This window comes from Brevibacillus sp. BC25, from assembly GCF_000282075.1.
Classification (GTDB): domain Bacteria; phylum Bacillota; class Bacilli; order Brevibacillales; family Brevibacillaceae; genus Brevibacillus.
This window is the reverse complement of record NZ_AKIX01000094.1, coordinates 1-41,571: the sequence shown is the minus strand read 5'-3', so window position 1 is coordinate 41,571 and position 41,571 is coordinate 1. Positions and strand designations below refer to the sequence as shown.

General features: G+C 48.5%; 39 protein-coding genes and 1 other annotated feature. Of the genes, 36 read left to right on the top strand and 3 right to left on the bottom strand.

Features of this window, described 5'->3' with window-relative positions; genetic code table 11:
• The 4 genes from PMI05_RS22520 to PMI05_RS22505 form a co-directional block, all read left to right on the top strand.
• Positions 1-271, top strand: a 271-nt coding sequence (locus PMI05_RS22520) for a S16 family serine protease (RefSeq protein WP_007726749.1), incomplete at its 5' end; no start/stop codon positions are given.
• Positions 272-518: 247 nt separating this feature from the next.
• The gene (lon, locus tag PMI05_RS22515) at positions 519-2,858 is read left to right on the top strand and encodes an endopeptidase La (RefSeq protein ID WP_007726747.1); all 2,340 of its coding nucleotides are present in this window, start codon (positions 519-521) and stop codon (positions 2,856-2,858) included.
• Positions 2,855-3,499: a ribosome biogenesis GTP-binding protein YihA/YsxC gene (gene yihA / locus PMI05_RS22510; RefSeq protein WP_007726746.1), complete on the top strand. Its 645-nt coding sequence runs from the start codon at positions 2,855-2,857 to the stop codon at positions 3,497-3,499. Before lon ends, yihA begins: the two co-directional genes overlap by 4 nt.
• Positions 3,500-3,538: 39 nt before the next feature.
• The gene (locus PMI05_RS22505) at positions 3,539-4,891 is read left to right on the top strand and encodes a protein O-GlcNAcase (RefSeq protein WP_007726745.1); all 1,353 of its coding nucleotides are present in this window, start codon (positions 3,539-3,541) and stop codon (positions 4,889-4,891) included.
• A gap of 48 nt (positions 4,892-4,939) precedes the next feature.
• On the opposite strand, the gene PMI05_RS22500 is transcribed toward PMI05_RS22505, so the two are convergent.
• Positions 4,940-5,881, bottom strand: coding sequence for a DMT family transporter (locus PMI05_RS22500; RefSeq protein WP_007726743.1), 942 nt, complete (start codon positions 5,879-5,881; stop codon positions 4,940-4,942).
• Positions 5,882-6,114: 233 nt separating this feature from the next.
• Here PMI05_RS22500 and hemA point away from each other — a divergent pair, with 233 nt between their 5' ends.
• The 8 genes from hemA to PMI05_RS22460 all read left to right on the top strand — a co-directional run bounded on the left by hemA (position 6,115) and on the right by PMI05_RS22460 (position 13,919).
• The gene (gene hemA / locus PMI05_RS22495) at positions 6,115-7,479 is read left to right on the top strand and encodes a glutamyl-tRNA reductase (protein WP_007726741.1); all 1,365 of its coding nucleotides are present in this window, start codon (positions 6,115-6,117) and stop codon (positions 7,477-7,479) included.
• 62 nt (positions 7,480-7,541) lie between these two features.
• Positions 7,542-8,360: an inner membrane protein YpjD gene (locus tag PMI05_RS22490; protein ID WP_007726739.1), complete on the top strand. Its 819-nt coding sequence runs from the start codon at positions 7,542-7,544 to the stop codon at positions 8,358-8,360.
• Positions 8,361-8,384: 24 nt separating this feature from the next.
• Positions 8,385-9,314 carry a hydroxymethylbilane synthase gene (gene hemC, locus PMI05_RS22485; RefSeq protein ID WP_007726732.1) on the top strand — a complete coding sequence of 310 codons (930 nt, stop codon included), beginning with the start codon at positions 8,385-8,387 and terminating at the stop codon, positions 9,312-9,314.
• Positions 9,311-10,123, top strand: coding sequence for a uroporphyrinogen-III synthase (locus PMI05_RS22480; protein ID WP_007726730.1), 813 nt, complete (start codon positions 9,311-9,313; stop codon positions 10,121-10,123). Before hemC ends, PMI05_RS22480 begins: the two co-directional genes overlap by 4 nt.
• Positions 10,107-11,081 (top strand): porphobilinogen synthase, encoded by a 975-nt coding sequence (gene hemB, locus PMI05_RS22475; RefSeq protein ID WP_007726728.1) that lies wholly within the window; start codon positions 10,107-10,109, stop codon positions 11,079-11,081. Before PMI05_RS22480 ends, hemB begins: the two co-directional genes overlap by 17 nt.
• Positions 11,082-11,088: 7 nt before the next feature.
• Complete coding sequence (hemL, locus tag PMI05_RS22470) at positions 11,089-12,378, top strand: glutamate-1-semialdehyde 2,1-aminomutase (protein ID WP_007726727.1); 1,290 nt, start codon at positions 11,089-11,091, stop codon at positions 12,376-12,378.
• A 120-nt stretch (positions 12,379-12,498) separates the two neighbouring features.
• Positions 12,499-12,975 (top strand): GyrI-like domain-containing protein, encoded by a 477-nt coding sequence (locus PMI05_RS22465; RefSeq protein WP_007726724.1) that lies wholly within the window; start codon positions 12,499-12,501, stop codon positions 12,973-12,975.
• A 134-nt stretch (positions 12,976-13,109) separates the two neighbouring features.
• The gene (locus tag PMI05_RS22460; protein ID WP_238543340.1) at positions 13,110-13,919 is read left to right on the top strand and encodes a HipA family kinase; all 810 of its coding nucleotides are present in this window, start codon (positions 13,110-13,112) and stop codon (positions 13,917-13,919) included.
• Here PMI05_RS22460 and PMI05_RS22455 read toward each other — a convergent pair.
• Positions 13,916-14,596 carry an alpha/beta hydrolase gene (locus tag PMI05_RS22455; protein WP_007726716.1) on the bottom strand — a complete coding sequence of 227 codons (681 nt, stop codon included), beginning with the start codon at positions 14,594-14,596 and terminating at the stop codon, positions 13,916-13,918. The genes PMI05_RS22460 and PMI05_RS22455 overlap by 4 nt on opposite strands.
• A gap of 111 nt (positions 14,597-14,707) precedes the next feature.
• Here PMI05_RS22455 and PMI05_RS22450 point away from each other — a divergent pair, with 111 nt between their 5' ends.
• From PMI05_RS22450 to PMI05_RS22400, 11 genes are all read left to right on the top strand, one after another.
• On the top strand, positions 14,708-15,499 hold the full coding sequence (locus PMI05_RS22450) for an alpha/beta fold hydrolase (protein ID WP_007726709.1): 792 nt from the start codon (positions 14,708-14,710) through the stop codon (positions 15,497-15,499).
• Positions 15,500-15,587: 88 nt separating this feature from the next.
• Entirely contained in the window at positions 15,588-17,462 is a 1,875-nt protein-coding gene (locus tag PMI05_RS22445; RefSeq protein WP_007726706.1) for a bifunctional UDP-sugar hydrolase/5'-nucleotidase, read from the top strand.
• 183 nt (positions 17,463-17,645) lie between these two features.
• Positions 17,646-17,975, top strand: a complete 330-nt coding sequence (locus PMI05_RS22440) for a PadR family transcriptional regulator (RefSeq protein WP_039961221.1) — start codon at positions 17,646-17,648, stop codon at positions 17,973-17,975.
• Positions 17,962-18,513 carry an HAAS domain-containing protein gene (locus tag PMI05_RS22435; protein WP_007726700.1) on the top strand — a complete coding sequence of 184 codons (552 nt, stop codon included), beginning with the start codon at positions 17,962-17,964 and terminating at the stop codon, positions 18,511-18,513. Before PMI05_RS22440 ends, PMI05_RS22435 begins: the two co-directional genes overlap by 14 nt.
• A gap of 1 nt (position 18,514) precedes the next feature.
• Positions 18,515-19,363 (top strand): DUF4097 family beta strand repeat-containing protein, encoded by an 849-nt coding sequence (locus PMI05_RS22430; protein WP_007726699.1) that lies wholly within the window; start codon positions 18,515-18,517, stop codon positions 19,361-19,363.
• Between the two features lie 138 nt (positions 19,364-19,501).
• Positions 19,502-20,539, top strand: coding sequence for a uroporphyrinogen decarboxylase (hemE, locus tag PMI05_RS22425; protein WP_007726698.1), 1,038 nt, complete (start codon positions 19,502-19,504; stop codon positions 20,537-20,539).
• A gap of 17 nt (positions 20,540-20,556) precedes the next feature.
• The gene (gene hemH / locus PMI05_RS22420) at positions 20,557-21,489 is read left to right on the top strand and encodes a ferrochelatase (protein WP_007726695.1); all 933 of its coding nucleotides are present in this window, start codon (positions 20,557-20,559) and stop codon (positions 21,487-21,489) included.
• Positions 21,490-21,501: 12 nt separating this feature from the next.
• Complete coding sequence (gene hemY / locus PMI05_RS22415) at positions 21,502-22,911, top strand: protoporphyrinogen oxidase (protein WP_007726693.1); 1,410 nt, start codon at positions 21,502-21,504, stop codon at positions 22,909-22,911.
• Positions 22,912-23,005: 94 nt separating this feature from the next.
• Positions 23,006-24,529, top strand: a complete 1,524-nt coding sequence (locus tag PMI05_RS22410) for a LysM peptidoglycan-binding domain-containing protein (protein WP_007726691.1) — start codon at positions 23,006-23,008, stop codon at positions 24,527-24,529.
• Positions 24,530-24,543: 14 nt separating this feature from the next.
• Positions 24,544-25,542, top strand: coding sequence for a hypothetical protein (locus PMI05_RS22405; RefSeq protein ID WP_007726682.1), 999 nt, complete (start codon positions 24,544-24,546; stop codon positions 25,540-25,542).
• Positions 25,529-26,524, top strand: coding sequence for a phosphotransferase (locus tag PMI05_RS22400; protein WP_007726681.1), 996 nt, complete (start codon positions 25,529-25,531; stop codon positions 26,522-26,524). The genes PMI05_RS22405 and PMI05_RS22400 overlap by 14 nt, the downstream gene beginning before the upstream one ends.
• Positions 26,525-26,563: 39 nt before the next feature.
• Here the strand turns inward: PMI05_RS22400 and PMI05_RS22395 are convergent, their stop codons facing one another.
• The gene (locus PMI05_RS22395) at positions 26,564-26,746 is read right to left on the bottom strand and encodes a hypothetical protein (RefSeq protein ID WP_007726679.1); all 183 of its coding nucleotides are present in this window, start codon (positions 26,744-26,746) and stop codon (positions 26,564-26,566) included.
• Between the two features lie 250 nt (positions 26,747-26,996).
• Here PMI05_RS22395 and PMI05_RS22390 point away from each other — a divergent pair, with 250 nt between their 5' ends.
• The 13 genes from PMI05_RS22390 to PMI05_RS22330 all read left to right on the top strand — a co-directional run.
• Positions 26,997-28,199: a PP2C family protein-serine/threonine phosphatase gene (locus PMI05_RS22390; protein ID WP_007726678.1), complete on the top strand. Its 1,203-nt coding sequence runs from the start codon at positions 26,997-26,999 to the stop codon at positions 28,197-28,199.
• Positions 28,200-28,224: 25 nt separating this feature from the next.
• On the top strand, positions 28,225-29,463 hold the full coding sequence (locus tag PMI05_RS22385) for an ATP-binding protein (protein WP_007726676.1): 1,239 nt from the start codon (positions 28,225-28,227) through the stop codon (positions 29,461-29,463).
• A 107-nt stretch (positions 29,464-29,570) separates the two neighbouring features.
• Positions 29,571-29,897, top strand: a complete 327-nt coding sequence (locus PMI05_RS22380) for an STAS domain-containing protein (protein WP_007726674.1) — start codon at positions 29,571-29,573, stop codon at positions 29,895-29,897.
• 58 nt (positions 29,898-29,955) lie between these two features.
• Positions 29,956-30,197 (top strand) — a binding site (T-box leader).
• A 57-nt stretch (positions 30,198-30,254) separates the two neighbouring features.
• The gene (locus PMI05_RS22375) at positions 30,255-32,927 is read left to right on the top strand and encodes a valine--tRNA ligase (protein WP_007726673.1); all 2,673 of its coding nucleotides are present in this window, start codon (positions 30,255-30,257) and stop codon (positions 32,925-32,927) included.
• Positions 32,928-32,970: 43 nt separating this feature from the next.
• The gene (locus PMI05_RS22370) at positions 32,971-34,344 is read left to right on the top strand and encodes a folylpolyglutamate synthase/dihydrofolate synthase family protein (protein ID WP_007726671.1); all 1,374 of its coding nucleotides are present in this window, start codon (positions 32,971-32,973) and stop codon (positions 34,342-34,344) included.
• 1 nt (position 34,345) lies between these two features.
• Positions 34,346-35,728 (top strand): UDP-N-acetylmuramate--L-alanine ligase, encoded by a 1,383-nt coding sequence (murC, locus tag PMI05_RS22365; RefSeq protein ID WP_007726669.1) that lies wholly within the window; start codon positions 34,346-34,348, stop codon positions 35,726-35,728.
• Between the two features lie 460 nt (positions 35,729-36,188).
• Positions 36,189-37,184 (top strand): ketoacyl-ACP synthase III, encoded by a 996-nt coding sequence (locus PMI05_RS22360; RefSeq protein ID WP_007726668.1) that lies wholly within the window; start codon positions 36,189-36,191, stop codon positions 37,182-37,184.
• A 107-nt stretch (positions 37,185-37,291) separates the two neighbouring features.
• Positions 37,292-37,726, top strand: coding sequence for an A24 family peptidase (locus tag PMI05_RS22355; RefSeq protein WP_007726666.1), 435 nt, complete (start codon positions 37,292-37,294; stop codon positions 37,724-37,726).
• Positions 37,727-37,842: 116 nt separating this feature from the next.
• Complete coding sequence (locus tag PMI05_RS22350) at positions 37,843-39,135, top strand: hypothetical protein (protein ID WP_007726665.1); 1,293 nt, start codon at positions 37,843-37,845, stop codon at positions 39,133-39,135.
• A 159-nt stretch (positions 39,136-39,294) separates the two neighbouring features.
• A complete protein-coding gene (locus PMI05_RS22345; protein WP_007726664.1) occupies positions 39,295-39,534 on the top strand; it encodes a DUF4321 domain-containing protein in 240 nt (79 codons plus the stop codon).
• 8 nt (positions 39,535-39,542) lie between these two features.
• A complete protein-coding gene (locus PMI05_RS22340; RefSeq protein ID WP_007726663.1) occupies positions 39,543-40,130 on the top strand; it encodes a nucleoside triphosphate pyrophosphatase in 588 nt (195 codons plus the stop codon).
• A 101-nt stretch (positions 40,131-40,231) separates the two neighbouring features.
• Entirely contained in the window at positions 40,232-40,930 is a 699-nt protein-coding gene (radC, locus tag PMI05_RS22335) for a DNA repair protein RadC (protein ID WP_007726662.1), read from the top strand.
• Positions 40,931-41,086: 156 nt separating this feature from the next.
• Positions 41,087-41,571, top strand: a 485-nt coding sequence (locus PMI05_RS22330) for a rod shape-determining protein (protein WP_007726661.1), incomplete at its 3' end; no start/stop codon positions are given.

Sequence of the window (41,571 nt, the reverse complement as noted above, 5' to 3'; positions counted from 1 at the left end):
GAGTATTCATGGTAAGGTAAAGCCAGTTGGGGGTGTAGTCGCGAAGGTAGAGGCCGCCAAACAAGCGGGAGCGACCAGAGTCATCATTCCACAGGAAAACTGGCAAAGCATTTTTGCAGACATGAAAGGGATTGAAATCATACCAGTGTCCACTGTCACTGAGGTAATCGAGCTGGCTGTACCGCAAGTTGCCATGCAAGAAGAAGAGGCGACGGGATTTACTTTGCAAATCCCAGCAGAGGATCTCGCTTCCTCTCCGCTATCACTGTAACAGTCGGGTATGCTCGCAAATTAGACATCGGATTGTGTTTGCGCTACAATGGAAAAAAGCTTCTGCTTGCAATGAGCCTGAGGCCTTGCCCGGCCTGAAACGAGCTCCACAAAAAATGATGCGTATGATCTTTTTTGTCTCGTTTTTTTGGGCCGGGCGGGCGTTTGAAAAACGGCTTTGAGGGCCGTTTTTGTCTGTTATTAGGCTCTTTGTAAGAGGGTAGATCAACAAGGAGAGGTGCATCCGCTTGGGCGAACGTTCCGGTAAACGAGAATTACCGCTTCTCCCGTTGCGAGGATTGCTTGTTTATCCGACAATGGTACTCCATTTGGACGTTGGACGGGAAAAGTCCATCCGCGCATTGGAGCAAGCCATGGTAGACGATAACAAGATTTTGCTTGCGACACAGGAAGAGGTCCATATAGAAGAGCCAGATGCTGAGCAAATCTACAGTATTGGTACCGTTGCGCGTGTGAAACAAATGCTGAAGCTGCCGAATGGGACAATCCGTGTATTGGTAGAAGGCTTGCAACGCGCGAAAATCGAGGAGTATCTTCAACAGGAAGATTATTTCGTCGTGTCGATTACATATTTGCAAGATGAAAAAACAGAGCAAAACGAAGTGGAAGCTTTAATGCGTTCCTTGCTGGGCCACTTTGAGCAGTACATCAAGCTGTCCAAAAAGGTTTCTCCAGAGACGCTAACCTCTGTGCAGGACATTGAGGAACCAGGACGTTTGGCGGATGTGATTGCTTCGCATTTGCCGCTCAAGATGAAGGATAAACAAGAAATTTTGGAGACGACCAACATCAAGGAACGTCTCGAAATTCTTTTAACCATTTTGAACAACGAGCGCGAGGTACTTGAGCTGGAGCGCAAGATCGGCAACCGCGTGAAGAAACAGATGGAGCGCACGCAAAAGGAATATTACCTGCGTGAGCAAATGAAGGCTATCCAAAAAGAGCTGGGCGACAAGGACGGACGCCAAGGCGAAGTAGATGAGCTGCGTGCTCAGCTCGAAAAATCGGACGCTCCTGAGCGGATCAAAACGAAGATCGAGAAGGAGCTCGAGCGTCTGGAGAAGATGCCGGCGACTTCTGCGGAAGGCTCGGTCATCCGTACGTATATCGATACCTTGTTTGCGCTGCCGTGGACGAAAACGACAGAAGATAATCTGGATATTCATCATGCACAGCAAGTTCTCGATGAAGATCATTACGGCTTGGATAAACCGAAGGAGCGCGTCTTGGAGTATTTGGCAGTACAAAAGCTGGTAAACTCCATGCGTGGACCGATTCTTTGTCTGGTAGGCCCTCCGGGTGTCGGAAAAACGTCTCTGGCCCGTTCCGTAGCGCGTGCAATCGGGCGCAATTTCGTTCGTATTTCCTTGGGTGGAGTACGCGACGAAGCAGAGATTCGCGGACACCGCCGCACGTATGTAGGTGCTCTCCCAGGGCGAATCATACAAGGAATGAAGCAAGCTGGTACGATTAATCCTGTCTTTTTGCTGGATGAGATCGACAAGCTCGCGTCTGATTTCCGTGGAGACCCTGCGTCTGCACTGCTCGAAGTACTCGATCCAAACCAAAATGATAAATTCAGTGACCACTATATCGAAGAGACCTATGATTTGACGAACGTCATGTTTATTACGACCGCAAACAGTCTCGATACGATTCCGCGTCCGCTTTTGGACCGGATGGAGGTCATCTCAATTTCCAGCTATACCGAACTGGAAAAGCTGAACATTTTGCGTGATTACCTCTTGCCGAAGCAAATGCAGGATCACGGTCTGGGCAAAGATAAGCTGAAAATGAACGACGATGCGATGCTAAAGCTCGTTCGTCTGTACACGCGAGAAGCGGGTGTTCGCAACCTCAATCGCGAAGCAGCCAACGTATGCCGCAAAGCTGCCAAGCTGATCGTGAGCGGTGAGAAGAAGCGTGTCATGGTTACGGTTAAGACGTTGGAGGCACTCCTCGGCAAACCGCGCTACCGCTATGGACTGGCGGAGAAAAAAGATCAAGTCGGCTCCGTTACGGGTCTGGCTTGGACACAAGCAGGCGGAGATACGCTGAATGTAGAAGTCAGCATTTTGCCTGGAAAAGGAAAGCTCACCCTGACAGGGAAACTGGGTGATGTCATGAAGGAATCTGCGCAGGCTGCATTCAGCTATATTCGCTCCCATGCAGATCAGTGGGGAATTGATCCGTCCTTCCACGAGAAGAACGATATCCACATCCACGTTCCAGAAGGGGCGATTCCAAAAGACGGTCCGTCTGCTGGGATTACTATGGCAACCGCACTCGTATCCGCCCTCACGAAAATCCCTGTGAAAAAGGAAGTGGGGATGACTGGGGAGATTACGTTGCGAGGTCGGGTTCTACCAATTGGCGGGCTGAAAGAAAAGTGCATGTCTGCTCACCGTGCAGGTTTAACCACGATCATTTTGCCAAAAGAAAACGAGAAGGATATCGAGGATATCCCGGAGAGCGTACGCGGTGAACTGACATTCTATCCAGTTGATCATTTAGATGAAGTGCTGCGTCACGCGCTAACTAAACAGCCAGTAGGTGACAAAGCATGAAAGTAACATCATCAGAGTTTATTATCAGCGCGGTTGGACCAAAGCAGTATCCGACTGATGGTCTCCATGAGATCGCGCTGGTAGGGCGATCTAACGTAGGAAAATCATCATTGCTTAATAAAATGATGAACCGCAAAGGGCTTGCCCGGATCAGTTCTCGTCCGGGTAAAACCCAGACATTAAACTATTTCCGTGTGAATCAAATGCTCTACTTCGTTGACTTCCCGGGTTATGGGTATGCAAAAGTAGCGAAGACGATCAAGGAACAATGGGGAAAAATGATCGAGGGCTATTTGAAAAACCGGGAAGAGCTTCGCTTCGTTATTCAACTAGTCGATATTCGTCATGCTCCAAGTAAAGACGACGTTGCGATGTACGATTGGTGTAAGCAAATCGGGATCCCTACCGTAGTCGTAGCGACGAAAGGTGATAAAATCGCTCGCGGGCGTTGGCTACAGCATACGAAGATCATCCGTCAAAGCTTGAATTTGCGAGGGGATGATACGATCATTGTATTTTCCTCGGAGACAGGTCAAGGCAAGGATGAACTGTGGGCAGAAATCATGCGTCGTATCCGTGCTGGCGAGGAAATGGCCAGGGAGGCTACTAAGGCTGAGGAGACTGCTCCAGCCAATGAGTAATTCTTAAACCCAATTCGTCGTGGGGAAGGGAGCATCTGAGTGAGCGGGAGTGCTTGCTTTGCTGTACGTGGTGTGATCGAAGGCTTTTATGGAACACCTTGGACACATGAAGAGCGGCTGGATATGATCGACTTTTTGCACCGACATGATTACAACGCGTATTTCTACGCCCCAAAAGATGACGAGTATCTGCGAGAACGATGGATGGAGCCACTTCCTGCAAAAGCCAATCAACAGTTAGATGAGCTGATCCAGCGGGCACAAACTCGCAACATGCAGTTTATTTATTGCTTGGGACCTGGGCTCAGCATGGAATATACGAATTGTCAGCACTTGGAGCTGTTGGGCAGGAAGTATCGGGATTTGTATGATCGCGGTGTGCGTTACTTTGCGCTATTGTTCGATGATATCCCCATGCATCTGTTGCATGAGAAGGATGTAGCCGAGTTTGTCCATTTGGCGGAGGCGCATGCCCGTACGACGCTTTATGTGTGGGATTTGATACGCAACTGGGGCGATCCAGTCAAGCTGGTTGTCTGTCCTACACAATACAATGGGATTGGAAAAGAAGCGTACATCATGTACCTGGGCCAGCATTTGCCGCCAGAAATCGATTTGTTCTGGACGGGACGATTCGTCTGCTCACCCTACCTGACGGACGGCGATGCGATTCGCTTTCAGGAGTACACGGGTCATCAGCCATTTTATTGGGACAACTACCCGGTGAATGATTTGGCCATGGCGAACGAACTACATATCGGTCCATTACGTCACCGTGACCCTGACCTGTGGCAATACGCAGCAGGCTATGTGGCGAATGCGATGTCTAGATCAGAATGCTCGAAGATTCCTTTGATTACGACGGCAGCTTATTTGCGAGATCCGATCGGCTACGATCCTGATAGAGTATGGAAACAAGCCGTAGAGGAAGTAGCGGGACAAAAGGATGCAGATGCTTTCTTCACCTTTGCGGATAACGTGCAAAGCTCGTTTTTATGCGAGGTGGAATCGCCGCGATTGCTAGAAGCTATTCTGACCTTCCGCTTTCATTTTTTGCAGGGAGATCGGCAAAAAGCCATTGCTGACTTGACGGCTCTTTTTCAGAAGATGGAGGCTGCGGCAGACAAGCTGTTGGCAGGAATGACGAATCAGAAGCTTGCAGAAGAAACGAGGCCGTGGGTGGAGAAGTTCCATCTATGGTCCAAGGTCGGTCTGTCGGCAGTCGAACTCATTGATCATGGGACAAGAGGGCGACTCCCACAAGCAGCGTATCATTTGCTCCGACTAAAGCAGTGGCTCAAACGAACGGAGCGTTACCCGCAAGAAGTATGCGGACCGGTCATGCAGCTTTTTGTGGATGCGGTAATGCTAGAGGTCAAGAAGAGCTCATAAAAAAAGTTCCTTTCCCGCAGGGGAGAAGGAACTTTTTTACTTTTCGCATCAGGCGGATTCACGACCGTCATTTGGTTTTCTTTGACGGAAACTCCGCAACCATTCTTGAATCGGCAGCTCAGCGAGAATCATGCCGGTGAAAATTAGGAGACATCCGGTCAACTGTCTTCCACTTAATACTTCATGAATAAAGACGTATGAGGTGAGTGCAGCAAATACGGGTTCCAAAGCGAAAATGAGAGCGACCCGCGTCGAGCTGGTTTGTTTTTGTAGGGCCGTCTGCGCGAGAAAGGCCAGTGCCGTGGCGAAAATAGAAGTGATGATCAAACCAAAGGCCACCTCGGGAATGAACAAGATCGCCGGATCAAAAGCACGACTCCAATCCTCAAAGAAAAAGGCGTACAGCCAGCTCATAACACCTACCGTGCCTAATTGCGTAATGGCAAGGGGCAATGCCGCAAAACGAGGTGCATATTTGCCGGTAGAGACGATTTGCATGGCGAAGCAGATTGCACCGAAGAATACCAGGGCATCACCGAGATTAAAGGAGAACGACTGGTTCTGTGTCAGCAGATACAAGCCGAACGCTGCTAGAATCACGCCAACGATAGCGAAAGGCTTGACACGCTCACGCAAGAGCAAGAACGAGAAGAGCGGCACCAATACGACGGATAAACCAGTGATAAAGCCAGCTTTGGACGGCGATGTATACAAAAGTCCCACAGTCTGTAAGGCGTATCCCAGACAGAGCCAAAAACCGAGGATGACGCCTGCACGAAGCAGTGGCCCTCTCCATTCATAGGTCTGCCCACGATGACGATTGCGGATGAAATAGATGATCAATAAAAATAACGCAGCAATGGTAAAGCGTACGGCGTTAAACGTATTGGGAGGCAGCGATGCGATTGCCTGTTGTACGATCAAAAACGTAGTTCCCCAGATAACTGCGACGAGGAGCAGCGTTATGTCTGCCATCCAAGGTTTTCTCAAAGCTTCTTTCCTCTCCTTTCTGACATTTTCGCAATTTTTCTTCTGTTTTCATGTATAGCCGACATCATAAGGGATTCCCGGAAGGAACGCAAGCGGATTATATAGGATATACGCAAAGTACACTCCGTTAATAAACTTTTCACAATTACTCTTATCCGATTCAGGACATAATGATATAATAATAGTGCATTTTACATATGCCGCTAACAGGTTTGTTATTCTGGGAGGACATTATGGATATTCTTTTGCTGGGTTTAAACTACAAAACAGCTCCTGTCGAAATTCGCGAAAAGTTTACATTCAGCGACGATGGAACAGCACGCGCTCTTCATCTTCTCTCCCAGACGAAGAGTATCGCAGAATGTATCATCCTGGGGACGTGCAACCGGACGGAAATTTACGTCGTTTGCGACCAGGCGAATATTGGCCGAGACTACACTCGCCGTTTTTTGGCGGAATGGTTCGGCGTGGAGAAAGAACAATTTAAGGATCATCTCTATATAAAAGAGAACGAACAGGCAATCGAGCACTTGTTCCGCGTCTCTTCCGGTCTTGATTCGATGGTAATGGGAGAAACACAAATCCTCGGACAAGTCCGGGATGCGTTCCTGTTGGCGCAGGAGCGTCAAACGACAGGGACTGTCTTTAACACCTTATTCAAGCAAGCGATTACGTTCGCCAAGCGTGCCCATACAGAGACAGCGATTGGACAAAATGCGGTTTCTGTTAGCTACGCTGCTGTCGAACTGGGGAAAAAGATCTTCGGTTCCTTCGCAGGGAAGTCTGTCCTGATCGTCGGAGCGGGCAAAATGAGTGAGCTGACCGCCAAGCACCTGCACGCAAATGGATCGGAACGCGTCATGGTAGCGAATCGTACATTGGAGCGAGCGCAGCTTTTGGCAGAAAAGTTCAAGGGTGACTCCTGTACGATGGAGCAGCTGCCAGAGGCACTGCTCACAGCAGACATCGTCATCAGCTCGACCGGAGCTACAGGTTATGTCCTCGGCAAAAAAGAACTGGCTCCGATCATGAAACAACGGAAGCATCGTCCGTTGTTCATGGTGGATATCGCAGTTCCTCGCGACCTGAATCCTGACTTGCATGATCTTGATAACGTATTTTTATATGATATTGACGATCTCGAAGGCATCGTTGCGAGTAACGTTGCAGAACGTTCTCGTGAAGCGGAACGTCTGGATGTCATGATTCAAGAAGAGATTGTGGCATTCACGACCTGGTACCAGACGCTTGGAGTGGCGCCACTCATCGCTGCACTGCGTGACAAGGCAAACACGATTCAAAGCGAAGCGATGCGAAAAATCGAAAACAAGCTGCCGAACCTGTCTGAGCGGGAGATGCACATCATCCGCAAGACAACCAAGGGCATTGTCAATCAATTGTTGCACGATCCGGTCGTGCGTTTAAAAGAAATGGCAGCTACCAAAGATGGGGAAGAAGTGCTGGATATTTTCGAGAAAATGTTTGCGTTGGAGGAGATCCTGGAGCGAAAAGAACAGGAAGCAATCTGGTCTAACGATAAAAATAAACAGACATCTTCTTCTCGGGAGCAAGTATTGGCTTCCCGGTTCCCTGACTAAGCTGACCTAACAATCTATCTGCTACTGTTAGAAACCGATTGGGAAAGTGGGGGAGAGAGTACATGGCCGAGGTGAGATGGATCTACGACTTGACGATCTTTCTCTACGCTGCAAGTGTTCTCTTCTATTTTAACGACTTCTTGCAAAGCAACCGGAAAGTCAATCGTCTGGCTTTCGGGTTGCTTGTTGTCGTTTGGGCCTTGCAAACCGCATTTTTTGTCTCGCAAGCAGTCATGAAGGGGTATTTTCCAGTCATTACGCTGTTTGAGACGCTCTTTTTTTATTCATGGGTGCTGGTAGGCTTGTCGCTTACCATTCACTATTTTTTTCGGATTGATTTGCTGGTTTTTTTTACTAATATTATCGGATTCGTCGTGCTCGTCATGTCGATGTTTTTGCCGGAAACGCCGATTGAGGCTGTATCGAGTATCTTGACCTCTGAGCTATTGTTGACACATGTGACACTGGCCATGTTCAGCTACGGGGCGTTCTCGCTCTCCATGATCTTCTCGGCCATGTACTTGCTTCAGCACAAAATGCTCAAGGAAAGACGCTGGTCCCCGTTGCTCAGGCGGTTGCCTAGCCTCGATCAATTGGAAGGCTACGCGTATCGAATGAACATGCTGGGTGTACCGATGCTCTTGCTCTCGATTGTATTAGGGATCATTTGGGGTAAAATGGTTTTGCCGGAGAAATTTCTGCTAGATTCAAAAGTAGTGCTCTCCACGCTGGTTCTTGCGATTTATTCGCTATGGCTGTACCAACGCTATCGGGATACGGTGCAGATGCGCAGACTCGCGCAGTGGAACGTCTTGGCGTTTTTGTTACTGCTTATCAATTTTTTAGGCTTCACTACTTCTACATTTCACGACTGGTGGTAGGGGCTGTTTATCAAGGAGGCTGTCATGGGAAAATGGAGAGTGGGAACGCGTCGAAGCAAATTGGCGCTCACCCAAACGAATTGGGTCGTAGATAAACTGAAGGGGTTCGCACCTGAGGCTGATTTTGAATTGCATGAAATCGTGACAAAAGGCGATCGAATCCTCGATGTGACCTTGTCCAAAGTAGGCGGAAAAGGATTGTTTATTAAAGAAATCGAGCAATCCTTGTTCGATAGGGAAACCGATTTTGCAGTACACAGCTTGAAGGATATGCCGGCTGAATTGCCAGAGGGCTTGGTAATCGGCGCGATTCCAAAGCGTGTTGATCCCCGAGATGTCCTGCTTTCCAAGGACGGCAAGACATTGGATGAATTACCACAAGGAGCTTTGGTAGGGACCAGTAGCTTGCGCCGTTCTGCACAAATTCTCGCACATCGCCCTGACATTCAGATCGAATCTCTGCGTGGAAATATTGATACGCGCATACGCAAGCTGGAGGAAGGAAATTTTGATGCGATCATCCTCGCTGCAGCTGGACTTGAGCGCGTGAATTTTGAAGGGAACATCTCGCAGTTCCTGCCTGTTGAAATCAGCTTGCCAGCTGTCGGTCAAGGTGCGCTTGCCATCGAGTGTCGTGCAGACGATGAGGAGACACTCGCTCTCTTGAAGCAGTTTGATGACGCACTGACGCGTTTGGCGGTAACGGCAGAGCGCAGCTTCCTGCATAAACTCCAAGGAGGCTGCCAGGTGCCGATTGGCGCATATGCGACAATTGGTGAGAACAATGAAATTACTTTGACCGGAATGGTTGGCTCCCCAGATGGGAAGCAAATGTTCAAAAACACGGCGACTGGCCAAGATCCGCTAGCGCTGGGGATTCAAGTGGCGGAAGCCCTTCTGGCGCAGGGAGCGGGAGAGGTACTTGCGCAAGTCTTGCGGGAGAATGAGCAATGATTGTCCACGGATCGCACAAGCCGCTAACTGGCAAGTGCATCATGGTCACGCGGGCGAGAAGTCAAGTTCGCGAGCTCGTTGAACATATCGAGCGGTTGGGTGGAGAAGCGTACGCATTTCCCCTGTTAAAAATGATACCGCCGACGGACACTGCCAAGCTCGACGAAGCCATCACCCAGTTGCCAACATACGACTGGGTGGTCTTCACGAGTGTGAATGGCGTACGTTTCTTTTTGGAGCGTATGCGCGAGCTCGGGGTAGGACTCGAAGCGTTCACTGGCAAAATTGCTGCGGTCGGTCCGAAGACGGCCAAGGCGCTTGAGCATCACGGACTCGAAGTAGCTGTCATCCCGTCTGATTACGTGGCGGAGGGCTTGCTGTCGAGCTTGTATGATCAACTGCTTCCTGGTCAGCGCATTCTGCTGCCTCGTGCAGATATTGCCCGCAAGGCACTACCAAAGGAGTTGGCTCGCTTGGGACTTGCTGTGACAGAGGTAGACGTGTATCACACTGTCATTGATGCAGAGCAGGCTCCAGATGCAGCGGAAAAGCTCCAGCAAGGTCTCATCGATATCATCTTGTTTACCAGTTCTTCAACGGTGACGCATTTTATGGCAGCGATGGAGCCTTATGCATCGTTTGACTGGCTCAAGCGCGCTCAGATCGCCTGTATCGGACCAATAACGGCCGATACAGCAAAACAAAACGGGCTTTCTGTTCATGTGGTAGCGAGTGAGTACACCGTGGAAGGATTACTAGCAGCTATCATAGAGAATCTGGGAGGGAATCGACATGGCACAAACATTTGACCGTCATCGCCGTCTTCGCAAAAGCGCGGCTATGCGCAATCTGGTGCGGGAGAACCACGTACGGGTGGAAGACTTGATTTATCCGTTGTTCGTAGTGGAAGGAACCGGTATTAAGAATGAGATTCCGTCCATGCCAGGCGTGTATCAGCTCTCCCTGGACACATTGGCCGAAGAGATGAAGGAAATCGTAGCTCTGGGAATTCAGGCTGTTTTGATGTTTGGGGTACCAACACATAAAGACGCATGCGGAACAGAGGCGTACAATGATGATGCGATTACCCAGCAGGCGATGCGTCTGATCAAGGAAGCCCATCCGGAAATGCTCGTGATTGCAGATACATGTCTGTGTGAATACACCGATCATGGTCACTGTGGTGTGATTCACGAAGGCGAAGTCGTGAATGACGAAACATTGAAGCTTTTGGGTCAGACCGCCGTTTCCCAAGCAAAAGCTGGAGCAGATATCATTGCTCCTTCCAACATGATGGACGGTTTCGTGATTGCAATCCGTGAAGCTTTGGACGAGGCTGGTTTTGAACACATTCCGATCATGTCCTATGCGGTGAAATACGCTTCTGCCTTCTACGGGCCGTTCCGCGATGCGGCAGGCTCGACTCCACAATTCGGCGATCGCAAAAGCTATCAAATGGACGCGGCCAATGCACGGGAAGGTCTGCGCGAGGCAGCTTCCGATGTAAAAGAAGGAGCTGACTTCTTGATCGTGAAGCCAGGTCTTGCCTTCATGGACATGGTTCTCCGTCTGCGTGAGAACTTCAACCTGCCGATCGTGGCTTACAATGTGAGTGCAGAGTATTCTATGGTAAAAGCGGCAGCTCTGAATGGCTGGATCGATGAAGAGCGTATCGTTATGGAAACATTGGTTGGTTTCAAGCGCGCAGGTGCAGATTTGATCATTACGTACCATGCAAAAGATGTTGCAAAATGGCTGGCGAGGTGAGCACGAGATGAATAGAGAAAAATCTACTCAGTTATTTGCAGAAGCACAGCATTACATACCAGGCGGAGTAAACAGTCCGGTTCGTGCCTTTAAGAGTGTCGGAGGCAATCCTGTTTACATCGCAAAAGGAGAAGGCTCCCGCATTTTTGATGTGGATGGAAACAGCTATATTGACTACATCGGCTCGTGGGGTCCATTGATCTTGGGTCATGCGCATCCGCGTGTCCTCGCAGCGATTACGGAAGTAGCTGCGCTTGGAACCAGCTTCGGCGCACCGACTGAGCGGGAAACAGAAATGGCAAAGCTCGTTTGTGAGATCGTGCCGTCTGTAGAAGTCGTGCGCATGGTGAACTCCGGTACAGAGGCGACGATGAGTGCTCTGCGTCTCGCGCGTGGCTATACCAGACGCAACAAAATCATGAAGTTCGAAGGCTGCTACCATGGTCATGCCGACAGCCTGTTGATCAAAGCTGGTTCTGGTGTGGCTACACTCGGGCTTCCAGACAGCCCAGGCGTACCAGAAGGAACAGCACACAACACGATTACGGTTCCTTACAATGATCTGGAAAGCGTCAAACTGGCATTTGAATCGTTTGGCGATGATCTGGCAGCAGTCATTGTGGAGCCAATCGGCGGCAACATGGGGGTCGTTCCTCCACAGCCAGGCTTCCTCGAAGGACTGCGTGAAATTACAGAGAAACATGGGGCACTGCTGATTTTCGATGAAGTCATGACTGGCTTCCGTGTAGCATTGGGCGGTGCACAAGAGCTGTACGGCATTACTCCGGATTTGACAACGATGGGGAAAGTTATCGGCGGTGGCTTGCCAGTTGGTGCATACGGTGGCAAACGGGAGATCATGCAGCAAGTGGCTCCAGCAGGACCAATCTATCAGGCAGGAACGCTGTCGGGTAATCCTTTGGCAATGGCAGCAGGCTTGACTACCTTGCAAGAGCTCAGTAAACCAGGCTCTTACGAACGCTTGGAGAAAATGTCCGCTCGTTTGGCTGAAGGCTTGGCTGACAATGCCAAGAAGCTGGGCATTCCGTACACGCTCAATCGCGTAGGCTCCATGGTTTGCCTGTTCTTCACGGAGACACCGGTTATCAACTATGAAACAGCGAAAACATCCGATCTGGAGCGTTTCTCCGCGTACTTTAGCTATCTGCTGGAGGAAGGCATCATGATCCCGCCGTCCCAGTTTGAGGGTATGTTCGTTTCCTTGGCACATACTGATGAAGATATCGAACGGACGATTGAAGCAAGCTACAGAGCGATGAAAAAAGCGTTTGAATAAAGAATGAAAAGAAGAAGCACTTCCTTGCTGATGCAGGAGGTGCTTTTTTTGATTTTTTTTGCAGGATTTTTCCACCCCCTGTCAAAATACGAAGGAAAATGCAGATGATGAGGTGGAGACATGGAAGGGATGATTGTTCACGTACCGCAAAAGCATCTGGTTGGTCTTAGCTTCTCTGGTTCCTTTCCGATGCTTGTCGAGTACATGCCAAAGCTGTGGGAGACCTTTTTGAAGCGCCAGGATGAGATTCCTCTCGTGATTTCACCAGATGTTCGTTACGACATCAGCGACGAGAATCGGACGTACCAAATGTATACCGAGTACATTGTGGTGGAAGTAGAGCGTTTTGAGCATATCCCTGAGGGCATGGTGGGTTTCACCATTCCAGCGAAGACATACGTCCGCTTTACCCACACAGGGCCGATGGAACAGGTCCAAAACACGTATCACAGTTTGTTTGGTTGGCTAAACGCAAGCGCCCATCAGGTAGATGAGAATGCTCTTCGAATGGAGCGCTACGATCAACGGTACGTTCCTTCTGTGCATGAGTCTGCTCGGGTCGAGAACACGTACGAAATTTTAATCCCGCTTCGGTAAAAGAACAGCGAAGCAGCACCTCTAAACGGCCAACACCTTTTATACCCAAAAGCGGGAGGTGTTGGCCGTTTGGTTTCACCAATTGGAATCCAGACTCGTATACTGTATAAAACAGGACAGGGGTGACAAGTGTGGTGAAATTGAAATGGCGTTATCAAAAGCACTTGCGCAAGCGTTACGGTCGGTTGATTTGGAGTGTTCGCAAACGGAAAAATCGGAAAGGATACTTTAAATCGAATGTCTGGGCACATCATCGCACGAGTTATCGTATTCTTGTCGCTAACGAATACATCGCTGCACACTTAGCCAAAAAACTCGGGTTACCCGTTGCAAAAGTATTACAGGCTCGTGTAAAAGGACCACGAGGGTACATTAAGCGCGGTCTTGTCTCTGTCACAGCCAATGCCAAAAAGGTTATTCCTTGGAAAAAGGCGAAGTCTTACGTAAAGAAAAAACCGCAAAAGTATATCAAGAATGCCAAAAAATTAGCACGTTTGGTTGCTTTCGATGCATGGATTCTTAACCCGGACCGTTCGAATCGCAACTTGATTCTCTACCGAAGAAAATCATGGAAGAAATACAAATGGTATGGCATCGATCACGGCATATCATTGTTTGGCAATCCTGATAAATGGAATCTTCGCAGAGCAAAGAAAAAGTTCTCCTGTAAAAAAGCATACAAATTTTGCTTGCATACCGGGGACAAAAAGAAGCAACGAATTCCCTACGGATTGAGACGGTTCACGCGGGAAAATCGAAAGCAGCTTGACAAGATAGTGAAAGAAATCCAATCTTTGCCTACTTCAGAAATCAAAAAAGCGATTAAAAGAGTACCAAAAGGGTGTTTGAAAAAGTCCGAAAAAAAATTCATCCAAAAAGTATTGCAATGCAGACGCAAGCAAATGAAAAAAGCGGTGAAGCGGGTATCGAAGCGTTTTGCTTAAATGTCCAGCGACTTGTCCAAAAAACAACCCAGCTCATCCATGATAGACTGCAAGACTTGTAAGGAAAGGTCAACCTGCAGACCGATGTCTAGGGAGTGGTTTGCGTTTTGTGGCAGATACCGATGAATATTTGGCTTGGAAGTAATGATTCTTTCGAGAGTAGGCTGATGGTAGTGGGGATCGGCAGTACCTGAGACGAGAAAGACATTTTGCTCCAGCGCAAGCAAGTCTGCCACGACCAAATCCTCCCTCAGCAACGGAGTCAACAGGATCGCAGACGAACGGGAAAAACGAGGTTCCTTGAGCAAAGAACATGCAATCGGAACTGTTCCGAGTGATTTCCCGAGAAAGAAAACACGTTCATACTCCTGCTGATCTAGTACTTGGGAGACAACCGTTTGCATATCCTCGCTGATCCAAGCGCTGCGTTTTGCGAATGAGCTGGTTTCGAAATCAGGGATGTCTTTTCCATACGCAGCGTGCACATGGACGAGATCGATCTGTTTGCTCAATAAAAGCATGGTAGAATAATACAGATAAGGCCTGTCGAACGAATAGCTGGCTCCGGGGAAGAAAAAACAGACGGAGCAAGAGGGCGTCTGATTTGCCTGAATGTGCGTGTACTTCATTTCTCTCCCGTCCCTGACGATCACGGAACCTGTTTTTGGGTATACCATCTACTAGCTACACCTCTTTCATGTTCTTTGGAACAAGGGTTATTTTCAAATCGTAAGGGCCAGCAGCACTTTTTGACAAGAAGTAAACAAACAGTAAAGGAGTATGATTCGATGAAAAAGGAAGTCCAACTGAGTAACGGCATCAAAATAGCCTATGTAGAAGAAGGAACAGGGGAGTCGCTTGTTTTGATCCACGGTTTTTGCGGGAGCTCATCTTACTGGCATAAGCTAGTTCCGCTCTTGTCTAAAACGCATCGTGTCATTGCAATCGATTTGCGTGGGCATGGAAACAGCTCGGCCCATGATGAACCGTATTCGATAGAGCGCTTTGCAGACGATCTGGCTTTGTTTGTAGATGAGCTGGGTTTAGCGAAGATTCATCTGTTTGGACATTCGCTCGGCGGCTATGTGACCTTGGCTTTTGCAAATCAATACGAGGACAAGCTAGCGAGCTTTGGCTTGGTCCATTCGACGCCATATCCGGATGACGACGCTGCCAAAGCCAATCGGGATAAAGGCGCAGACAACATCCGCCAAAATGGCATGGAACCGTTTATCAAAGCCCTCGTACCGAAGCTGTTCGCACCTTCTCATATCGAGACGATGAGAGAAGAAGTCCAGCTAGCAAAAGAAATTGGCTTTGCGACAAGCCCGGTTGGAGCCGTCCAAACATTAATCGCTATGCGTGATCGAGCGGATCGCAATCATGTGCTGCAAGAAACGACGTTACCTGTGCTATTAGTCGCAGGAACAGAGGACCAGATCATTCCTGCTGAAAAAACTTTTACAGTAGATAAAAATAACGTCGAACAAGTGCTGTTGCCTGATGCTGGGCATATGGGCATGGTTGAATCACCAGAGAAAATGGCTGAAGCCTTCAAGAGCTTTCTAAACAGAAAGTAAACAAATATCACACCATAGTCCTAGCAAATTTTGCTATAATGAAAACGTTATCCTATTTATTTTTACATAGACGAGAGGGGAAATTATCATGAAAAAGGCACGTCGGATTACGATGACGGCGTTTGCATCTATCGTATTTGCATCGCTGATGTCTTCCTCAGCATTTGCAGCACCATTGCATCCCGTACAGCACACTGACTGGATGGTGAAAAAGGCAATTGTATCAGCGGGTCAAAATGGCGATCTTGCTTTGGATCGTGCCGTGACTCTCGCGGAGGCTACTGTTGTTTTCTCCAAATTGAAAGAGGCAAAACTGGGAGCAGCCGCTAAAGGTGCTCATTGGTCTACTCCTTACTTCGACTGGGCAAAGAGCCAAGGTGCTCTTACACAAGACGACTATAAAAACCCTGCGCAAGCCGTAACGTCTGCCAAGCTGACACAAATGGCTGACAAACTGGGCTACAAAATGAAGCTCGACAACAAAGCTACTGTAACGCGCGGTGAATTTTTCCAGGCATTGGGTGATGCGGCTACCACGCATGTAACGATTGCACACACTAACGATACACACGGTCATATTCAAGAAGACAAGAACCAAAAAGAATTCGGCTTTGCCAAAATCGCAACCTTGCTCAAGGAATGGCGTGCAGAGAACGAAAACTTCTTGCTCTTGGACGCTGGTGATACCTTCCAAGGTACCGTTTTCGTGAACCAATTCAAAGGCGAATCTGTTGTTCCAATCCTCAACAGCCTCGACTACAACGTAATGGCTGCAGGTAACCACGAGTTTGACTTCGGTTATGAGCAATTGCTCAAGCTGCGTGACATGCTCGAGCATCCAGTCATCTCAGCTAACGTGTTCAAGGCAGATGGAAAAGAATTGCTGCCACCTGTTTTCAAAGCAGAGATTGGCGGGAAGAAATTCGCCTTTGTTGGTTTCGTAGCGGAAGACACACCTGTATTGACTCACCCTGACAACGTAAAAGGGCTGACATTCAAAAACCCGGTAGAAGTGGCGAAAGTACTTGTACCTGAGCTGAAAAAAGAAGTAGATCACGTGATTGTTGTTTCCCACATCGGAGTGAACGTAGACCGTGAAATCGCGAAAAACGTTCCTGGTATTGACCTGATTGTTGGTGGTCACTCCCATACTCCACTGAAAGCACCTGAACTCGTAAACGGCACGTACATCGTACAAGACTGGGAGTACGGCAAGTCCCTCGGACGCGCTGACCTCTACTACCTCGGTAAAGAACTGGTAGCATTCAGCGGCGGTTTGAAAGAGTATGATGAAGCAGTTGTAGCTGATCCAGACGTAGATAAGATGGTAAATGAAATCGTGGGCAAGATCGATACTGTCATGAATGTTGTCATTGCGAAATCCGAAGTGCCACTCGATGGTGACCGTGCACTGGTACGTACGAAAGAAACAAACGTAGGTAACCTGATCACAGATATTATGCTGGAGCGCACGCAGTCCATCAAAGGCTATGAGGCAGATGTAGCACTCGCTAACGGTGGTGGAATCCGTACTCAGCTGCCAGCAGGCGATATCACGAAAAAAGGTCTGTACACGCTCCTGCCATTCGAGAACAATACACTGGCAGTCGTAGAAGTAACAGGCGAAGAGCTGAAGAAAGCCCTCGAAAACGGCGTGAGCAAGGTAGAAGAGGGAGCAGGTCGCTTCCCGCAAGTGAGCGGCATGAGCTTCACGTACAACCCATCCAAGCCAGCTGGCGAGCGCGTAGTAGAAGTAAAAGTTGGCGAAAAGCCGCTTGACCTGACAAAAACGTATAAAGTAGCAACGATCGACTTCCTGGCAGCAGGTGGAGATGGTTACGAATCTTTGAAAAAGCCATTCTTCAACACAGGCTTGTCCATGTACAGCATTGTGGAAGAAGGCTTGATCAAGCGTAAAACTGTCAATCCAAAAGTAGAAGACCGGATTGTTGAAGTAAAATAAGGTTTGACCGGACAGGGATGGAGAAAAACCTCCCTGTCCATTTTTTACTGTATCGGATAGAATAACCTACCTCTAAAACGCGGTCGCATCTCCTTTACATGCTGCGAGAAAGAGGTTTTGTTATTATGAAGTACCTTGCAATATATAGTAGCTATTTGGTAAGCTTTTACATGGGTGATGTTGATGAACGTACAGTTTAAAAAAGGGGTTCTCGAGCTGTGTGTTCTCGTCTTGACAGCTAAGCAGGACAGATACGGCTACGAACTGGTTGCGAGCATCTCAGAAAAATTCCATATCTCTGAAGGGACGGTTTACCCCTTGCTTCGCCGTTTGACCCAGGAAGGATTTTTTACGACCTATTTGGCGGAATCACAAGAGGGACCCCCACGGAAATATTACCAGCTGACAAATCGCGGTCGTCAATACATGAATGATCTCGTTTTGGAGTGGCGAATATTTAACCGCGGGGTAAATGAGATCATAGAGGGGGGACTCGGATATGACAAGGCGTGAGTTTATGGATGAGTTAAATGCTTTGCTTAGCGCTCTGCCTGATAAAGAACGCTTAGACATCCTTGCCGATTATACAGAGCATTTTCTCTCGGGAATGAAACAAGGGAAGACGGAGTTTGAAATTGCAGAAGGATTGGGAAGTCCGAAGCTAGTGGCACGCGAGCTTTTGGCTGGCTACCGAATTGATCAAGCACAGTCCAACGCATCGGTAGGGAATATGACGAGAGCGATTGTCGCCACGATCAGCTTGGGATTTTTCAATCTCGTCTTTGTTTTGGGGCCATTTTTAGGCCTGATTGGTTTACTGATGGGGTTGTATGCGATGACTGCGGCGCTTTTGGTCGCGCCAGTCGGAATATTCTTGGATTACGGGATTCCTGCCCCGTCTCAAGAGCGACTTTTCTTGTTGTTCTCCAGCATGGTTTCCGTAGGATTGGGCGGAATGTTTGCCATCGGCTTGCTACGATTGACGAAATGGCTGTATCGCCAGTTCTTGCGTTATCTCCAGTTCAACGTGAAGATGATCAGGGGGAAATGAGATGCGAAATTTGGGGAAAAGACTCTTTGGAATAAGTCTTCTTTTGTTCATCATCGGTGTATGTGGAATCATCTGGCTCTTTACGAAGCAAGAAAATTTCTCCTTTTCGTTAAAACAAGTCAATGAAGAACGCATAATCGAACAAGAGGTAAAAGCGATTGAGTTGCTGACGGAAACGGCTGATGTGGAAATCATGGCAAGCAAGCAACCAAAAGCGAGCGTACGGATGGTCGGGGAAGTATCCGAACAACAGCAGGAGCGACTGGAGTTTCGGAGTGTAGTCTCACCAGATGGTACGCTGCTCGTAGAACTGCGTGAACGCCCTCACGTCAATATGTTTTATCCTCGCAACGGGAAGGTAAAGCTGGAGCTCTTCCTGCCAGAAAAAGTGTATGAGAACGTCCAGCTTGGAACGATGACAGGGGATATCAAGAGCGGAATGCTGCGGGCAAAGAACACGAAAATATCCACCAGCAATGGAGATGTGGACGTGTCAGGCTATGAAGGAGAAGCACTTGACGTCCAGACAGCTACAGGAGATATCAGTCTGGCGAATATTCGCTCGGCCGTTGTCATTGAAAGCTCTACAGGCGAAATTGATAAACTGACAATGCCAGAGCTGACCCATGATGTTTCTATTCGAACGGACACGGGGGATATTCGAGTGACAGTAGCCAAGGAGCCTGCTGCAGCACAGCTGGAAGTAACGACAGATACAGGAGGCATTGAAACCGCCTGGTCTAACCTTACCTATGAAAAGAACGAGGAATACAAAGTGAAGGCATCGATTGGATCAGGTGGACCCAAAATGACTGTGCGAAGTTCTACCGGGGACGTTCGCATTCAATAGGAGAAGTTTGGAAACACTGATGGATAGGATTGGAAACGGAAGAAACGAAAAGATTTTGACACAAAAGAGACATTCCTTGTCGAATGACGAATGGTATCATATTGAAGGAAACATAATTGTGCAAAGCGAGGTTTATTCATGACCGCAAAAACTTTTAACGACACGTTTTTGAAAGCATGTCGCGGTGAAGCGACAGAGCATGTTCCGGTTTGGTACATGCGTCAGGCAGGGCGTTATCAGCCAGAATACCGCGCCATCCGCGCGAAGCATAGCTTTTTTGAAATGAACTACATACCGGAAGTTTGCGCGGAAGTGACACGTCTACCTGTTGAGCAACTGGGCGTTGACGCTGCAATCTTGTTTGCAGACATCATGACGCCACTAAAACCGATTGGCGTAGATGTGAATATCGAATCTGGGATTGGTCCTGTGATCGCGAACCCAATCGAATCTTTGAAGGATGTTGAGCGTCTGCTTGAGCTCGATCCGGAAACGCATGTGCCGTACATTCTTGAATCCATTAAGATTTTGCGTCAGCAATTATCTGTTCCATTGATCGGTTTCGCAGGGGCACCATTTACACTGGCTAGCTATTTAATCGAAGGCGGCCCTTCCAAGCACTATCATAAGACAAAAGCATTCATGTATACCGAGCCAGCTGCTTGGCAGGCGCTGATGGAAAAACTGGGCGATATGACCATCACCTACCTCAAAGCGCAAATTAAAGCAGGTGCACAAGCTGTGCAAGTATTTGATTCGTGGGTCGGTGCATTGAATGACGAAGATTACCGCGAGTACATTACACCAGTCATGACTCGTATCTTCAACGCACTAAAAGATACTGGCGTGCCAACGATCTATTTTGGTATCGGGGCTGGTCATCTTTTGATGGATTGGAACCGCTTGCCTGTTGATGTGGTTGGTCTGGACTGGCGTACTTCGATTACAACTGCTCGTGAGATGGGTGTGACGAAGACGCTGCAAGGCAATTTGGACCCAACGCTGTTATTGGCCCCTTGGGAGAAGCTCGAAGCGAAGGCGAAGGAAATTTTGGATGAAGGCTCAAAACAGCCAGGCTTCATTTTCAATCTGGGACACGGCGTATTCCCTGATGCCAAAGTAGAAACACTGCAACAACTGACGAAGTTCATCCATAGTTACAAAAGGGACGTCTAAACAGGAGGGGCGCTTACATGTCAAAGCAGAAGATCGGACTCTTGTTAATGGCGTATGGAACGCCACGTAGTCCTGAACAGATTGAACCATACTATACGCACATTCGCCGTGGTCGTAAGCCACCACAAGAACTGCTCGATGATTTGATGACGCGTTACGAGGCTGTAGATGGATTGAATCGATTTGCAGACATTACGGATGAGCAGGTGCGCGCTCTCGAGCAGGAAATGAACAAACGCTACCCAGACAGTGAATTTGTAGGGTACCTTGGTTTGAAGCATATCGCTCCGTTTGTCGAAGACGCAGTAGAGCAAATGAAGCGGGATGGGATTACAGAAGCGATCAGTCTTGTTCTGGCGCCTCATTATTCCAGCTATAGCGTCAAAGAATACAATGGACGAGCACAGGAGCATTCCGCGGCTATTGGCGGACCTGTTATCCAGAGCATTGAGAGCTGGTATCTGGAACAAGGCTTCATCGGATATTGGGCAGATGCTATTCAAGCGACGTTTGCTACGATGACGGATGAAGAGCGTGGACAAGCAGTCGTGATCTTCTCCGCTCACAGCCTGCCGGAAAAAATCTTGAAATCAGGTGATCCGTACCCACTGCAACTGGAAGAGACAGCAAAGCTCATTGCCGAGCGAGCAGGGATCAATTCTTATGCAATCGGATGGCAAAGCGCCGGAAATACACCTGATCCGTGGTTGGGGCCAGATGTACAGGATTTGACTAGAGAGCTCTACGAAGAAAAAGGCTACCAAGCATTTGTTTACTGTCCTGTCGGATTTATTGCGGAGCATTTGGAAGTTCTGTTTGATAATGATGTGGAATGCAAAGCGGTTACAGATGAGCTAGGGGTACATTACTATCGTCCACCGATGCCTAACGCCAGACCTGCTTTCATTTCCTGTCTGGCTGATGCAGTCGGAAAGAAGCTGGCGAATTAGGGGATCGATCATATGAGCGATAATACCTATCATATTACGATTATAGGCAGCGGCATCACAGGGTTAACCGCTGCTTATTACTTACAAAAGGAAATCGAAGCAAAAGGCTTGCCAATCCGTTTTCAACTGCTTGAAGAGCAGGGACGACTTGGTGGGAAAATCAAGACATGGCGTCACGAAGGGTTTGTGATTGAGCAAGGTCCCGATTCGTTTCTCGAGCGGAAAACGAGTGCGGCTGAGCTGGCAGTGGACTTGGGGCTTGCGGATGATCTCGTTCGCAACAGTACAGGCCAAGCTTATATTTGGCATCAGGATCGCCTGAAGGCTATTCCAGAAGGAGCGGTCATGGGGGTACCGACGAAGCTCATGCCTTTTGTCACGACCGATCTTATTTCTTGGCCGGGCAAGCTTCGAGCAGCTTTGGATCTCGTTCTTCCTGCATCAAAAGGAGACGGCGATATCTCAGTGGGTGACTTTTTTCGGCGTAGGCTAGGTAATGAAGTTATTGATAATCTTATAGCGCCTTTATTGTCCGGTGTATACTCCGGTGATCTCGACAAACTCAGCTTGCTTGCGAGTTTTCCTCAATTCGCCAAAATGGAGGAGCAGCATCGCAGCTTGATCGTAGCGATGAAGCATTCTCGCCCGCAAGTCAAAACGCAAGAAAAGCCAAAAGGCATCTTCCTGACGTTGAAGAACGGCTTGCAGTCCTTAGTAGAGGCAATCGAGAAGAGCCTGCCTGAAGAAGTCATCTCGAAGAATACCGGTGTCAAAGAACTGGTGAAACGTCCAGACGGGAAGTACACCTTGGTATTGAAAAATGGGGAAACGATTGAGACGGATACGGTATTGTTTACCTTGCCACATGCTGTCGCAGAGCCGTTGTTCCGTCCTTATGTACAAGTTCCTACTCTGCCACAAGCGAAGCCGCATATGGTTGCAACCATCGCGATGGCGTTTCCAGAGTCAGCCATTGATTTAGGAATGGAAGGGACAGGATTTATTGTACCGCGGCATTCTGGAGCAAAAATTACCGCGTGTACGTGGGCGCATCGCAAATGGCCGCATACGACGCCGAAAAACAAAGCCTTGCTGCGTAGCTTCATAGGGAGAGCAGGAGAGCAATCCTTCATGGAGCAGACAGACGAGGAAATTTTGGAGGTTGTCCTCCGCGATCTGCGCAAGATCATGACGATTCGAGCAGAGCCGGATTTTTATAACGTATCACGTTTGCAAAATGCCATACCATATGTTGTCGGACATCAGGCTTGGGTGCAGGATGTGAACAATCAATTAAAAGAAAAACTCCCTGGTGTTATCGTGGCAGGTGCGTCGTACAGTGGCGTAGGTGTACCCGATTGTATTGATCAGGGGAAAAAAGCAATAGCAGAATGGATCGCGTCTGTAAAACCGGGGAGATAGATAACCCCGGTTTTTCCTTTTTTTTCGGTGCTAAACGTCTCGTCCTGTCCATATAGTATAGGGAAATGTCCTGCACTTGAAAGGAGGAGCACGAATGGCATTACAGGATGGGCAACTCTCTTTTGCCATCAAGGAGACCATTTTCCTCTCATCCGATAGAGCTGGAATAGGTGAATTGCAAGAGCTGGAATTGGTTCCAGATGTGGAAGTGTTGGAAAACGATTCCTACATTTCGATCACGGGTTGCTTGCAATTAGTAGGGAAGTACGAGCCAATCAGGGAAGCCGCTGAAGCGACAGGCGGCGAAGGAGAATCGCTGGTTGAGGCCATGACTTTTACTCCCTTTCGCCAGGAAGCATCGGATCAAGCCTTTTATGGCTGGGAGGAACAGATCGGTCATCGCATTCCGTTGAACATCACCATTCCATTGGATCGGATTACCGAGATCGGAGATATCTATGCAATTGTGGACAGCTTTGACTACAAGCTGGAATCACCACATCAAATGCTAATTGATGCCGATCTGAAGATTTTGGGAATAGTCCTCGGGGATAGAGCAGAACAAGCGGAGCAGATCGAAACGCAGGCAGCAGGTCCAGGCGAAGGGGCGTGGGAATACACCTTTGCTGCTGGGGATGATGGGCAAGAATATACGGAACAGACGTCCCTCGATGACATTGATCAAAAGCTGAGTGCGCTGGAGGAGGAATTGGAGCGGCAGGCATTACCAGCATCCTATGAATCAACCGAATCAACCGAATCAACCGAATCAACCGAATCTCCCTCCATGTTCGATACTCCGGCTATTGCTCAATCCGTCGAGGATGAATACTACGAGCAATACGGTGATGTGCTGGAAGTGGCACAGTCCAATCCTCCAGAGTCCTGGGAGACTGCTCCTATTTCGTATGACTTCGATTCCCAACAATCTGCTTCTTACGATTCTTCTGTCGCCTATTCCGAGCAGTCAGTATTGGCAGATGAGCAAGAGCAGATGAGAGAAATAGCCGAAAAAGAACAAGGACATGAGGAGCCAATACTGGCTCTACACGATCAACAGGCAATCGCATACCAGCAAATTTCCAATGAACCTACTGGCTCGTCAGTCGAAGAAGAGACGCAGGAAGCCGTGCAAGAAGCCGTGCAAGAAGCGGTGGAAGCCAGTGGTGTATCCGAGCCAGAATCTGAGCCGGAAGCAGAACCAGTCGTTGCGCAACCAGAGGCTGCCGCGGAAGATGTAGAAGTGCGAGTGGCGATTTCAGGGAAACCCTCCCAGGAAGATAGAAGTCGTGTGAACATTACCTCCATCTTCTCACAAGCGAGTCGTGCCAAACAGGAAGCGATGGCGTTGGAGGCGGAATCATCATCTAGCTCTTCGCGATATGGGTCTGCGGCGAATGTCAACGCTTCTACGGTGGAGGCCATGCAAAATCTAACGTCGTTTGTCCGGAGAAAAGAAGAGCGTTCCAGTCAGCTGAAAATGTGCATTATTCAGCGAGATGAGACGTTAGAGCATATTTCACAACGATACTCCTTGCCTGTTTCCAAAATCGTGGAAGTAAACCGATTAGCTTCCGAGCAGCTTGTAGCAGGGCAGATTCTGTACATCCCACAATAGAGGAGTGGGGGACCGTGGATAAAATTGATCTCTCCGAGGTTTGCCAGCAATATCGGGCGCGCGTAATACGAATTACGCCCCTAGATGATTGCTATTTATTGGAGACAAACCGGGGCCCCAAAGAACTCCACGTTTGGCCGCGTGTAGATGTGATGCGCTGGTCGTTTGCCTGGCGCGAACGACTGGCTCGTCAGGGGTTTCGAGAAGTGGAGCGGTTTATTCGGACGAGAGACACCAAGCCATTTTTGATTTTGGGTAAACGCGGTGTTACCATGACCGACCATCACCGACAATTCGAAGACTATCAGCCCGGTCAGGATATTGCGAGGCAATGCGGACGCGTGATCGCGATGATGCATCAGTCTCAGCAGGAAAGTCCTTTACTGTCCGGAAGTGATTTGCTCAAGCAGGAAAAGCAGCAAGTAGAAGAAAAAGGAAGACGTGCCAAAGAGTTGGTCGAATCATTTCGAGCCAAATCTGGGCGGGATTCTAAGGAGAAGCGTTGGGTATCGGAACTCATGACCCCTATGCTGCAAAGAATGGACCGTTCGGCTGCGATGCTTGCCCATGAGCGAATTACTCCGGAGGCGGTTGCTGTATCCCATCGGGACCTTTTGCATGACAACTGGGGAATGATAAACGGGAAGCTGTACTTGAGAGGTTTTTTCAGGCCGATGATTTCAGTCCAGCAACGCGACGTTGCCATCTTTTTGCGCGATCACTTTTTAACCCACAAGGATCTGAAACAGATTGACGCTTTTTTTGACGGCTATGAAGAAAGCAAGCCACTCACCTATGGAAATTATTCGTTGATACTCGCCTTTATGGCCCGTCCTCGTGAAGTGTACAGGAGTATCGAATCGTACGTAAAGCGCGTATCACTGGATCAAGAAGCGTCGATCGCTGGTATTGAGCACGCCTTGCAGAGCCAACAATCTGTTGACTTGCTGCTTCGGCATATTGCAGAGCGGGCCGAGCGTTCGAGGAGGGAGGGAGTCTATGAGTCGGTATGATGACATTGCTCCTTTGTTCAAAGAGTATGACATGTATGCCCAGAGCATTGACGTTTTAAAGGAGCCAAATGTATTTAAGGCGACGACTCCCTACGGCTCCTTCGTATGCAAACGAGCGCAAATACCAGCTCAACGTCTTGTTTTCGTCAGCGATATGCTGCGTCAATTGCAGCACCGTGGATGGGATGGGGCCGTTCCTTTTACGTACACGAAATACGATGATCCTTTTGTCCAACAAGGTAGCACCGCCTTTTACGTAACCCCTTGGCAGCCAGGAAGCGAGGAATGGGCCGAGCAGCCCTTGTCTTGGGCGCCCCCTGCCTTGGAGCGTTTGGCGGAACTTCATCATTTGACACAAAACTATCGCTACGATGATCCGAGACAGGTAGAGCCACTTATCGACTCCTTGCTGAACCGTTGGCAATATTGGCAAGACCAAATGAATAAAGCGGCAACCCTTGCGCAGGAACGTAAATATCCTTCCCCTTTTGATCTGGTGTTTTTGGCAAACAAGGAGTTTCTTGAAGAAATGGCGCAAACAGCGACAGACTTATTGACCGATTGGCGTGAGCGTCATGAGACACATGCTCATTTTCGCTTATCGTTGATCCATGGTAACCCGAATCCTGAGCATGTTGTGCCAGATCGGTCGGGAAAAGGACGGCTGCTTAATTTTGATCGTGCCAGCTTTGATACACCAGTGCGCGATTTGACGCTATTTTATCGTACTTATTTTCAAATGGCGGGGGATGAGGCTGGGGCTTCTCAACTATTCCATCGTTACGCCGAGATATTTCCGCTACGGCCGGAAGAAATTGAGCTGATGGCTTCGTTTCTGTCCTATCCGGAGAGGATTATGAGAGACTTGGATATTTATTATCATCATCCCCGTGAGTGGACCGAGTTTTACGCTGTCCAACGTTTTGAAAAAGATATGGACCGCCTGATGCGTTTGCATCGTTGGGTCCAGCAAGCCTTTTAATGAGCAACGTCTCACCGCGTGGGGCGTTGTTTTTCTTTTTTATAACCATTCAAGGGAGATGGCAACATAGAGCATGGCTAACAAACCGAGAAGGACGACATCAAAAGAGGTAGGAAACACAACCGTTCGGATAAATTGAAAAACCAACAGCGGAAAGAGCACCTGTTTGCATCCGTATTTGATCCGTAAATACGTGGGGTTATACTTCCAACGAAAATTCATCACAATCACCTCATTCCAGCATATGCGCGGCAACTTTGGACAGTGTCTACAACCTTGAGCAAACGCCTAAAACATTTTCATGGAAAGTAGATAGTGGTTTGAATGGTGCCTGAAAAGGGAAGGTGTAGGGCAGGAAGGCTAGGACGAAACGAATAAAGGTGATCACAATGTTTTTGAAAATTGCCATAATCCTTTTCTCAATTCCCGAAAGAAAGAATTATGCTAAAGTGTGTATGGAAGTGGCTCGGGGATGAATCATCAATTAGTCAAACTAATGGAATTGAAACAGAATTACGAGTATCTGGTGATGACCAGCAATGAGCAAAGCAAGCGCCAAGTCAATTACGAGAGTCTCATGCCATTTATAGAAGAGTTGGTCGATACGTGGTTCGTGAAAATGGACAAGCCGTGCTTCTTGTCGATCACGTTTGAATCGGCTCTAGGTGCAGTCTATTTTCGAATTGAGCGTGGCAACAAAGAGAGCGCAAAAGTGCAGCGCGAAGTAGAGGAGCGCATTGTTGTCTCGGAACAGTGTGACACCGCTCAAGCACCGCGCTATGTCCGCTTGTTCGCCCAGAGTAACGTCAATGACCGTGAGCTAAAGGAACTGGAGAAATCTTTTTATGGGCTGCTCCTCGTAAACATTCGGGCGTTGATCCTCAGATGTCAACAGGACCAGTCATCAGGGCAGCGAGAAATCGAGATGGAGATGAAGCTGGCTAGACGCATGCAGTCGAAGCTCATTCCCACAGAAGAATTGCAGTTAACCAGCTTGCGAACAAGAACGGTTTACGTGCCAGTCGATTATGTAGGCGGAGATTACATTGACTATAAACAAATCAATGATCGCTACACCTGTTTTATCATTGCGGATGTGTCTGGGCACGGTTTTTTGGCCAGTATTTGGGCAACGGGGATTAGGATTGCTGTACGGGAGGTTTTGCAGTCCAGTTATGCGCCGGATGAGATTTTGGAAAGACTCAATCAGTTGCTTTATGCAGATTTAGTAAAAACCCGTTCTTACATTACGATGCTGGTTGCTGTCTATGATGAGATGGAACACAAAATTCGTTTTGGCAGGGCAGGTCATCCACAGCCTTTTTACTTGTCCAAGTCGAACCAAACCATTTTAGCTAGCAAGGGTGGGGTCGGCCTAGGGCTTTTGCCCGATAGCACGTATCAAATGGAGGAGGTACCCTTAGAAGAAGAGGGCATGTTATTGCTCTACACAGATGGTTTGCTGGATTCAGGGAGAAAAGAAGTGATTCGAGGCAGCAAGCATTGGCTAGAAGAACTATCCACCTTATTAAAGATGCCTGGTGATAGTAAGCAGGAATCGATGAATCGAGTTGAGGCCTACTTAATGGAGATAACACAGCAGCGAAACCAAACGGATGATATTTCTGTGTTGATTCTTCAATTTGAGCCTGAAGAGAGTATAGCCCTCGTGTAGTTGCGCGTGAATAGGAGGATGAACTGTGATTTTGTGTGAGCGTTGTCCGGACAATCCCACTTGTGATAATTGCCTTGTCGCGCTACGTTCTGGTGGTGCAGCGAGCAAAGTAGTTCCGCCCCGCACTGTAAAGGTGACGAACCTAGCAACGATGGAATCGTTCCAGGCGAAGCTGGTAGCAGTGAGCCGGACGACTATTGGGTTAAGCAGTTCTGATCATGCTTTGCACGGACGCATAGAAATAGAGCTCGCCTATGATTTCCGAATTATCGGTAGCGGATTGCGCGGTATAGCAGGTGATCCGTACCACATTATCGATATCGAAAAAGTTTTGCGACGAGAAGATGTTCTGGAGCGATTGCTCCTGGAAGAATTTCATACATGGCACATGAGTGGCGAATTGGACCCGGCAGACGTCTTGTTACATTGGAAGGATCGAGACGACGAGCGGGGGCGATTAATAAAACAAGAGATTCAGAAGTTATCCATACTGCGTCAGATCGAGACCGTTTTCCTCTATCTTTACGATGAAGGGAAAGTGCGTCCGCTGGGTGACGTTCGTGCGAGTTTGGAAGTAGAGCAAGAAATGCAACGACTCGTCGAAGAGGCGACTGGATCGGGTGGTCCTGTAAGGGAGCAAATTGTCACCACTGATGGCACAAAGGTGTTTGAATTATACACATCTGTATTGCCAGATCGGACCTGTGGAATCGCATTGATTGATGTCACCGCCGTCATAGCAGAAGAACGAAAACGCAAAAGACGGGAATGGGAGATCTACAGAGATATTCTGGGTGTGGTCACAGAAGGAAAGCTATTGTTGCTTAGTGATGAAGAATTATTTTTCTTGCTTCGGGAAGGGCATAAACTCTTGGCAATCGATATCCGTTTACCGGAGCAGCTTGCAGAACTGCGTAAATTGTTCAAGCAAGCTTTGGAACCACTAGGCATTTCTGATAAACGATTGCTACAGTTTCTCGTTGCGGTCAACGAAGCTGCTTCCAATACGTTGAAGCACGGAAATGGCGGTGTGGTTACGTTATACCTAACGAATGACAGGAAGATGTGCCGCGCTGTGATCCATGATGAAGGACAAGGAATTTTGCTCGAGGATATCCCGCGAGCTACCCTACAACAAGGATTTTCTACGCGCCACTCGCTAGGGGCCGGTTTTCACGTGATCCTGCAATACTGTGATCGTGTTTATTTGAGTAGCTCCCTGGCAGGCACAAAGCTTATTTTAGAATGTATCCTTTCACGTTAAGCAACCATTTCTAAAAAGCCAAATGTTTGCAAGTGAATGAAAATGGGTAATATAGTAAAAGGACGAGCAGATTGGGTGTACCGATACCTATTGAGAGGAGTTTGAGCATGGACTACCGCGCAACAGAGGCGAACGGACAGGCTACATTGTTTTTCGTCGGAGAGTTGGACATGGCTGTAGGAGATCGAGTAGGTGAATTGCTCCAGCAGTATGGAGGGCGAAATCAATCCGTTACCGTCGATTTTCAAGGTGTCTCCTTTGTAGATTCTTCCGGTATTGGAAGCTTGTTTTTTACCACGAAAGAACTGTTGGCCATGGGCAAACAGGTAGAAATTGTCAATGTCCGCGAAGAAATTCTCGATATTTTGGGCGTGCTTGGTTTTACCGAAGCACTGGGCATTGCAGTTGGAAAAGTGGGCGAAACCCGGGTTTGACGCCAAACAGCGTGATTGTATATAATAGTGAAAGCTAACTATACGACAATTACATACGATATGAACGATGAGTGGGAAGAGTAAGTCAGGACGCCTTAGCAGAGAGGAGAATCAGTTGCTGCGAGATTCTCTAAGGTCATGAATGGCTGAAGGTCGCCCAGGAGTTTTTTCGGTGAAAGCATGTGCCTAGCCGAGACCGGTTCGCAACCGTTATCTTGTCAGAGTGAACACACCATAAGCATGACGTTTATCGTGTGTTAACAAAGGTGGTACCGCGAAAATAATCCTTTCGTCCTTTGCGATGAAGGGTTTTTTTATTTTTTGCAAAGAAAGTTATGCTAATAGGAGGAGTCGTACATGTCTACACAGCCAACAACCGACATCGACCAATTGCTGCCGAAAAACTATGATCCAAAAGCAGCAGAGAACAAATGGTATCCGTATTGGATCGAAAAACAATTTTTCAAGGCAGAACGTGACCCGAATAAACGTCCGTTTACGATTGTCATTCCACCGCCGAACGTAACTGGTAAATTGCACTTGGGCCACGCGCTGGATACGACTTTACAAGATATCATTACGCGTACCAAGCGTATGCAAGGCTACAGCACCTTGTTCTTGCCAGGTATGGACCACGCTGGTATCGCAACTCAAGCGCGCGTAGAAGCTACCTTGCGTGAAGAAGGCGTCTCTCGCCATGATCTGGGCCGCGAAAAATTCGCGGAAAAAATATGGGAGTGGAAGCACATCTACGCTTCGCATATTCGTGAGCAGTGGGAAAAGCTCGGTCTTGCCCTGGATTACTCCCGCGAGCGTTTTACGATGGATGAAGGCTTGTCCCAAGCTGTCCGCGAAGTATTTGTTCGTCTTTACGAAAAAGGCTTGATCTATCGCGGCAACCGCATCATTAACTGGGACCCTGCTGCCCGCACAGCTCTGTCTGATATTGAAGTAATCTACAAGGAAGTAAAAGGTGCGCTGCATCACATGCGTTACCCATTGGCAGATGGCACCGGTTATATCGAAGTAGCTACAACCCGTCCTGAAACGATGCTCGGTGATACGGCTGTAGCTGTACATCCGGAAGATGAGCGTTACAAGGACATGATCGGCAAAACCGTTATTTTGCCAATCGTAGGACGCGAAATTCCAATCGTCGCAGATGACTACGTTGATCCTGAGTTTGGTTCTGGCGCTGTAAAAATTACGCCGGCACACGATCCGAATGACTTTGAATTGGGTCTTCGTCATCAGTTGCCACAAATCGTTGTCATGGATGAGGCGGGCGCGATGAACGAGCTGGCTGGTATCTACAAAGGCTTGGATCGCTTTGCATGCCGCAAGCAAATCATCAAAGATTTGACTGAGCAAGGCGTGATGTTCAAGGTTGAGGAGCATATTCATCAGGTTGGACATAGTGAGCGCAGCGATGCAGTCGTAGAACCATACCTTTCTACCCAATGGTTCGTAAAAATGCAGCCTTTGGCTGACGAAGCATTGGCTAATGCAAATAGCCCTGAGAGCGTGAAATTCGTCCCAGAGCGCTTCAAGACGAACTACCTGCGTTGGATTGAAAACATTCGCGACTGGTGCATCTCCCGTCAGCTTTGGTGGGGTCACCGAATCCCTGCATGGTATTGCGGAGATTGTAACGAAACGATTGTATCTCGCGCGGATGTGACTGAGTGCCCAAGCTGCCACAGCCACAAGCTGGAGCAGGATAACGACGTTCTCGATACATGGTTCTCCTCTGGTCTATGGCCGTTCTCGACACTGGGCTGGCCGGAAGAATCCGAGGACATGAAGTACTTCTATCCAACGAATGTCCTGGTAACAGGCTACGATATTATCTTCTTCTGGGTTGCTCGCATGATGTTCTCAGGTCTTGAATTTACCGGGAAAAGTCCGTTTGAATCCGTTTTGATCCACGGCATTATTCGCGACTCCGAGGGCCGGAAAATGTCCAAATCACTTGGCAACGGTGTCGATCCGATGGAAGTGATTGAGAAGTACGGAGCGGATGCGCTGCGATACACACTGGCGACAGGGAACTCCCCAGGGAATGACCAACGCTTCTATTGGGAAAAGGTGGAGGCAAACCGCAACTTCGCGAACAAGATTTGGAATGCGTCTCGTTTTGCCTTGATGAACCTGGCTGACTTCAAATACGAGGAAATCGATTTGAGCGGTGAGCTGTCTACACCAGACAAATGGATTCTCTCCCGCCTGCAAGCGACAATCGCAGATGTAACCCGTCTGTCTGACGCATTTGAATTCGGTGAAGCAGGCCGTGTGCTGTACAACTTTATTTGGGATGACCTGTGTGACTGGTATATCGAGATGGCGAAGCTGCCGCTGTACGGTACAGATGAAGCGGCGAAGAAAACAACCCAATCGGTTCTGGTGACGGTTCTGGATCAAACGCTCAAGCTGTTGCATCCGTTCATGCCGTTCATCACGGAGGAAATCTGGCAGGCATTGCCGCACCAAGGCGAGAGCATCACAGTAGCACCTTGGCCAACCGTTAACGAGCAATGGATTTTTGCTGAAGCAGAAAGCGAAATGAACCAGTTGATGGATATCATCCGCAGCGTACGCAACATCCGTGCAGAAGTAAACGTACCGATGTCCAAGAAAATTGAGCTCTTGATCAAGCCTAGCGATGCATTGTCCGCTGAGCGTCTGACACGCGGTGAACACTACCTCAGCCGTTTCTGCAACCCTGAGCGTCTGGAAATCAGCCTGGATCTGGCTACGCCTGATAAAGCAATGTCTGCTGTGATCACGGGAGCAGAATTGTTCCTTCCACTGGCAGGCTTGATCGATATCGAGCAAGAGCTGAAGCGTCTGGAAAAAGAAGTGGCGACACTCAACGGCGAAGTGGAGCGTATTGAGAAAAAGCTCAACAATGCCGGATTTATGGCCAAGGCACCTGAAAAAGTAGTCGCAGAAGAAAAAGCGAAGATGGCAGACTACATGGATAAGCGGGATAAAGTGATTGCACGACTTGCCGAATTGAAGGGCGAATGATCCGCCATACCATCGCATATTTTTGAGAATGGAGCATTGTGGTATGCATGCAGAAGAAGGGTTTGTAGAATACACGCAAGCGCTCGACTGGCTGCATGGACTGCTCAGGTTCGGTCAACGGCCGGGGCTTGAGAGAATGCAGTGGGTTTTGGAGCAAGTAGGACATCCTGAGCGGAGAATCCCATTTATTCATGTGGCTGGCACCAATGGAAAAGGTTCAACCTGCGCATTCCTGACGCAAATGCTGATGGAAGCCGGATATAGTGTAGGTACATTTACCTCCCCCTATTTGGTTGACTTCCGTGAGCGCATCCGTTACAACGGCAGCATGATCGCGGAAGAAGATCTATTGCAGCTGGTGAATGAAGTCAAGGTATGGGTGCAACGATGCGAACAAGAAACAGAGTTCGGTTCTCCTACCGAATTTGAAGTGATTACGCTGATCGCCATTCTTTATTTTTCAAGAGTGGCGAGACCAGCGGTAGTCGTATGGGAAACAGGACTAGGCGGGCGATTGGATTCGACGAACGTCGTCCTTCCGCTTGTTTCGGTCATCACGAATATCGGTATGGACCATACACAAGTGTTGGGAGAAAGCTTGGAAGATATTGCCCGGGAAAAAGCGGGGATTATCAAGCCGGGTGTTCCTGTAGTCACAGGTGAGGTTAGGCCGGAACTTCTCGCGGTTTTTGAGGAGCGCGCGAGACAAACGAAGAGTACGCTATACCATATAGGTGAACATTTCCAGGCAGAGCAGGTAGAGGAGCAGCTGGGTGACCAACAGTTTCGTTACAAAAGCATTCACCGTCGTGCAGAAGCATCCTACCGTCTTACCATGAATGGCATTCACCAAACAACCAATGCAGCCGTTGCTCTAATGACCATCGATATCCTGCGAAATTACTTCTCTTTCTTGCTGGAGGAAGAAGAAATATCTCGCGGTTTGCAACAAACGCGTTGGCCTGGTCGTCTAGAAGTCATCTCTCCAAGACCAATGGTTATCTTGGATGGGGCACACAATCAGGAAGGAATGGAGGCGCTTGTAAGCAGTCTGGATCGGTTGTTGCCGGACGGAGTACAGTTGCATTTGCTCTTTTCTGGATTGGCAGATAAGCCGCTTGCCAAAATGGCAGAGTCGCTCGCACCAGTAAAGTCAAAAATCAAAAAGCTGCATGTGACAACCTTTGACTTCCCGCGTGCAGCCGAAGCCAATAGCTTACAAGAGTCGTTTTTAGCCGGTGGCTGGGAGCAAGAGTTTCTCGATGCAGTCCCAGACTGGCGGGCGTTTCTCCTTTCTTGGATGCGGGAGAAGCAATCAGCGAAGGCGGATGACTGGTTGGTCGTCTGCGGTTCGCTCTACTTCATCGCCCAAGTACGCGCATTCTTTCCCACTATAGTAGAAGAGGCAGGTGAATAGGGTGGATCAGGCCCAACACGTCCACTTTGTGGGCATCGGCGGTTATGGCATGAGTGCCATTGCCCGCGTCTTGATCGACCTTGGATACAAGGTAACCGGCTCCGATGTCGCCATGAATGATTTGGCGAAAAAGCTGGAAGCAAGAGGGGCGGTCATTCATATTGGCCATAATGCTGCCCACGTGGAGGGAGCAGACAGCATCGTATACTCCACCAGTATTTCCAAAGACAATCCTGAGGTGATCGCAGGTCAAACATTAGGAATTCCGGTCATGCACCGTTCCCAAATGCTTGCTCGCATATTGAATGAACGCACAGGAGTAGCAGTAGCAGGAGCACACGGCAAGACGACCACGACATCGATGATCTCTCACGTGCTGGAAGAGTGCGGTGTAGACCCGACTTTCATCATCGGCGGTGAATTAATGAGTGCTGGTACCAACGCCAAGGCAGGTGCCAGTGATTATGTCATTGCCGAGGCAGACGAGAGCGACGGTTCCTTTTTGGAATACAGACCGATGTATGAAATTGTGACGAGCATCGAACCAGATCATCTGGAGCATTTCGATGGCGACTTCAACAATTTGAAACAGGCCTACGTCCAGTTCTTGAGCCATCTCAAACAGGATGGAAAAGCGATCCTGTGCATCGATGATCCACATGTACGTGAAGTCATGCCGTCCGTAGAAAAAACGGTCGTGACGTATGCAGTCGATCCGAACTTTGTGGCACAAGCACAGTTTTCTGCCACTTCGATTGAATGTGGAGATCGTTGCAGCACGTGCCAGATTTATCACAAGGATGAGCGGTTGGGTGAATTGTGTCTCGTAGTCCCAGGCAAGCATAATATTGCAAATGCACTGGCTGCGATCATTGTTTGCCTGGATATTGGCCTTTCCTTTGATAAAATTGCACAGGCACTGTCTACTTTTAGCGGTGCCAAGCGCAGATTTCAAATTATCGGGGATGCACGAGGCGTCCTGGTTGTAGATGACTACGCGCATCACCCGACAGAAATTATCGCCACACTAAGTGGGGCAAGGGCATCGGGCCGACGTGTGATCGCTGTGTTTCAGCCACAACGCTACACACGCACGTATTTCCTCATGGATGAATTCAGCCGTGCCTTTGCAGAAGCGGACGAAGTGATCATCACGGATATCTACTCTCCAGCAGGCGAAGAAAAGATCGAAGGAGTTACATCCGAGGTGTTGGTGCAAAAAATCCGCACCAACAGCCACCCGCGTGCGCAGTACATTCCGACGAAGGAACAAATGCAGGAACATGTCTTCAAAGGATTGCAAGAGGGCGATCTCGTGTTGACAATGGGTGCAGGAGATATTTGGAAATCCGCTTACTGGCTGGCTGAAAAGCTAGAAAAATAACGGATAGAAAATAAAAAGACTTGGAACCTAGGGGTTTCAAGTCTTTTTATATTTTCTATCGGAAAGTTTTGGTGTAATACTGCAAAGGAAGATCTACCTATGTTCTAAAAGGTATCGATAAACCACCAACGCTGGTGAGAAGAAAAAGCACAGGGCTCGTAGACCTTGACAACGCTTACCCAGTCGGAACTACAAAAAGGGGACCACGCTTGTCGAACACTTCTCCCTTGAGAATCTTCCGCCCGTAGGGTGGCTTTGGCTCGACGGTCCCCTTTTTGTAGTGGAGACGGCCAGTGAATCCCCCCTGCTGGCGTGTCACAGTCGAAGAGAACTGTGCTTTTTCTTCTCCTCCACTATGTTGACTCAAACCAGAATTAGATTATTGATTTTAAAAATATTAGTACCAGATACTAATATCTAGTGTTATAATCAGATCATAGAAACGGAAGGTGATGATCGGATGATGACAAATGCAAGCCCCTTCAAGTCGCGAATTACCGCTATCGGTACATATGTGCCGAGTCGCGTTCTTACCAATACAGATATGGAAAAACTAGTGGAGACATCGAATGAGTGGATTTTACAACGAACAGGTATTCATGAGCGCCGTATGGCAAGGGAAGATGAATTTACCAGTGATCTGGCCATCGCTGCTATCCACGATATGGTCGCGAATTACGAGAAGGATATCCACGATGTCGATATGATTTTGGTGGCGACCAGTACGCCAGACTATCCATTTCCAAGCGTCGCAAGCCGAATTCAGGCGCATTTTCAAGTCGAGCAGGCGGGAGCCATGGACCTCTCCGCTACCTGTGCAGGATTTACGTATGCGCTCCATATGGCAAATGCGCTCATCAGCTCTGGTTTGCATCGCAAAGTGTTGGTGGTAGGTGCAGAAACCTTAACAAAAGTAACCGACTATACGGATCGTACGACGTGCATCCTGTTCGGGGACGGGGCGGGTGCAGTGTTGGTTGAGCAAGACTCTACGGCCCCTGGTTTTTTGTCCGCCTATTTAGGCTCCAAGGGGGACGGAGGGATTCATGTATACCGATCGGGCTTGTCCACGCATATGGACGGACGAGAATTGAGTGGGAATGGATGCATGGTCCAAAACGGGAGAGAAGTGTACAAGTGGGCAGTAACAACTGTTCCAAAGGGGATGCAGGAGGTAGTGAGCAGGGCGGGCAAAACGCTCGAAGATGTCGACTGGTTCATCCCGCATAGTGCCAATTTGCGCATGATCGAATCCATTTGCGAGAAGAGCCAGTTTCCTCTCGAAAAGACATTGTACAGTCTGACACACTACGGCAACACATCAGCGGCTACCATTCCATTGTCGCTCGCCTTGGGGATCAAGGAAGGCAAAGTAAAGGCGGGGGATACGATCTTGTTGTATGGGTTTGGCGGTGGTCTCGTCCACGCTGGCCTTTTGTTCACTTGGAATCCGTAAACCATGTTCATAAATCGAGAGGCTGTCCAGAATCGTTCTGGGCAGTTTTTTTGTCCCAAGAAGGAATGGTATTCTTAAGAACAGTTTTCGACTTGGGGGAAGAAGAAATGGCAAACGCTGTGATATTATTCGGGCTCTGCCTTTACCTCTCGTGGGTAGATTTTCGTCATAGACGAATACCCAATCTTGCATTAGGTGTAGGGTTTGTACTGATTTCTATTATGAAATATGTTCTCTCTTCGCAGAGGGAATGGCTGATGGCTGGACTCTTTGCGATTCTCTGTTTACTGGTATTTGGATGGATCAGCTGGCACAGGCCGCGTGCGCTTGGGATGGGGGATGTAAAGCTGTTGGCTCTAGTCTGCTATGGACTTGGGGTTCATGATTTTGTAGTAGTTCTTACGGTTGCGAGCTTGGCAGCTATGCTCGTCTCTCTCGTTTTAATACTGATACGAAAAGTAAGTATAAAATGCGAAGTGCCGTTTGCGCCTTTTGTTACGATTGGGCTAGCCGTCATTTTGTGTATGAGCGATACCTCTTGAAATGGCCTGGGGAATAGTAGTAGAAACAAATTTAATAGAATCGCTAGATAAAGTCATAACTAGTCCGAGCAAAACGTATGCTAGTACAAAGAGCCTGTGACTAGGAGGGCAAGCGTATGAGCGGACAAAATAAAAATCGTGTGACGGTCAAAATGAACGGAAGGTTCTGGGATGAAAAGCGGGACGATATCCCGAAGGAAGCAAGTAGAAAGCGCACCCCAAAGGATGACACGCCTCGTGGTCGTTTTCAAGCGCCTCCCTTGCCGTTTACTGACCCGTTTAAAGAGAAGGGCAACGAAGCATGGGAACGCATGATGCAACTACGTGGAGCTGCCGCGAAAGAAACGAAGCCGAACGTTGAATTCGATCAGACGACAAACGACTCCTTTGAAACCGATTATTCCTTCGAAGATACCGAAGAGAAGGGATACAGGAGTAGTCCTGGTAGTCGGCTCGCAGCGTTATGGCCAAAGGGGCCCTTTTGGCGCACGACATTAACAACGGGTGGGGCTATAGCAATTGGTCTCTTGTTCGGATTTCTTGTTTTGACAGTCTTTTCCCAAAAGGAGTTTTCCGAGTCGTACGGAAATGTTTTGAGTGAAACGGTTCAGACACTGACCGCGCCGGGTGCAGGCACTGAACAAACGGCTGGGAAAAATGGCGTGGCAGGTCCCGCTCTGCCTAATGAAAGCCAGCCAACGCAAGAGACGCCAACGAATGGTACCGTAGTGGGTCAAAAAGCGATAGCCCTACAACTGCCAGCCGTAAACATGTACGTTGCACAGGCAGGAGTATTCCAGCCGGATGCATCGCCGCAAACAGCTGTAGAACCACTGGAGAAAGCGGGGATTCCTCATTTGCTTTATAAGGACGCAAGCAAGCAGTACATGTTCGCAGCCGCTGCGCCCACAAGAGATGCTGTGCTAGGCTTTGCCGCCAGCTTGAAAAACAAAGGCATGGATATATACGTCAAAGAATTTTCCTTTCCCGCTTTTGAAGGGTCTGTCCCTGTCGGAAAAGCCGCAAACGCATCTGGTGACCCTAACGTGAATGCCTTTTTCACCCACGGAGTCAAACTCGTCCAAACACTTTCAGCACAATCAGGGCTGATTATTACGACGGGTCAACTTTCGCCAACGGCAAAAGAAACGGCAGAATTAAAAGAAATTCACCGCCAATTTCTGGAGGAAAGCCGTAAAATGGAAACCAAGGAAGCCTGGAAGCCATTGCTAGATGCGATGGTAAATGGGGTGAATCAAGCGCTGGCAGCCAGGGACAAAATGGCAGAAGCGAGCGCTGGCAAAAAGGTGGAAAGCGCCGAATCCTATGCGTGGCAAGTACAGGCGGGTGTCCTTGCCTTTTTCGAGAGCTACTCGAGCTGGATTCAAAATGCACGTTCATCCACATAAGTGCATGTTTATATGGTCTTCCGCAAGGTTTTCTTGCAGGAGGCCTTTTCTTTCTATACAGTAACTACCAAGAGCAATCAGGGATTGTTTCGCTTCTCCCCATTTGCTAAACTTATGTTTGGCAAAAAGAGAATCCCTTATAAAAAGGGAGTTGGGAAAATGGGGAAAGAAACGCTTACTCTCGTGTTTCTGTTGGTGAGTGGACTTTTGTTTGGCAGCATTATCGGGGAGATTTTAAGTCCCTGGCTACCTTTTTTGACCAAGAGTAAAGAGATTACTTGGTCGCCTGCGGCAGATTTAGAAATTTTGAAGTACGAACTGAACTTTCAGGTAAAACTAAATCTAGCCAGTATCGGAGGCTTAGCCCTCGCATTTTGGATACATCGACGAATAAAGTAGGTTGAAAAATGACGAAAAAAAATGTTCCTCTCATTCTGGCTTCATCTTCGCCTCGTCGAAGGGAGCTTCTGCAAGCTTTGGGCTTATCATTTACCGTTATCACCAGTGATGTAGATGAGACGACAGCAGAGCATTTATCTGCGAGCGAAGTAGTAGAAGAATTGTCTTTGCGCAAGGCCAAGGAAGTGGCTTCTCGCTTGACGGAAGGCGTCGTTTTAGGATCTGATACGGTAGTCGTTCTTGATGGCCAAATACTGGGCAAGCCTGTTGATGAAATGGACGCATATCGTATGTTGTCCATGCTTCAGGGGCAAGAGCACACCGTTTATAGTGGAGTCGCCTTGATTGATGTGGAGACAGGCCGTGCGGAAGTCTCACATAGTCTAACAAACGTAAGAATTCGAGCTTTAACAGAGCAAGAAATCAAGTCGTACATTGCGACAGGTGAGCCGATGGATAAAGCGGGCTCATACGCCATTCAGGGTATTGGAGCCACGATCGTGGAAGGAATAACCGGAGACTACTTCACAGTTGTTGGTCTTCCGTTAGGCCTCACGTCTACTCTTTTGACACGTTTTGGGATGCCGATATTGTAAAGTTGTCATGCTTGAAGCAAGCGGCGACGGCCATACGCCTCATGAACATCTCCATGTCAGCCGTTTTCGATAATGTGAATATGGCTGGAGGCGGATATAAAATGGCAACAAATACCTGTAACAAAATGCTGTTGAAAAACGTCCCTTACTATGACCGTCCACGTGAACGACTGCTTCGCGAAGGAGCGGTCCATCTGTCTGATACTGAACTTCTTGCCATTTTACTGCGGACAGGCAGGGAACAAGAGACGGCTCATCAGCTGGCTCAGCGCTTGTTAGCCAGGTTTGGAGACCTGCGTGGTTTAGCCCAAGCCTCTCATGCTGAGTTAACAGAGCTAAAAGGAATTGGTCCAGTCAAAGCGATTGAATTACATGCTGCGTTTGAGCTTGGGCGTAGATTGATGGGAGCGCCTCGAGAGTATAGGGCTTCTATCCGTTTACCACGGGACGTAGCTGATTTGATGTCGCCAGAGCTTGCTCATTTGACACAGGAACATTTTGTCTGTCTCTTTCTGAATACCAAGAACCATGTGATTGGCAAGCAGACGATTTTTGTAGGCAGTCTGGACGCTTCCATCGTACACCCGAGAGAAGTCTTTAAAGAAGCGATCCGTCGTAGCAGCGCATCGGTGATATGCCTACATAACCATCCGAGCGGTGATCCGACACCTAGCAGGGAAGACATCGCGATTACGCATACATTGCGTGACGCTGGTGAACTGGTGGGGATTTCATTGTTGGATCATGTTATTATCGGGGAAGGCAAGTACGTTAGTCTCAAAGAGCAAGGGTACTTGTAACATGTTTTTACGTGCAAGATTTATCATCGATATGTCTATGAATTCTTGTGCGCATGAAAACCTTCCACAAAAACGCGGTCGCTCTATCTTGGAGAGGCCTCGGAAGAGGTTCTCTTATGCTTGTCATTTGGATTAATATTTGGAAGGAGTTTTTTTATGTTTGGTGGATTTACACGTGACTTGGGGATTGACCTCGGCACTGCCAATACACTTGTTTTTGTGAAGGGTAAAGGAATTGTTGTGCGTGAACCTTCTGTTGTAGCGATTCGTACGAATAACAATTCCATTGAAGCAGTAGGGAACGCAGCAAAAAGTATGATCGGACGTACGCCAGGTAATATCGTAGCGGTTCGCCCAATGAAAGACGGGGTTATCGCTGACTTTGATACAACTGCGACAATGATGCGTTATTTCATCAATCAAGCACAAAAAAATCAAGGGCTGTTTACGCGTCGTCCAAACGTAATGGTCTGTGTACCTTCAGGAATTACTGCGGTGGAAAAGCGCGCAGTCGAAGACGCTACGAAGCAGGCTGGCGCGAAGGAAGCATATACGATTGAAGAACCGTTTGCAGCAGCGATCGGTGCAGACCTGCCAGTGTGGGAACCGACTGGAAGTATGGTCGTTGACATTGGCGGGGG

What these genes read in the sequence shown, in the direction of transcription:
- yihA (WP_007726746.1), top strand. Translation starts at nt 2,855, where the DNA reads ATGAAAGTAACATCATCAGAGTTTATTATCAGCGCGGTTGGACCAAAG.
- hemA (WP_007726741.1), top strand. Translation starts at nt 6,115, where the DNA reads ATGGATATTCTTTTGCTGGGTTTAAACTACAAAACAGCTCCTGTCGAA.
- PMI05_RS22490 (WP_007726739.1), top strand. Translation starts at nt 7,542, where the DNA reads ATGGCCGAGGTGAGATGGATCTACGACTTGACGATCTTTCTCTACGCT.
- hemC (WP_007726732.1), top strand. Translation starts at nt 8,385, where the DNA reads ATGGGAAAATGGAGAGTGGGAACGCGTCGAAGCAAATTGGCGCTCACC.
- PMI05_RS22480 (WP_007726730.1), top strand. Translation starts at nt 9,311, where the DNA reads ATGATTGTCCACGGATCGCACAAGCCGCTAACTGGCAAGTGCATCATG.
- hemB (WP_007726728.1), top strand. Translation starts at nt 10,107, where the DNA reads ATGGCACAAACATTTGACCGTCATCGCCGTCTTCGCAAAAGCGCGGCT.
- hemL (WP_007726727.1), top strand. Translation starts at nt 11,089, where the DNA reads ATGAATAGAGAAAAATCTACTCAGTTATTTGCAGAAGCACAGCATTAC.
- PMI05_RS22465 (WP_007726724.1), top strand. Translation starts at nt 12,499, where the DNA reads ATGGAAGGGATGATTGTTCACGTACCGCAAAAGCATCTGGTTGGTCTT.
- PMI05_RS22455 (WP_007726716.1), bottom strand. Translation starts at nt 14,596, where the DNA reads ATGGTATACCCAAAAACAGGTTCCGTGATCGTCAGGGACGGGAGAGAA.
- PMI05_RS22450 (WP_007726709.1), top strand. Translation starts at nt 14,708, where the DNA reads ATGAAAAAGGAAGTCCAACTGAGTAACGGCATCAAAATAGCCTATGTA.
- PMI05_RS22445 (WP_007726706.1), top strand. Translation starts at nt 15,588, where the DNA reads ATGAAAAAGGCACGTCGGATTACGATGACGGCGTTTGCATCTATCGTA.
- PMI05_RS22440 (WP_039961221.1), top strand. Translation starts at nt 17,646, where the DNA reads ATGAACGTACAGTTTAAAAAAGGGGTTCTCGAGCTGTGTGTTCTCGTC.
- PMI05_RS22435 (WP_007726700.1), top strand. Translation starts at nt 17,962, where the DNA reads ATGACAAGGCGTGAGTTTATGGATGAGTTAAATGCTTTGCTTAGCGCT.
- PMI05_RS22430 (WP_007726699.1), top strand. Translation starts at nt 18,515, where the DNA reads ATGCGAAATTTGGGGAAAAGACTCTTTGGAATAAGTCTTCTTTTGTTC.
- hemE (WP_007726698.1), top strand. Translation starts at nt 19,502, where the DNA reads ATGACCGCAAAAACTTTTAACGACACGTTTTTGAAAGCATGTCGCGGT.
- hemH (WP_007726695.1), top strand. Translation starts at nt 20,557, where the DNA reads ATGTCAAAGCAGAAGATCGGACTCTTGTTAATGGCGTATGGAACGCCA.
- hemY (WP_007726693.1), top strand. Translation starts at nt 21,502, where the DNA reads ATGAGCGATAATACCTATCATATTACGATTATAGGCAGCGGCATCACA.
- PMI05_RS22410 (WP_007726691.1), top strand. Translation starts at nt 23,006, where the DNA reads ATGGCATTACAGGATGGGCAACTCTCTTTTGCCATCAAGGAGACCATT.
- PMI05_RS22400 (WP_007726681.1), top strand. Translation starts at nt 25,529, where the DNA reads ATGAGTCGGTATGATGACATTGCTCCTTTGTTCAAAGAGTATGACATG.
- PMI05_RS22395 (WP_007726679.1), bottom strand. Translation starts at nt 26,746, where the DNA reads ATGAATTTTCGTTGGAAGTATAACCCCACGTATTTACGGATCAAATAC.
- PMI05_RS22390 (WP_007726678.1), top strand. Translation starts at nt 26,997, where the DNA reads ATGAATCATCAATTAGTCAAACTAATGGAATTGAAACAGAATTACGAG.
- PMI05_RS22380 (WP_007726674.1), top strand. Translation starts at nt 29,571, where the DNA reads ATGGACTACCGCGCAACAGAGGCGAACGGACAGGCTACATTGTTTTTC.
- PMI05_RS22375 (WP_007726673.1), top strand. Translation starts at nt 30,255, where the DNA reads ATGTCTACACAGCCAACAACCGACATCGACCAATTGCTGCCGAAAAAC.
- PMI05_RS22370 (WP_007726671.1), top strand. Translation starts at nt 32,971, where the DNA reads ATGCATGCAGAAGAAGGGTTTGTAGAATACACGCAAGCGCTCGACTGG.
- PMI05_RS22360 (WP_007726668.1), top strand. Translation starts at nt 36,189, where the DNA reads ATGATGACAAATGCAAGCCCCTTCAAGTCGCGAATTACCGCTATCGGT.
- PMI05_RS22355 (WP_007726666.1), top strand. Translation starts at nt 37,292, where the DNA reads ATGGCAAACGCTGTGATATTATTCGGGCTCTGCCTTTACCTCTCGTGG.
- PMI05_RS22350 (WP_007726665.1), top strand. Translation starts at nt 37,843, where the DNA reads ATGAGCGGACAAAATAAAAATCGTGTGACGGTCAAAATGAACGGAAGG.
- PMI05_RS22345 (WP_007726664.1), top strand. Translation starts at nt 39,295, where the DNA reads ATGGGGAAAGAAACGCTTACTCTCGTGTTTCTGTTGGTGAGTGGACTT.
- PMI05_RS22340 (WP_007726663.1), top strand. Translation starts at nt 39,543, where the DNA reads ATGACGAAAAAAAATGTTCCTCTCATTCTGGCTTCATCTTCGCCTCGT.
- radC (WP_007726662.1), top strand. Translation starts at nt 40,232, where the DNA reads ATGGCAACAAATACCTGTAACAAAATGCTGTTGAAAAACGTCCCTTAC.